We start from the raw sequence: 57,671 nt of genomic DNA on the forward strand, positions 1-57,671 counted from the left end.
GGATATTATTACCGGTAAAACTCGCCCCGATAGCGGTACCGCTTGGTTTGGGCAGCGGTTTAATCTGTTGCGTATGGATGAACCGGAGATTGCTCGGGCCGGTATCGGGCGTAAATTTCAGAAGCCGACCGTGTTTGAGTCTCATAGCGTCTTTGAAAATCTGGAGCTGGCGATGGCGGGGGATAAGGGGGTCTTTGCAACCCTACGAGCCCGACTGAGTAGTGAGCAGGAGGGGAGAATCGCCCAAGTGTTGCAGAGTATCGGCCTGACCGAGCAGGTAGGGCGGCTCGCCGGTAACCTCTCCCACGGCCAGAAGCAGTGGCTAGAGATCGGGATGCTATTGATGCAGAATCCGCAACTACTGCTAGTCGATGAGCCGGTGGCCGGTATGACCCATCAGGAGATGGATAGAACCGCCGAGCTGCTCACCTCGCTCGCAGGTGAGCATACGGTGGTAGTGGTCGAGCACGATATGGATTTTGTTCGCTCTATTGCTCGCAAAGTAACGGTACTACATCAAGGGAGTGTATTAGCTGAGGGGAGCATGGATGAGGTACAAAATAACCCCAAGGTAATCGAGGTCTATTTAGGAGAGTAGCGGGGCAGAAGTGTGATTACTATTAACCAATTAAATCAATATTATGGCGAGAGCCATACGCTGTGGGATCTCGATTTGAGTCTGGAAGAGGGTAAGTGCACCGTGTTGATGGGGCGCAACGGGGTCGGTAAGAGCACGCTGTTACGCTCGATTATGGGGCTAGAGCCGATTCGTAGTGGCGAGATTCTCTATCAGCAGCAGCCGTTGCAGTCACTGCCGACCGAGGCGAGAGCGCCACTAGGTATCGGCTATGTACCGCAGGGGCGGCAGATCTTTCCGCTATTAACGGTAGAGGAGAATCTACAGATCGGGCTGCCGGCGCGAGCTGATGGCCAAAAAGGGATACCGGAGACGATTTTTGAACTCTTTCCGGTGCTAAAGCAGATGCTACAGCGTCGTGGCGGCGATCTCTCCGGGGGGCAACAGCAGCAGTTGGCGATAGGGCGGGCGCTGGCGATTGATCCGAAGATGCTAATTCTGGATGAGCCGACCGAGGGGATTCAGCCCAATATCGTGCATGAGATTGGCGATATTATTCGCCGTTTGAACCATGATTTCGGTTTGACAGTCCTGTTAGTCGAGCAAAAACTCCCCTTTGCGCGGCGGGTCGGCGACAATTTTATCTTAATGGATCGCGGTCGGGTGGTTGCCAAAGGGGAGATAAAAGGGTTAAATGAGCAGCTAATTCAGCAGTATTTGACTGTTTGATGCATTACCGTCATGAGTTATATTGAGGAGCATGAAGATGAAGAGATCACTCATTTTGGGTCTGTTACTGGTTTCGTCCTGGCGTGTTATGGCACACGGTGATCACGCGGCTAACAGCTATTGGGCCAATCTATGGCATACGATCACGACTAGCCACCTGTTGGAGGTCATTGTCGTCGCCGTGGTGCTGGCGCTGGTCGCCGCTGGGGTAGGGTTGCGTCGGATGAGGCTGGCGAAACGGGAGCCGCTTGACAATAATATGAAAGGGTGAAGGTTGCCGAACTGTCGGGCTGGCAGGCGGAGCTTATGCTCGGTCTGCGGCGGTTTGGCGATAAGACATGGTTAACCGAGCGGAGTCAAAAGGGGCCGTTGGCCATACAGCGCCCCTTCTACCCTGAAGGGGGGCGCTGCCACCTCTATCTACTCCATCCGCCGGGAGGGGTCGTTGGAGGGGATGGGTTGAGGGTGGCTATGAGCGCCGCCCCAAAGACGCAGACGCTGATCACAACGCCGGGGGCGACTAAATTCTACCGTAGTGCGAGTGAGACTGCGGTGGTCGAACACCAGCTACTGCTAGCGGAGCAGAGCGAATTGGAGTGGTTACCGCAGGAGAATATCTATTTTTCTGGGGCGCAGGTCAGAGCTAACAGTGTGATTCAGCTACAGCGACAGAGTCGGTTAATCTACTCCGAACTCCACTGTTTAGGTCGGCCGGTCAATGGTGAGCGGTTTGAACAGGGGCAGCTCGATCTGAGTCTGGCTATCTATCAGCAGCAGCGGCCGTTGCTACTAGAGCGGCAGCTATGGCGGCCCCAGCTAAGGCAGCAGGCCGGTTTAAGGGGACTGCCGGTGGTGGGGAGTCTCATTATCCATCGGGCCGATGCGCTGCTGCGCGAGAAGATTCGTCAGCGTATTGAGGCCGAGCCTAGCTGTAGCACCACGCTGTTAGATAGCCTCTCAGTCACCCGCTATCTAGGTGAGGATAGTTGGCAGGCGCAACAGATTTTTCGCGATATTTGGCAGCTAGCACGACCTCTGCTGTTAAAAACAGAGCCGGTCTTACCGCGTATATGGGCAACTTAATAACCGTTGGAGTGATTGAGCGATGGAACTGACCCCAAGAGAGAGAGATAAACTGCTGCTCTTTACCGCAGCGTTAGTCGCCGAGCGGCGGCGCGAACGAGGGGTGAAGCTTAACTACCCCGAAGCGGTGGCACTGATTAGCATGGCGATTTTGGAGGGGGCGCGTGACGGTCGAACGGTCGCGGAGCTGATGCACGCTGGGCGAGATGTTTTGACCACCGACCGCCGAGGTGATGCCGGGGGTGGCGGAGATGATTCACGAAGTACAGGTCGAGGCGACCTTCCCCGATGGCACCAAACTGGTGACGGTGCACGATCCGATCTTGCCATCTGCTGAGTCGCAGTGTGAGGGGCCGACTGAGCCGTTACAGCCAGGCGAGATCGTCACCCTGCCGGGGGAGCTAACGCTTAATCAAGATCGTCCCCGACTGCGGCTAATGGTCGCTAATCAAGGTGATCGACCGATACAGGTCGGCTCCCACTACCACTTCTACGAGACCAATTCGGCTCTGGTGTTTGAGCGCGAGTTGACTCGTGGTTGTCGGCTCAATATTGCTGCTGGAACGGCGGTGCGATTTGAGCCAGGGCAGCGGCGTGAGGTGGAGCTGGTCGCCTATAGCGGTGATCGCAATGTGTACGGCTTTCATGGCGCTGTGATGGGGGCACTAGATCAGCGTGAGGAGGGTGACAATGAGTAGTCTCGACAGAGGGGCCTATGCGCAGATGTTTGGCCCGACCACCGGCGACAGAGTTCGACTCGCCGATAGTGATCTATGGATAGAGGTCGAGCGCGATTTCACCTGTTACGGCGATGAGGTCAAATTTGGCGGCGGCAAAGTGATTCGTGACGGTATGGGTCAGAGTCAACGGCCAGCGGCTGAAGTGGTCGATGTGGTGATAACTAATGCGCTAATTCTCGACTGGTGGGGGATCGTTAAGGGCGATATCGGTATTAAAGAGGGCCATATCGTCGCCATCGGTAAGGCGGGGAATCCCGATATTCAGTCGGGGGTTGATATTATTATCGGCCCAGGTACCGAAGTGATTGCGGCCGAGGGGCAGATTGTGACCGCCGGTGGTGTCGATGCCCATATCCACTTTATCTGTCCACAGCAGATAGAGGAGGCGCTAATGTCGGGGGTGACCACGATGCTCGGTGGCGGTACCGGGCCGGCCACGGGAACTAATGCGACCACCTGTACCCCGGGGCCGTGGAATATCCACCGTATGCTACAGGCCGCCGATGAGCTGCCGGTGAATCTCGGCTTTTTGGGCAAGGGCAACGCCTCGCTGCCGCTACCGCTCGCAGAGCAGCTACAGGCGGGGGCGATTGGGCTAAAGCTGCATGAAGATTGGGGCACCACCCCAGCGGCCATCGATAACTGTCTGAGCGTGGCTGAGGAGTATGATGTCCAAGTGGCTATCCATACCGATACGCTAAATGAGTCGGGCTTTGTCGAAGGTAACCGTTCACTCTCCCTCCTTAATCTCCCTCTCCCGGCGGGAGAGGGTTGGGGTGAGGGGTAAAATTTAGCGGGGAGAGTGAACGGTTACTGTCGAAGATACTTTAGCGGTGTTAAAGGGGCGTACCATTCACACCTACCACACTGAGGGGGCGGGAGGAGGACACGCGCCCGATATTATTAAGGCGTGTGGGGTGGCGCATGTACTGCCCTCTTCGACCAATCCGACCCGCCCCTATACGATTAATACGGTTGATGAACACCTCGATATGTTAATGGTCTGTCACCATCTGGACCCTAGCATTGCCGAAGATATCGCCTTTGCCGAGTCGCGCATTCGACGCGAGACGATTGCAGCGGAGGATATTTTGCACGATTTAGGGGCCTTTTCGATGATCGCCTCCGATTCGCAGGCGATGGGGCGAGTCGGTGAGGTGATTACCCGTACTTGGCAGACGGCGCATAAGATGAGACAGCAGCGGGGGGCGCTAAAGGGTGATCCTGCTCACCATGATAACGGTCGCGCTAAGCGCTATGTGGCTAAATATACGATCAATCCTGCCCTAAGCCACGGTATCGCCCATAAGGTCGGTTCGGTGGAGGTGGGTAAACTGGCCGATCTGGTTCTCTGGAAGCCGGCCTTTTTTGGTACCAAACCGAGTCTGATTATTAAGGGGGGGATGATTGTCGCCGCCCCGATGGGGGACGCTAACGCCTCGATACCGACCCCGCAGCCAGTCCACTATCGACCGATGTTCGGCGCGTTAGGTCGTGCCCGTCATGCGACTGTGGTCACCTTTCTATCTCAGGCGGCACTTAAGGGCGGTATTGGTGAACAGTTGGGGCTAAAAAATCGTCTGGAGGCGGTGCGGGGGTGTCGTCATGTCACTAAAGAGGATATGAAGCTCAATCATTATCTGCCCGATATTAGCGTCGATCCGCAGAGCTATCAGGTGCGTGCCGATGGCGAGCTGCTCGTCTGTGAGCCGGCCGATATTTTGCCGATGGCGCAGCGCTACTACCTCTTTTAGGGGGAGAGGGCCATTAACAGTGTGATGTTAAAACTGACTCACCGCTTGCGTGAGCGGAGGGCGGCGCAAACGACCCTCACTCTACCGCTAGAGCAGCGGGTAAAGGGGCGCTTGCGGGTTATCCTCGATGATGGTCGTGACGCGGGGCTATTTCTTGAGCGGGGGCCGGTGTTGCGTGGCGGCGATCAGATCGCCTCTGATGAGGGGGTGGTGGTTGAGATCTGCGCCGCTGCCGAAACGGTCTCGACGGTTCGTGGTGAGGATGCGCTACAGCTAGCACGCGCCTGTTACCATTTGGGTAATCGCCATGTGGCTTTGCAGATTGGTGACGGTTGGCTGCGTTATCGGCACGATCATGTGTTGGATCAGCTAGTTGTCGGCCTCGGCTTAACCGTGATATGTGAACAGGCGCCGTTTGAACCGGAGTCGGGTGCCTATGGTGAGCAGGGTCTGGGCCATTCGCATGAGCCTCACCACTGAGATCCCACTCTCCCCACAAGCGCTAGTTCGGCTACTACAGCTAGTCTCGTCGGCGCTGCCGGTGGGGGGGTTTACCTACTCTCAGGGGTTGGAGACGGCGGTTGAGTTAGCCCATCTTTCGTCAAATCCGACCAAAATCCCCAAAATATATCGGGAACCCGATATGCGATTTTAATTAAATCAATTACTTGAGTTTTGAAAATAAATCGTAGTGCCATAATGTGACGGATAGGCTTGCAATCCCCCATTTTGCAGCTACACTGTCAGTATGTATATTCGTCGCACTACGATTAAAAGCCACGGCTCCGGTGAGCCCTACTTCACCTATCGACTGGTGGAATCCACCCGTGTGGCCGGCAAGGTCAAGCAACAGACCCTGCTCAATTTGGGTCGCCACTTTAGTGTAGAGTCGGCGCAATGGCCGCTTCTGACCGCCCGCATTGAGCAACTGTTGAACGCACAGGGCGATTTTCTCACCCTGGCACTGCCAACCGCCCTGGAGCAGACCGCCCAGCAGTTGAGCAACAAACTACAGCAAACCGGTTACGGCGAACCGTTACCGCCGCACACCTGGCAATCGGTCGATATGGACTCTCTGGAGCTAAGCCGGCCTCGTCAGGTTGGCATTGAACAGTTGGCTCTGCATGCGCTGCAACAGCTGAAACTGATTGATAAACTGCAAGAGCTTGGCTTTAACCGTCATGAACTGGCCGCAGCCATTGGCAATATCGTTGGGCGCATGGCTTCTCCTGCCAGCGAGTGGGCCACCTATCACTGGCTCCAGCAGCAGAGTGGACTGGGCGAGCTCATCGGTTATGACTTTGACGCCATGGGGCATGATCGCCTCTATCAAGCCAGCGACCTGCTCTGGAAACACAAAGCGGCACTGGAGGCCCATCTCTGGCAGCGGGAGCAGACGCTTTTCGATCTGAAGGAGACTATCGCCCTCTATGACTTGACCAATACCTTCTTTGAAGGAGCGCCCGACTCCGAACTGGCACAGCGTGGGCGCTCCAAGGAGCGGCGCAGTGACTGCCCGCTCGTTACCCTCGGTCTGGTACTCGATAGCAGTGGCTTTCCGCGCTGTTCACGCCACTTTGCCGGTAATGTCAGCGAACCCTCCACCCTGGAGGGTCTGCTCACTGAGCTGGAAGCCTCGCCACACAGTACTGTTATTATGGATGCCGGCATTGCCAGTGAGAAGAATCTACAGTGGCTGAAAGGTGCCGGTTACCACTATATTGTCGTGAGCCGTCAACCCCATCGAGAGTTTGATGAGACCCAGGCCACGCTGATCAAAGAGAGCCCCGGCAATTGCGTACGCGCGCAGCGGGTTGAGGATGGCGAGCGGGGGGAAGTCAAACTCTACTGCCACTCCGAAGCGCGAGAACTGAAAGAGCAGGCGATTCTGGATAGCATTGCGCAACGCTTTGAAGCGGGGTTAACCGCCCTTAATGAGGGACTATCTAAACCCCGTTGCACCAAAAGCAGCGAGAAAATCCATGAGCGGATTGGTCGGCTCAAACAGAAGTATTCCCGTGCAGCCGCCCGCTATACCATTAGCGTCAGCGAACAAGAGGGCAAAGCCACGGCCATCACCTGGTCTCTCAACGATGCCGCCGACTCAGCGGCCAGCCATCCCGGCGTCTACTGTCTGCGCACCGATTTACTCGATTGGGATGCTGCCAAGCTGTGGCAGACCTATATCCTGCTCACCGACCTCGAAGCGGTCTTTCGCAGCCTGAAAAGCGAACTGGGGATGCGCCCCGTCTATCACCATACAGCCGATCGCCTCGAGGGCCACCTCTTCATCACCCTGCTCGGTTACCATCTCGTGCATACGCTGCGACATCAACTCAAAGCACACGACATTCATGCGAGCTGGACATCCCTGCGACAGCTGTTTGCCAATCGTCAGCGGGTGAGTGTCACCGTCAAGCGTGAAGATAATCGCACCATTCATCTGCGCAAAACCACCCGCATCGAACCCCATCAACGTCCAGTTCTGGATGCGCTGGGACTCGACTATTCGGTCCATCCGACAAAGATGACGCTGATCTAAATTCGGCTCAGTCAACACGCGTTCTGCATTCTGCATCGTGAAAAATCATAGATGTAGTGCCATACTACCCATTGAATTCGTCTCAACTATTTGATTTTTTGCACTATTCGATCTAGCAAATCGAAAGATGGGTTAGGTTGGGTAACTGATGAGGAGGCAGCACGAGGGTGGCTTCAATCGCAGCTACAGCTCACGCTAGAGCGGATCGATCTGCCGCTGTTGTGCCGACTCTATGCGGCTGTTAGTTGCGAGGATAGCGCGTCGTTGCACTACTGGAGCGATTCTCTGTTAGCGTGGCGTGACAGTGGTGAGCTGCGGCAGGAGGAGCGGCAGCGAGGCCGGGCGTTAATAACGCTATTAACCGATCTACAGCTCGACTATCTACCGGCATGGTACGATTCACTCAGTTCAAATCAGCTCGCACCGCTGGCGTTGGCCGCCGTTCGGTGGCAAATTCCGTTAGCTGCGCTAATGGGTGGCTATAGCTGGAGTTGGCTAGAGGGGCAGGTGGGGGCGGCGGTAAAGTTAGTGCCCTTAGGGCAGACGGCGGGACAGCGACTGCTGTTGCAGTTAGGAGCGGAGGTAGAGCCGATGGTGGCGGCTGCCCTAAGGATGCCCGATAGTGAGCTAGGAGCCTCACTACCGGCATTAGCTCACGCTAGTAGCCGCCATGAGACTCAATATTGCCGTCTCTATCGTTCGTAGAGCGATTAACGGGGTGGATTTATCAATTTTAGTCAATTAAAGAGAGGGTGTGGGTGTGGTTAAATCGAATCCGTTACGGGTAGGGGTAGGGGGGCCGGTCGGTTCCGGTAAGACCGCGCTATTAGAGCGACTTTGTAAAGCGATGCGTGATCGCTACCGCATTGGTGTGGTGACTAATGATATCTACACCCAAGAGGATGCCAACATTTTAACCCGCGCTAAGGCGCTTAGTAGTGATCGCATTATTGGCGTCGAGACCGGCGGTTGTCCCCATACCGCGATTCGGGAAGATGCGTCGATGAATTTAGCCGCCATCGCTGAGCTGACTCGGCGTTTTGACCCATCTTTCGATTTGCTAGATCGAATAGTGCAAAAAATCAAATAGTTGAGACGAATTCAATGGGTAGTATGGCACTACATCTATGATTTTTCACGATGCAGAATGCAGAACGCGTGTTGACTGAGCCGAATTTAGATCAGCGTCATCTTTGTCGGATGGACCGAATAGTCGAGTCCCAGCGCATCCAGAACTGGACGTTGATGGGGTTCGATGCGGGTGGTTTTGCGCAGATGAATGGTGCGATTATCTTCACGCTTGACGGTGACACTCACCCGCTGACGATTGGCAAACAGCTGTCGCAGGGATGTCCAGCTCGCATGAATGTCGTGTGCTTTGAGTTGATGTCGCAGCGTATGCACGAGATGGTAACCGAGCAGGGTGATGAAGAGGTGGCCCTCGAGGCGATCGGCTGTATGGTGATAGACGGGGCGCATCCCCAGTTCGCTTTTCAGGCTGCGAAAGACCGCTTCGAGGTCGGTGAGCAGGATATAGGTCTGCCACAGCTTGGCAGCATCCCAATCGAGTAAATCGGTGCGCAGACAGTAGACGCCGGGATGGCTGGCCGCTGAGTCGGCGGCATCGTTGAGAGACCAGGTGATGGCCGTGGCTTTGCCCTCTTGTTCGCTGACGCTAATGGTATAGCGGGCGGCTGCACGGGAATACTTCTGTTTGAGCCGACCAATCCGCTCATGGATTTTCTCGCTGCTTTTGGTGCAACGGGGTTTAGATAGTCCCTCATTAAGGGCGGTTAACCCCGCTTCAAAGCGTTGCGCAATGCTATCCAGAATCGCCTGCTCTTTCAGTTCTCGCGCTTCGGAGTGGCAGTAGAGTTTGACTTCCCCCCGCTCGCCATCCTCAACCCGCTGCGCGCGTACGCAATTGCCGGGGCTCTCTTTGATCAGCGTGGCCTGGGTCTCATCAAACTCTCGATGGGGTTGACGGCTCACGACAATATAGTGGTAACCGGCACCTTTCAGCCACTGTAGATTCTTCTCACTGGCAATGCCGGCATCCATAATAACAGTACTGTGTGGCGAGGCTTCCAGCTCAGTGAGCAGACCCTCCAGGGTGGAGGGTTCGCTGACATTACCGGCAAAGTGGCGTGAACAGCGCGGAAAGCCACTGCTATCGAGTACCAGACCGAGGGTAACGAGCGGGCAGTCACTGCGCCGCTCCTTGGAGCGCCCACGCTGTGCCAGTTCGGAGTCGGGCGCTCCTTCAAAGAAGGTATTGGTCAAGTCATAGAGGGCGATAGTCTCCTTCAGATCGAAAAGCGTCTGCTCCCGCTGCCAGAGATGGGCCTCCAGTGCCGCTTTGTGTTTCCAGAGCAGGTCGCTGGCTTGATAGAGGCGATCATGCCCCATGGCGTCAAAGTCATAACCGATGAGCTCGCCCAGTCCACTCTGCTGCTGGAGCCAGTGATAGGTGGCCCACTCGCTGGCAGGAGAAGCCATGCGCCCAACGATATTGCCAATGGCTGCGGCCAGTTCATGACGGTTAAAGCCAAGCTCTTGCAGTTTATCAATCAGTTTCAGCTGTTGCAGCGCATGCAGAGCCAACTGTTCAATGCCAACCTGACGAGGCCGGCTTAGCTCCAGAGAGTCCATATCGACCGATTGCCAGGTGTGCGGCGGTAACGGTTCGCCGTAACCGGTTTGCTGTAGTTTGTTGCTCAACTGCTGGGCGGTCTGCTCCAGGGCGGTTGGCAGTGCCAGGGTGAGAAAATCGCCCTGTGCGTTCAACAGTTGCTCAATGCGGGCGGTCAGAAGCGGCCATTGCGCCGACTCTACACTAAAGTGGCGACCCAAATTGAGCAGGGTCTGTTGCTTGACCTTGCCGGCCACACGGGTGGATTCCACCAGTCGATAGGTGAAGTAGGGCTCACCGGAGCCGTGGCTTTTAATCGTAGTGCGACGAATATACATACTGACAGTGTAGCTGCAAAATGGGGGATTGCAAGCCTATCCGTCACATTATGGCACTACGATTTATTTTCAAAACTCAAGTAATTGATTTAATTAAAATAGCATATCGGGTTCCCGATATATTTTGGGGATTTTGGTCGGATTTGACGAAAGATGGGTTGAGTTGGATCTCATCTTTATCGAAAGCGGTGGCGATAATCTTGCGGCAACGTTTAGTCCTGAGCTAGCCGATCTCTCTATCTATGTGATCGATGTGGCTGAGGGGGAGAAGATTCCTCGTAAGGGGGGGCCGGGAATTACCCGCTCTGATCTGCTGGTGATTAATAAAATTGATCTCGCCCCCTATGTCGGGGCCTCTCTGGAGGTGATGGAGCGCGATAGCCGTCAAATGCGTGGTGAGCGACCGTTTCTCTTTACCAATTTGAAACAGGGGCAGGGGGTCGAGGTGATTGTGGCGTTTATTATTGAGCAGGGGATGTTGGCAGTTTAGAGAGGATGAGACGATGAACAAGGCCGGTAGAGACCGGCCTTGTGGTGTGGTGTGGTGCTATCGGGTGGGTAGAGTTACCAGTTTTTGCAGATCGACCTGCTGGTTTTCGTCGGTCTGTTCAATGAGCGTACCGGTCTCAAAACGGACTTGGGCGATGGTTTTGGCTAGTTTCGTCATTGCCTCAAGGTAATCGACCTCACTATCGACCCAGTCGCGTTCGGTCTCGAATTGACGGTAGGCGGTATCGATGGTTTGACTCTTGTCGGCACGGGCAGCATCGACCGATTTTTTATAGGCAGCGGCTGAGTCGGCGGCAGACTCTACCTCTTTAATGTTAGAGAGTACCTGATCGGCCAACGATTTGGTGCTAACGCCCGCCTCGTTCATAATCTGCTTCAGATCCATCTCCTTTTTCATCTTATTTAGGGTGGCCTGAATCGCGCGGCCACGACCGGCGCTGTTATCGAGCTTCATATTGAACTGTAGTCCAACGGTATAGCCAAGATCGCCACTAGGGCTACCGAGGGTATCTAGGTAGCCTCCAGGCCCCTCTGCGCCAAATTCGACCATCTGCTGGTGGCCGGCTAGAATAAGATTGACTTCAGGGTAGTTGAAGTTCATAAACCAGTCGAGCATTTCAGCAGCACCCTTCTGCTCCAGCTTTTTGGCTTTAATATCCATGCGGTTATTAACCGCTAGCTCGTTCCAGTTAGAGGAGTCGAAGTTGCTGTTAACACGAGCCGGTTGGGGCATGGCGTCGTTAGCATCACCTAGTTCGATCGCTTTTTCAATCGAGATACCTAAACTCTTAGCGAGCGCCGAGCGGCTCTCGTTGAGGGCCGTTTCGGCGCTGTTGAGCTCTCGTAGCTTAGACTGTACAAAGCCTTCGATGCGATCAAGTTGCGCGGCGTATTGCGCTCTTACGGCGCTAGGATCCTCCATCCGGTCAATGACGGCGTTAATCTGATCCATCCAGCGCTGACTGCGCTCTAGTGACTCTTGGCGCAGAGCGAAGATATCGGCTGCGGCACGGTTATCCCAGTAGGCATCGATCGCCTTTTTGAGGATGTTGGCAATTTCGTGCTGGAGCTCGGTCTCTGCCGCTTCAAACAGGTAGTATTTATTCTGGTAGTCGCCGATCGCTTCGGCTAGATCACCTCGCCCCCAGAGTGGGAAGCGGGTTACCAGTTTGACCACGCCGTAGCTCATCGGAAAGTAGTCATCGACGCTCTTATCGAGACCGCCATTATTTAAGGCATCAACGGCTGGGCTGGCACTGATTTTGTCACGCTCAGAGTCGCGCTGGCTCAAGTCGAAGCCGACCTCGGTATAGATGCCGTTTAGGTAGATCTTTTTCAGACTCAGTTTGAATTTACCTTCGGTGGTCTCATCGGGGAGAAAGTTGGTTTTAGGGGCATCGGTATTCAACGAGGCGAGGCTTAAGGCTTCAAACTCATCGGGATACTCAAAGCCGCCAAGGCTGTTAATGGTATATTCAGCCTCAATTTTGGTGTCAAAATATTTATGGGCGGTTCGCTCATCAGCCTCTTTGAGTTTAGAGTTAATGCGGGCGTTGATTATTCCGGGAGAATTTTTCAGAGCTAGCTCAGTAGCCTCTTTTAGCGACATAGCGTGAGATTGAGTCGAAAAGAGGGCTGGAGCTGCCAGCATAAGCGCTAGAGTGGTAGATTTGAGTCGAAAACATGCTTGGTTCATAAGTGTGTCTCATCAGTTAATTGAAAATCTGCCCGGGTTGGTACAACAGCGCGTGACCGCCCGAATTCTTCATAGAAAGCTGCCAGTGGCCATATCTGCCCCACAGGTTAACTAAAGTTCTCTGTGGCGTCAATCGGCACTAGCTTCTCGTGTAGAGAAGCCGTTAGCCAAGGGAGCTGTTCAAACAGCGAGAAGTGGCCGCCACTAATCGGCAGCAGCGTTAGTGGCAGGGTGCTAACGCTGCGCCAAGCGGCCATCCCTTCAGGATGGAGTTCGTTATCCTCAATGCCATAAATGACGCTAATGGGCACGGTCAGCGCCGGGGCATCGGTGACTGGAGTATAGTTCTCTAACGCCGCCACATCGGCACGAACAATCGGTTCGACATACTCCATTAGCTCCCGATGCTGTTTTAACTCTGGCGGAATGCCGCCGAGAGAGTCGATATAGGCCCAAAATTCGGGCGTGGGGAGGGTATGTTTGGGACGATAGTCGCTCTCGTTTCGTAGCTGTTCGCCCCGAACTGAGGGGGCACCGCGACCGCTACAGAAGAGGTGGCACGGCTGTGGAGTGGCGGGAGTCTGGGCTAGATGACGGGCGAGCAGCACCGCTAACAGCGAGCCCATACTGTGACCGAAGAGGGCATAGGGCTGCCCCGGCGTTAGCTGGGGTCGTAGCTGTGAGAAGAGATCCTCGACTAGCCGATCGATATCGTGCAGCAGCGGCTCTTTTGCCCGCTTGCCGCGCCCAGGTAGCTCTAGCGTCTGTAGGGTAATCGGGGAGTGGGCTAGCGCCTGCTGTAGTGGGCGATAGACTAGCGAGTGGCCACCGGCATAGGGGAGGGCGTAGAGATGGATGCTCATCGTTAGGCGCGTGAGGAGGCAAACTCAGAGGGATCGAGCTCAACTAGCCGCCCAAAATCCATCTTCAACACTCTATCGGCACAGTGGAAGTAGCGATCATCATGGGTAACGGCGATAACCAGTCGCCCCTCCTGCTTTAGCTCGGGTAGAATCTTCTCGTAGAAGTTTTTACGAAACTCAGGATCTTGATCTGCTGCTAGCTCATCGAAGATGCAGATAGGTTTCTGCTCCAAAACGGCGATAATGAACGCTAGGCGCTTTTTTTGCCCGGTAGAGAGATCTCGATTTGTAAAGCGGCCATCGATAAATTGGGTTTTGTGATCTAACTTCATCTCTTTTAGGAGTCGGTTTAGCCGCTGGATATCGATATGCTCTAGGCCATAGAGCCGATCAAATAGATAGAAGTCGGTAAAGACGATAGAGAAGAGTTCACGATAGGCCGGGTAGTTGAGGTGGTCAATGCGCGTCTCATCGACCCGAATATGGCCTCGATCGGGGTAGTAGAGACCGCAGAGGAGCTTTAGCAGGGTCGATTTACCGCTGCCGTTCCCGCCGACAATAAAGATCATCTCGCCGGCACGAGCGCTAAAGTTAAATGGCCCAGCCTCAAACAGCGTCTGTCCTTGGGAGTTGGTGTAGTGGAAATAGAGATCATCGAGCGTTAGGTTGTTCATATAGCTCATGGCCGGGGCTTGGAGTGACTCCTCACTCTCCCTCCGCTCAGCCATGGAGCTATCTAGCTCCTGCTCCAGATGGTATAGCCCCTCAATGGTGACATTGACCTTAGCTAGCAGCGGCAGCGAATTGACCAGACCATTAATCGGTCCCATGATGAACAGGATGGTTGCACTGACCTTAAAGACGATATCGGCTTGGGTGTGGTCAAATACCGGCACAATAAAGACCAAGACGAGTAGCAGGGTGTAGAACGATATTTGTGAAAACATCATATCGACAATAAGACGCAGGTTAGCATCGACCTTAATCGCCTTATATTCGTCTGAGGTGCGGGTGATATGTTGAAATAGCCCATCACTCTTAGCGCGGTTGATCTTTATCTCTTTAAAACCGTTGAGTGTCGTAGTGATGGCGGAGAAGACTTCGCTCTCTTTTCTATACGACTCCTCTAGTTTAGCGCGAATCTTTTTATGGTGCTCTTTGTAGATGAAGAGCGCTACTATAATAAATACCACGCAAATCAGAAAGCTGAGCAGTGATAGAAAACCGAGGTAGATAGAGACTGAGACTAGCAGAATAATCGACTGTGATCCGGAGACGAGCACGGTAGCGGCGAACGAGATGGCATTACTCTCTTCGGTAATAGGGCGGTAGAGCTCAGTGGGGTTGTGGGATTCGATAAAACGCAGTTCGGCGTGGCGCAGCTTGTTGACCAGTCGCAGGCGCACATTACGAATTAGCTCTTCGACCGCAATGGTGGTTTCGGTTAGAGCGTAGCGCTGGGCGTAGATAAACAGAATTAGTGCGGCGAGATAGATAATGAAGAAGCGTACCTCTAACGCTTGGTTAGATATCTGGGCGGCAGCGATATTAATAATACTAAGCAAAATGGCGTTGGAGATGCCGGAGACCGAAGCCATAAACCAAATTTTGCCCTTAGGGGCGTTAGACTCTTGGTTATAAAATTGAAAGAGCTGTTTCATAAGAGAGATTAGTGGATCTTACGATGACTCGGGTGGTAAAAGGGTAACAAGTGAAAGGGAGAAAAAGACTGAAAAAACCCCACTCTTATTTAGAGTGGGGTTGATCAAAAGGCTACTTCTTAACGGTAGAGTTAGAGGTTGCGGTTGCGGTTGCGTTAGTGGCATTGCTACCCTTGAGCTCCGCAGCGACATCTTTGCCCTTTTCAAACTCTTGGGCAAAGTGATCGCGAACGGCTTCGGGATCAAAGGTCAGGAAGGTACCACCAGACTCAAAGTGTTGGATAAAGACTTTACCGACAGCGTAAGTCGCTGCTGCACTCAGAGTCATTAGGCTCAAAGTGCCTGCTGCTTGGCCGACTAACGGTACCACTTTAACGAAGCTAGCCACCGTGGAGGTAGTTGCTAGCGGCAGGATGCTTCCCATCAGGCTAGCGACAGCCTCTTTGCCCAGATGCTTGGAGAACTTAACTTCATATTCGTTGCTCAGGCTATGCAACATCTTTAGCTGTACCGAGGTAATCAGCGCCAGATCGAGCCCGGGTACCGGTATCAGTGCGGGAGCCATCGCTGCCATGGTGTAGTTACGCACAATTTTGTCAGCTGCTGCCGAACGCTCTTCAGCGGTTTTCGGCATCTCATCAACATTCGTTAATACTGCTTCACTCATAATTTTCCATCCTAATGTCACAAATTTACCAAAACTGAGACCCTGCGCTAGTGGCAGAATCAAGCCGATCATAGCACCCCTGCGCCACAATTAGTACTCTATTTTTTACTCGTAGCGGCTAGAGGGGCAAAATTTATGGCAACCGCTAGTGTGCCGGCGTTTGGGGCGCCGAGACTAGCATTAGCAGCAGGCCGATAATGGGGGTTAGCAGAATAGAGCCGAAAAAGTAGCCCCAAAATCCCATCCGCCGCTTGCGGCCGAGAAAGGCGACTATTAGCGAGAGGATTAGATAGAGGGCGATTAACATTAATAGAGGCATTAGGGAGTCTCCTGTAGTTTGGGGAGGGAAATTTTATCTGTTGCCGAGAAAGTACCGAAGTTATTGGCGCTAGCGCTGTTCGCTTTGGCAAAGGTTTGGGCAACCGCCTCCTGTGTGGAGAGCCGTTTAAATGGGTTGACAACGATCGAGGGAATTGTCCAGAAGCGCCCTACTTCGAGTCGTTTGAAGAAGATATCGCGGTTGGTTAGTTCGCCATCGTAGGTGAATTGGTAGTGGCCACCGGCCCCTAGCCACTGGGGCATGTAACGAATGGCAGAGCCAATTTTGTCGGGGACGGTAGAGCCGGAACTCTTTATAGCGTTAGCTAGAATATAGACCGCATCGTAGCCTTGAGCGCTCCATGTCCCGGGTGTTTTACCATATTCGGCGAGATAGCTGTCGAGAAAGCGCTGATTCTTCTCGTGGGTTAGGGTTTCGTTATAGATCGATGGGGTAATGGTATTCTCGGCAGCGCCGCGCCCCTCATCGATAAATTGGCTGTTATCGAGCGAATCGGTGGCAATAATCGGGTATTTGAGCTCTAAGAGCTCTTTTTGTTTCATAAACTGCACGGCAGCCTTAGCCCAAGCACTGAAGTAGATGGCGTCGATATTGGCATCTTTAGCTTCGTTGAGAATACCGATAAAGTCGGTGCGATCTTCGAAAAAGGTCTTCATATAGGCGGTACGAATACCGAGCGCAATCGCCTCGTCATAAAACGCTTGACCTAACTCTTGGGAGTAGCTATCCCGCCCCATAATGATCGCCACTCGCTGACACCCTATAATTTGGCAAAAGCGGACGGAGGCGGCGGCCATCACCGAGTTTTTGGGGATCAGACGGAAGTTGTACTTCATGTTGGGTAGGATAATGTTGTTATTGGTCGCTGAAGTAATGAGATTAATCAGATTGGTCTGTTCAAAAATGATCGTTAGCGGTTTGGTTAGCGAGGATCCTTCACGGGAGATGAGGGCGGTGATGGTCGGATTACGGGCAATGGCATAGGTCAGATCCCGAGCCAAATCGATATCGTTAGCCCCTTTGCTGACGAAGGGTTTAATCTGCAGTTGGCGACCTAACACTCCTCCATCGCTATTAATCTGCTCTACCGCGAGGTCAACTCCCTGTTTAAACTCTCTCTCCCGGTTAGCGGGTGCGAGGGTGGCAATATTGATGTAGTCAACAATATCGCCCATATCACCGACCGCATCATACCATTCGGTATGGAGATAGATGCCGAAGTAGAAGAATATCTCTTCGATAAAGGCCCCTAAGTCGTAACCGGTTAGTTCGGTAAATTGGGTAATGACCGGATCGTCAACTAGCTCTCGAAATGGGGTGTACCATAACCGCTTGGCGACGCTGTGTTGACAAGTGTTAATTTGGCCTAACAGATCTTGGCAGTAGTTGCGTTTTCTGGGGTAGTCGTAGGCGTTAACAAAGGGGGCACAGTGGGGTTTTTGATTGGCAAAAGTGTCGCAATCTTTGTCGGTGGCCATAAAGTGTTGGCACTGAGCTCGGTTAATAAAGAAGTCGGGATCTTTGCTTAATATTTTACAGCTAGCTAGCAGATCGCTCTGGTTGGCATACTCAAATCGATTTTGACCAAAATGGTAGTTGGTCTGCCGATTTTGGTGCATGACAAAGGCCACCGTCGCGATCAACGGTAGAATAATGAAGAAGAGACGGATAATAAACATCTACTGATTTCCGAGGATAATGGGTAATCCCTCTTCACCGGCACCTATCACCACCACTTTAGCGTTGTTTGAGGTTGAGAGCTCAAGTGTGGCTTGGATCCCCTGCCAGCGAATCAGCTTGTCAGAGAGGGTCTCTGTGACGATCTCCTGATAGTTTTTGATCCCCTCTGCCTCAATCTGTTTGCGTACCGCCTCTTTTTTGGCGACTTCGATAGTAAAATCATATTTTTGTAGCGTCTGCTCTTCGACTAATTTTTTCTCAATCGCTAGTCGGATATCTTCGGGAAGATCAAGTTTAGTGATAATAATATCCTCGACCACGATAAAGTGACGCATGGTCTCTTCAATCGCTAGCAGTAGGATATTGGTCAGTATTCCCTCCTTGTTGGTATAGACATCTTCGGGGTTGAGCTGGCCGATATTCTTTCGCAACACCGACTCAATTTGTGGGACTAAAATTCGGTCAACATAGTCGGGGCCGACATTTTTGTGCAGTACCCCCAACATATCGTATTCGGGGCGAAAGCGGATAGCGAGATAGAGGGTGACCGGTAGCCCCTTTTTGGTCAGTACCGTGAGCTCGTGGCGAATGGTCTGTACCCGCACCGAGTAAACATACATCGTATTCCACGGCAGAACAAAGTGGAGCTTCTCCGGATAGATATAGTCGGTCTGGGTACCGGTAGTGAGGCGGCGGTAGAGTACGCCAGCCTCACCTGGGTGGATGGTAACGAGAATACTGTTAAAGAAGAAGGCGACTACGATGAGCGTAAAGAGGGTAGTGACGATCACAAGCGGCATCTTATCCTTAATCCACTGCTCAATACTAAACGGGCGACGCCTCTTTTCTGGCATCTCGACAGGGGGCGTTAGTGTACTCTCAGACATATTGGAGGTAGGCTATTCCGGTTTAGGTTGCGGGTTTTCGGGGGGTTAGGCCCGCAGTTATCTCGGGCACTGGGGCCATTCTACCAAGTTGTCAAATTTGTGTCAGTAGTTCTGTGAAAGATTGGGCGCTATAATTGCCCTGTCCCCCCCCAATGGCCACTGGTTTACAGTGGGTGGTTGTCACAGTTATTGTTATTTTATCAGGAGAAAATATGAAATTAATTCAATATGTTATGCTAATTTTGTCTGTTATCACCACCCCTCTTGTTTGGGGGGAGGAGGAGGAGGCTGCGCCGAAGATCGGTTTTGGTGAGGGGAGGAGCGATTGGACCAAGCTAGGTGAGATGGGGGAGGAGTTAGTGCCTGAGGCGGCAACATGGCGCTGTGTTCGCGATAACCTGACCGATTTGGTGTGGGAGGTAAAGAGCGATAGCGGGCTTTATGGTAAGGATACCCTCTTTCGTTGGGGGGGAGTGGGGGCGCTGATTGAGGCTAAAATCAAGAAGCAGGAGCGCTATAACGACTGGGATGAGCTGGTCAATGGGGCTAATCGGAGCAATTTGTGTGGCTTTAGTGATTGGCGAGTCCCCTCTAAAGAGGAGTTGATGTCACTGACGCACAAAACCAGAACCGTGCCGGCTATCGATCAGACTGTTTTCCCTAATACGGTCTCTAGCTGGTACTGGTCTGCCTCACCGATTAAAAATAGCCCTACCGGTGCATGGGCGATCTATTTTGACTACGCTTATGAGGATTATGGTAGCCGTAATGTGAAGGGGCGGATTAGATTGGTGCGAGGGAGTTGGGTGCAGAAGGGTGAGGCAGCCAATTAGGCTGGTTGGTTGTGACAACCCTTTGTCGCAAAGCAGACAATAGCTCCTTTGCCTCTCCTGTTTAAATATTACAATTAACTGTTTTTTAACACCATTACCTAAACGGCACAGCCGTTGCTTTTGAGCCAATATCGTTAATTTTTCGCGCTATTTTTTAGGTGTAAACACCATTGAGGAGGCGGTATGGCTCAACTATCAGGCACATCGGTATCAGATTCCACTCAGGAGGGGTGCAGCGCCTCGGGTTGTGGCGGTAGCCAAGATCAACTCGCTCATCTGCCGGAGCATATTCGGCAGAAGGTGCATAACCACCCCTGCTACTCAGAGGAGGCGCACCACCACTTTGCCCGTATGCACGTAGCGGTGGCTCCGGCGTGCAATATTCAGTGCCACTACTGTAACCGTAAATATGATTGTGCTAACGAGTCGCGGCCGGGAGTCGTCTCGGAGCTGCTAACGCCGGATCAGGCGGTCAAAAAGGTGTTGGCGGTCGCGGCGACTATCCCACAGATGACGGTACTTGGCATTGCAGGCCCTGGGGATCCGCTCGCTAATCCTGAACGCACCTTTGAGACCTTTCGGCAGCTAACCGAGCGAGCGCCCGATATCAAGCTCTGTGTCTCCACGAATGGTCTAGCTCTGCCAGAGCAGATCGATGAGCTCTGTCGCCACAATATCGATCATGTCACGATAACGATTAACTGTGTTGATCCCGACATTGGTGCCGAAATCTACCCTTGGATCTTCTGGAACAATCGCCGAATTAAGGGGCGCAAGGGGGCGGCGATACTGATCGAGCAGCAGCAGCGGGGGCTGGAGCTACTGACCGAGCGTGGAGTGTTGGTTAAGGTCAACTCGGTGATGATTCCTGGCGTCAACGACACCCACTTAGAAGAAGTGAGCCGAGTTGTGAAGGCCAAAGGGGCCTTTTTGCACAATGTGATGCCGCTGATTGCCGAAGCGGAGCATGGAACTTTTTACGGGGTGATGGGGCAGCGCGGCCCGACCCATATAGAGTTGCAAGCGCTGCAAGATCGCTGTGCCGGTGATATGACTATGATGCGCCACTGTCGTCAGTGTCGTGCCGATGCGGTCGGTATGTTAGGAGAGGATCGTGGCGATGAGTTCAGCATGGATAAGGTGGAGAGGATGGAGATCGACTACGCCGAGGCGATGGTGCAGCGAGCCGACTATCAGCGCACGGTAGAGGCGAATCGAACCGCTCAGGCCGAGAGACGCGGGGAGACCCTAATCTCACTCGCCTCACTAAAGCGTCCGGTTAAAGAGAGCCGCCCGGTGCTGATGGCTGTGGCGACCAGTGGTGGCGGGGTGATTAACCAACACTTTGGCCACGCCAGAGAGTTTCTAATCTACGAAGCCTCCGCGATCGATGTACGCTTTATCGGCCATCGTAAAGTTGATCTCTACTGTAGCGGTGATGTGAGTTGTGGTGAGGGCGAGAGTGTGCTGCAGCAGACGATTCGTGCCCTAGAGGGGTGTGAAGCGGTACTCTGCTCCAAAATCGGTTTTGAGCCGTGGGAGCAGCTAGAGCGGGCGGGTATTCAACCGAATGGTGAGTATGCCATGGAGCCGATAGAGGAGGCTGTGGCCGCGCTCTACGCCGAAATGGTCGCTAGTGGGGCGCTTAATCGCGCCGAAGCGCCGCAGCCTATGCGGATCTCAGCTTAAGGAGCGCTGCCATGGCCTATCAAATTATTGAGTCTTGCGTCAACTGTTGGGCCTGTCAGCCCCTCTGTCCGACTGAGGCTATCTATCAGGCGACCCCCCACTTTTTGATTGATGCTAAGCGCTGTAGTGAGTGTGAGGGGGAGTATGCCGATCCCCAGTGCGCCTCTATCTGTCCGATTGAGGGGGCGATTCTCGATAGTCTAGGCGAGGCGCTCAATCCGCCCGGATCGCTAACCGGAATCGAGCCGGCGCGGTTAGAGGCGGTAATGGCGCAAATGAGAGCCAGATAGGAGAGTAACGGAGGTGAGCGATGAGAAGTAGCGTCGATGTCTCCGCCCATCGCAATGCGATGGAGCTAGCCGATGGGGTCTATTGGATTGGCGCGCTCGATCCGGGGTTAAGAACTTTTGACATTATTCTCAGTACCGCCAATGGTACTACCTACAACGCCTATGTGGTGCGAGGGTGTGACGGTGTGGCGGTGATCGATACAGTTAAAGAGAACTGTAGTGACGAATTTTTTGCCAGATTAGAGTCGGAGGTTAATTATGATGAGATTAAATATATTATCCTTAACCACTTAGAACCGGATCACACCGGAGCGCTGCCGGAGCTGATGCGGCGAGCACCACAGGCGCAGCTCTATATCTCGCAGCGAGCCACTTCGATGTTAAAGGCGCTACTTAAACCCTCCGATGGGGAGCTAAACTATATTACGGTTAAGACGGGCGATACGATCTCACTCGGTGATCGGACATTAACTTTTCTCCACACCCCCTATCTCCACTGGCCCGATACCCAGTGTACCTACTTAGAGGAGGAGGGGGTACTCTTCTCGGGCGATATCTTTGGCTGCCACTACTGCGATAAACGGCTCTTCAACGATTTAGTGGGCGATTTTCGCTTTTCGTTCGACTACTACTATGCTCACATTATGCGGCCATTTAAAAAGCATCTGCTTGAGGCGCTACAGCTAATTGAACCGCTAAAGATCCGCCAAATCGCCCCGACACACGGCCCGATTCTGCGTGAGCGGCCGCGTCGATATGTGGCCCACTATCGCGAACTATCGACCTCTAGCCTCAGTCGGGAGCTGGGGAATCAGGAGCAGTCGGTGATTATTTTCTACATGAGCTCCTACGGCAATACCGCCCGCATGGCCGAGTCGATAAGCAGTGGGGCGAGTGATATTGAGGGGGTGCGGGTGTCGCTCTACGATCTGGAGGGGGGGGAGACCGATCCCTTTGTCGATCTGATTGAAGAGGCCGATGCGCTGCTATTCGGTTCGCCGACAATCAATGGTGACGCGGTTAAACCGGTATGGGATCTCCTCTCATCGCTAGCGGTGGTTAATTTGAAAGGTAAATTGGGTGGTGCTTTCGGCTCCTATGGTTGGAGTGGGGAGGCGGTACGAATGATTGAAGACAGAATGCGCGGGTTAAAGATGCATATCCCCTGTGAGGGGCTACGCATCAAACTCATCCCGACTGCCGGGGAGCTGGAGGCGTGTCAGCAGTTTGGACGGCAGGTGGCAGAGGTGCTGACCGGTAAGAGCCAAGGCAGCAGCGGCGTGATTGAGATGGCCGATTTGGGTTAGACCAGAGGGCTATTGTGAGTAATGATTTTTTAACAGCAAGGAGTTAGTCATGGCGAAAGCGAAGATTACATTTGAAGATATTGACCAGACCGTGAATGTACCAGCCGGTACGCGAGTGATTGAGGTCTCGGAGAAGGTCGGTTCCGGCATCATCTACGGTTGTCGTGAAGGGGATTGCGGTACCTGCATGATGGAGGTGACCGAGGGGTGGAATAACCTAACCGAACCCTCAGTCTTAGAGGAGAAGGTGCTAAAGGAGAATATGGCCGGACGCCACCACCGCCTTGCCTGTCAGGCGCAGATTTTGAATGACTGCAAAGTTAAACCGGCTTAACCTTAACCCTAACATAGGAGCAGACGAATGCCATTAATTACCTTTTCAAATCCCGACTACAAAGATAAAACGGTCTATGCCGTAGCCGGCAGCTTTACCGAGACGGTGTTAAAGATTGCCAAAACCAACCAAATCCCAATTCGCTTCGACTGTGGCGATGGTGAGTGTGGTAGCTGTGCTATTAAGGTGACCTATATCGGTAAAAATGGGCCGATGGGCTACCATCTAGAGGAGAAAGAGAAGCAGGTGCTGCGTGAAATCGGCAAAATCTCCAAAGAGGATTTAGAGCAGCTCATTGTCGATGATCTACCGAGCAAATGGCGTCTTGCCTGCCAGTTTATCCCGCGTGATGAGGATATTCTGGTCGAGTATGAGGCGATGTAGTTCGGATGTCGCTAGAACTCAATCAGACAACCTTTCAGTGTGAAAATGGTGCCTTAGCGGCAGTAGTATTGCGACAGCAGCTCTACCAGCAGTTAATGCAGCATCGGCGGGGAGAGCTGATTGAGGAGTCGCTGGCGCTAATGATCGCCTCACTCCATGGTGGCAGTGGGGCGATGCCGGCGTGGTTAGGGCTAGGCGAGGGACGCTATCAGCACCTAATCGCCAGCCACTTTCCAGCGCTTGATCTCTCACAGTGGCCACCACAGCCCCCACGGCCGGTCGATTTAACTCGCCGTGATGAGTGGCAGGAGGTGTTGACGCTGCTACATCAGGGGCGCAGTGGCGACTCTGAGGCAGAGCTGTGGCTCGCTGAGATTGTGGCTATCGGCTGTCAGGCGAACGACCACCTCTGGTCTGATCTTGGACTGTGGTCGCGAGCCGATCTATCGACACTCATGGTGCGCCACTTTCGACCGTTAGCCGAACGCAACAGTCGTGATATGAAGTGGAAACGGTTTCTCTACAAACAGCTATGTGAGGCCGAAGGTATTTACACCTGTCGGGCACCGAGCTGTGAAATCTGTACCGACTATGCCAACTGTTTTAACCTAAACCTAAAGGAGTGATGATGGCAATGGATAGAGAGGAGCTCTCAGTAAGAGCGCTGCAGTCGGGCGATATGCTCTATGCGGCGAAGACAATCGTTAACGATGGCTCGATTCCCGCCATGGAGCCGCAAGCGGTGATAGCAACCGCCGGTACTCGCGGCGTTTTGGTCAATACCGGTCACTACGAAGAGACGCCCGATATCACCATCTATTTAGTCCGTTTTGAAAATAGCGACGGCGAGCTAGGCCTGCCGGTCGGCTGTTATGAGGATGAGTTGCGTACAGCCTCTTCTTAAAATAGCGCCTCGAAATCGGCGCAGATAATCTCTATCCCCATCTTATCGCAAAATTTTTTCTCTTTGCTATTCGGTTCGGCGATCATTGCCCAGCCGGCGGGTCTCTCTGCGGCATAGATGATATCGGAGAGCACCATCCGCTCGGTATCGCGAGTTAAGCGTAGGCCGAGAAATAGATACTGCTTCCCCTGACGATACTGCTTCAGAAAGTCAGGTACGGCAAACCCCCCCATCAACTCAGTAATGTAGTCCACATAGTCGGCGTCGGAGGCGATATAGGTCGAGTCGGGTAGGGGGCTCCCCATCGGTTTAAACAGGATCGGTAACGAGGCATCGACTTCTGTCTGGTCGATGTGGTGGTAGTTTTCGCCATCATAGTGGTGGATGTGGAAGCGGTAGTCGCTGCCGCCAACGCGGGCAATGCCGCGAATCAGGGTATGGGGGGTAGTGGTATAGCTCTGCTGTAGCTGGGTGTCACGATTAATATCGACAACATAGTGGGGTTTTATCTCGGCTAACCAGTCGTGTAGTGCCGCACGACTCCACTCAGTCGCGCCATAGGTCTGATCGAGAAAGCGCTCTACCGCCTTGCGTCCCCGCTTCTGTTCGATATCCATCGCCGCACGAGGAAACTCATACATTAAGCGAGCATTCATCGGTCGACCGCCGTTAAGGGCGATAATTAACGAATCGCTGTCGGCTGGGATCGGTCGACCCTCTTCGCTACTAACGACATCTTTCAGCGCCCCAGGCCCTAGGTAGGGGACAATTTGGTGCTGTTTTAGTCCGGTAATGAGTTGTTCCTTAATCTCGCTAATCTCGCTAATCATGAGGCGCTCCTTGTGGGTGTGACCATTGATACCGTCACAGGCAGCAAAATTTGTTCCGTTATCCTGTTAGTTAGAGATATTAATCAGTTATCTTCAACGGGTGGTCAACTTTGTCGCCAACTTCACACCTTTTGTCGCCCTTTGTATAACCCCAGCATGGATATGAGTTGATGAGGTGGCCGTTCTGACCGCTATGGGCGGGTGGTCGGTCTTGAGCGATAAGTTAGGCTTGTGGGATACTGCTTTCTACAAGATATTTCAATATTCCGACAATCTTGCTGCCGTCATCAAAACTGTACAAATAACTGTCCACAGTTGCAGTACCGTCCTGAAGTGATAAAAACTGCCAAAGAACGCCGTCAGTTACAACACCATAAATCGGAGAAACCGGACGCGCCTGATCGTAAAGCGTCTGGTTGATTCGGGTGATCGGTTAGTGGTGCTGTTTTTTCTGTTGCAGCCGTAACAGTAGCTGCTGTAGCGCTTCGGGGCTGAGGTGTTCGGCTATTTCATCCGGCGAGTAGCGCTGTAATACTTCGTCCGCTGATAGCAGGTTAAGGTGGTCAGCGACAAACTCTTTGGTAAATTGCTCTAAGGTATAGGCCATGTCGGGCTCCAAGAGCCGGTGCCATTGGCGGCGGCGTTGTGGGGTGAGCGGGTGTGAGGTGTAGTGCTGCATCCGGAAATTGTAGCGTTAAGTTTGTGGGGGTGGCAAGGATGCCGGCATGCTTCTCTACGATTTCTTTTGCGCATAACATTTGAGCTCACTGGTTTTTACGGAGCGGAGTAAAAATCCAGTGCAGCGTCTTGTTGGGCGTTGCTTATAATTCGTTGGATTAAGTCATTACTCATTTGAATTGCCAATTTTTCATCAGCTTTGGCGATTTTAATTACATTTTCAGCCTCTTTGTTATCAATCATGTCAAATTGATTTTGGCTTGGGCAAAAACAGTCGTTTAAATCACTTGGCTCAAATTTATCTAAGTTGTTCCCATAACTTCTTTTATTGGTTTTTATAATCTCTTGGCCAATGTCACTCAGCAAATAAACGAATATCTTATCTATAAGATGTTCACCAAACATATTTGGATAAAAAGCATGGAAGCAGGTAAAGTTAATTGCTGTTGTAAGATTTCTTATTACCTTTAGTCGTCCCCTGTTGAATACACCGAACAATATTGGAGCAGTATTTCGACGTTCTATTTTATACCAAGGGTTCCTCATCTTTGTAAGATACCTTTCGTGATATCTTAATTTTTCACCTTCATTTATATATTGGCGTATTCGTTGGCTCTCATGATCTCTTACATCTAAACAATAAACAGGTTTATCTGAATTATATAAAATATCAAAGTCATATTCCGTAAATACCGCTTTACGTATTTGAGGGCTTTTTGTAATGCATTTACAGATATTGCCATTATTTAGATTCCACTTTTCGATTTTTGTTTTTGTTAGTGCAAAAAAATCATTTGCACCCGTGGCAATACCTCTCGTGAATGAACCATAAAGTGATAATTTAACGAAATCTTCTGGAATGGTCTGTCCAGAAAATAATGATAACAATATAGGTGTCCATTTTTTGTTGAATGGCAAATTCGATGGTTCTATTGCTGCATGATAAAAATTACTAATATTTGATATTTGACTAATCTCATCCTCAGAATTAATTTGCGTAATTTTTATATCTTCTTCTATCCCGTCTTTTTTACAAAGCAACACACAGACAGTTGTAGTCGCATCTGGGAATATTTCTTTTTCATTTGAAAATATTATTATTTGTTTTAATAGATGATTTTTGAGCAGGCTTCTCTTTACCTCTTTTCCATATCCAGTATTAAAAAATTCAAATGGCATAACAAATGCAAGATTTCCGTTGCCCCTAAGTTCGTTCAATGCCTTTAAAAGAAAGACTGATGAAATATTAGAGTAGCCAACAAGCTTTTTTCCTATTTGTTTTTCAATTTTTGGTAATACAGAATGTCTTTTCAAGAAATTCTGAAACCTCATGTAAGGAGGATTGCATATAATCCCATCAAAAGAACCTACATTTGCTTCAAGATAATCACAGTTATTGATTTTTAGATTTGATTTATTTATTTCACTATTAAGATAGCCAATTATTTTTTTATCAATCTCGTACCCGACAAATTGCAACTGTTGACTTGGTTTGGTCTTGAGTACTTCGTCGTAAAATATTCCAAGTCCAAATGAGGGGTCTAAAACGGTTGTTGGGTTATCGTTCAAAACCCACTGAACCATAAGGCGGGCTACTGATGATGGTGTAAAAAATTGTCCATAATCTTTCCTATGGCTAATAGGTGTGTGCTTTATATAGTCAGATTCAAGCATTAATGACATCCCTCATCAATATTTCATTATCAAGATAGCCTTTACCACCCTCGAAGGTCACATAGAATAATAATCTGCCTCTATCCAATTCTTTCATAGCTGCCTTATGTTCCGGCATATCGATCTTCCCTATAACCTCTTTACCTATTTTTACATTAACCTTTATTGTTGTTTTGCCTTGATTTTTTACGTCTCTTTCGATTGAAAAATTATTACCTTCGTTTTCATCGTTAGAAACGAGTTCAAGAATGTCTTGAAAAGAGATTGCATACGCTTTATCGAAAAACACCTGCAAGTAAAAATGCTTGACATTGTATTTTTGAATCCATCTGTTTACAAGCGCAATATCCTCCATCTTTGGGGTAATACTTAAATAGTCTCTCTTGTGAAGTGTTTTTATATTTTCTTTTAATCCCTTCAAAAGATCAGTTAAATCTCTCAGTTCTTGGGTTAGTGACCATGATGGTCGTCGAAAATCCAACTCTTTAAAGGTCTCGTTTGTTGCTCCCAAAATAAGTTTATAAATAGTACTATTCTTTCGTTTAAGTAGATTTCCGAGTTCTCCCTCTAATAAGTTTTTACGAATATCCGTGCAGTTTTTTATTGCTTCTTGTTGTCTTTCATCCATAAAGGCAGTGTATTTGTCGATTAGGAAAGAGCTTGATCTTACTTCTAATGCAACTACTGCCTTTCTAACGTGTTCATCATTTTCGATGTCAACATCTCTATCTGGAAAGTCCGTTAGTTTGAAAATTAAAAGGTCTGGCCTTTTTCCTATTGTATTCAGTTCACTTTGATATTCCATATAAAAATCAGCAAAACCATCATCCCCAGCTACTATTGAATCAGATCGCCCATATTGAACAGCAAAATAGTCAGACGAGAATTCATTAATTGCCCTATATACAACTTTTTCAGCCCAATCGCCTTGTTCCTTATTTGTAAGGAATTCTGAATTTGCCATAGTAGGTGGCCGCCCTGTCATTTGTATTTCTGTATCAATTTCAAGCGGTGATTGTTGAATAAGATTCAGGATATCGTCTTTATACATTTTTGCTCCTTGCTATTTTATTACGCCCAACGCCTCGCATCACCGGCAAAATAAAGGTGCAGAGCGAAGCGGCGCAGCTTTATTTTGTCCGAGTGCATGCGTTTGTTAGCCCTTCTAGGCATTAACTGTGAACTCATTTGCAATAAGCTCTGCTTGTTTCAGCACCGTTTCTGTTGCCAACTTTTGCATATCAGGTGGATACCCATACTGCCTAAGTGTGCGCTTAATTATCACTTTCAGTTTGGCTCGAACGCTTTCTTTTATTGTCCAGTCTATAGAAGCGTTTTGTTTTACACGCTCCGTTAAAACCACAGCCAGTTCTCTTAATTTATCGTGTTGCATCAGCTCTTTAGCACTTTTATTATCGGCAACTGCCGTATAAAAAGCATACTCAAATTCGGTTAACCCAAGTTCGCTAGCTTCATCATCCATGTTAATAATTTCTTTGCTCAACTTAATCAGCTCATCCATGACCTCAGCAGCAGTTAACACTTTATTGTGGTATTTTTTGATGGCATTTTCCAGCATCTCCATCAATGACTTGCTTTTTACCAAATTTTTTCTTGAGCGAGATTTTAATTCATCATTGAGTAACTTCTTCAAGACTTCTAAAGCAACATTCTTATGCTCCATGCCTTTAAGTTCTAACAAAAACTCTTCTGATAGAATGGAAATATCAGGCTTTTTAATCCCTGCCGCATCAAACACATCAACCACTTGCTCAGAAACCAATGCCTTATCTATGACTTGCCTAATGGTGGTTTCTATCTCTTCATCGCTTCGCCCTGTTCCAGTGCTATCAAATTTGACCAGACGCGCCTTTACCGCCTGAAAAAATGCCACCTCATCTTTAATGTCCATTGCCTGATCATGCGGTATTGCAATAGCAAAGGCTTTGGATAAACCATTGACTTCATTGACAAAACGTTTTTTGCCATTTTCCAAGCCTAAAATATGGTCTTCCGCCGCTAAAATGAGCGATAGCTTTTGCGCCGTATCAGCAGAAAAATAATTCTCGTAAGCAAAACCATGAAAAAGCTGAGAAACCACTTCAAGTTTTTCTAGCATTAACTCTACCGCTTGTTTTTGCAGGATAGTGGGGTCGCCTTTGCCACCCGCGTCAGAATAAAAAGAGAGGGCTTTTTTCAAGTCAGAGGCTATTCCCAAATAGTCCACAATCAAGCCACCTGGTTTATCCTTATAAACCCGATTAACCCGTGCAATCGCCTGCATCAGATTATGCCCTTTCATCGGCTTATCAATATAAAGGGTGTGCAAACTCGGTGCGTCAAATCCAGTCAGCCACATATCCCGCACAATCACCAACTTCAAAGGATCATCAGGATGTTTCATCCTGTCTGCCAAGGTCTTTCTTTGTGTTTTGGTCGTGTGATGTTTGGCAATTTCAGGACCATCCGATGAGCTGGAGGTCATCACCACTTTAATCACCCCTTTATCCAAATCATCCGAATGCCAGTCAGGTTTTATTTTGATGATTTGGGCATAGAGTTCAGCAGCAATACGGCGACTCATGGAGACAATCATGCCCTTGCCATCAAACGCTTCTTGGCGTTGGTCAAAATGGCTAACAATATCCTTGGCAATATTTTTGATGCGATTTTCACTGCCAATCAACGCTTCTAGCTGTGTCCACTTGGCTTTGGCTTTTTGTGTTTCAGTCAGATCATCTTGTGCCAGTTCGTCATCCAGCCCTGTATCTAAATTGGCAACCAGTTGTTTGCCTTCTTCGCTTAAATTGACTTTGGCTAAACGGCTTTCATAATAGATACGCACCGTTGCCCCATCTTCAACGGCTTGGGCAATATCATAAACATCAATATAATTGCCAAATACCGCAGGCGTATTGGTGTCGGTACTTTCTATCGGCGTACCCGTAAAGCCAAGATAGGTCGCATTGGGCAAGGCATCGCGCATATACTTAGCAAAGCCATAAACGACTTTTTTACCCACCACATTACCTTGTTCGTCCTTGTCATCAACGGTTTTTGCCTTAAATCCATACTGGGTGCGGTGTGCTTCGTCGGCAATCACCACAATATTTTCCCGAGCCGATAAGGTATCAAACACATTACCCTCATCCGGCTGAAATTTTTGAATGGTGGAAAATATTACCCCACCCGAGGCAACCTGTAATAACTCTTTGAGTTGATCGCGGTTCTCTACCTGTTTGGGTTCCTGGCGTAACAGTTGCGTTGAGGCAGCAAAAGTATCAAACAGCTGATCATCCAGATCGTTGCGATCCGTAATCATTAAAATAGTAGGATTATCCAATGCCAGTACAATCTTACCCGTATAGAAAACCATGGATAAAGACTTGCCACTCCCTTGGGTGTGCCACACCACACCGCCTTTACGGTCGCCTTTGGGCTGGCTTTTTACGCCCGCCACACCATAACTGGCAGGGTCTTCCATTACCTGACTAACAGGCGTTTGCCTGTCTTTATCAGAGAAGCCCAGCGTATGCCCAGTTGCCCGTAAGGTCGATTCCACCGCACGGTTGACCGCATAGTATTGATGGTAGGCCGCCAGTTTTTTTACCGTTTCAATCGTCACCACACCTGTTTTTGGATCTTCGGTTTTAGACTTCTCAAACACAATAAAATGACGAATCAAATCCAGCAGGGTTTCTTTCGCCAGCATCCCTTTAATCAAGGTTTCCAACCGGCTGACCAGATTCGAGGCCTCGATCTTGCCATCAGCCGTTTTCCAGCTCATAAAACGGCTGAGTCCTGCCGACAATGCGCCTGCCTTCGCCTCAAGACCATCGGAAATAATCATCAAGCCGTTATAGGTAAACAGGCTGGGAATGGCTTGTTTATAGGTTTGTAGCTGTTTGAAAGCCGATTTAATCGTGGCGTTTTCATCGGCGGCATTTTTAAGCTCAATCACCACCAACGGCAAGCCATTCACAAACAGCACCACATCAGGGCGTTTATTCACCCCGTTTTCAATCACGGTCAACTGGTTTGCCACCACAAAATCATTGTTTTCTGGGTTAGCAAAATCCACCAGCCACACCAGATCACCTCTTTGGTTGCCATCTTTTTGATAACTCACTTTTACCCCTTCGGTGAGTAGTCGATGGAAGCGCTCGTTATTGCTGAGTAATTCAGGGGAGTGAATGCGGGAGATCTCTTTGATAGCTTCCTGCCGCGCTTCAAGGGGAATGGTCGGGTTGATTCTGTCAACCGCATCCGACAAACGAGAAGATAATAAAACATCATCAAAATCATTGCGTAGTGGATTGTCGCTATCAGGGGCAATATCAGGGGCGTAAATGTATTCGTAGCCCTGCTTTTCCAGCAATTCAATACAAAAGGTTTCAATGGTGTTTTCGGTGATTCGGGTCATATAGAATGCTTCCTGTATTTTTGTTTGGGGCTACGAGGGCTATCAGGATATTGCATCTCAATGGAGTGCTGCTTCAAAGCAGGTTCAAGATAATTCTTTCTGAATGTTGGCTTATGGGACAAGCCTAATAACTGCATGATTTCCGCTGCACTTAACCAGTCATCTGGCAATACAGTAAGCATTTTTTTTACTTGGTCGCTTACTTGGTCGCTTACTTGGTCGCTGATCGGTAACGAGGAGATGGCAGCCAAAATAGTTTGACACATGTAAACGATAAATAGCGTACTTTCACCCGCTGCCCCTGATTGCTCCAGTGCCTTGTAATAATCTTGCTGTTTGCTTTTAATCATATTTTCAACGGGAATAAGGGAAAACACGGCGTTCCAGTGATTTAGCATCAGATACTGCCAAAAACGCCCCATGCGACCATTGCCGTCTTCAAACGGATGAATAAATTCAAACTCATAATGAAACACGCTGCTGCTGATTAACGGGTGCGTTGTGGTGGTGTTTAGCCAGTCAAACAATTCAGCCATCAAGCCGGAAACCTGATTGGCAGGGGGGGCGATATGACCCACCCCTTCTGCACCATAAACACCGACTGCCTTATGACGATACTGCCCCGCACGGTTGAGTAAATCTCCCATCAGCAACCGATGGGCTTGTAATAAGTGTTCCTGATTTTGGTAATTGAAGCTATCCGCCTGTTGGTACAATAAAATAGCCCCCTGAGCCTCGCTGATTTCTCGCATCGGTGCCAGTACCGTTTTACCTTCCAATACAGCGGTAATCTGTTGTTCATTCAGCGTATTGCCCTCAATCTGCAACGTGCCGGTAATGGTCTTAATCTGGCTGATTTTTCGCAGTTGAATAGCTTGGGGGCTATGTTGTAAATGATCCAATCGGCCTAAAGCATGAGAGACCTTGGCAAGCAAATCGATGATTTCATCTGTCAGGGTAAAGGGTGGGCGGTAACTCATAGTGCCTCTGCGGATAGATTGACCCGTATTTCACCGCTCATGAGTTTGGGGAGGAGTGTGTCGCGGAGGGATTCGAGGGTACGGATTTGTCGGCAATTCTTTATTACCTTGTCATTAATTGGTTTAACCTCAGACTCAAACTTGCTCACCAAATCTTCAGGTGGTATTACGACTTCCATTTTCTGAAAATCTCCCTTGCTGATAGAGCCAAACACTGTTCCCTCATCGTTGAATTTCTTTATTTCTTCCATCAAAGATTCAAGTTTAAAGTATGTATATGTATAAAATTCGTGATTATCTTTATACCGAAATGCTGCCACACCCCGACCAATACAGCATTCTTGTTCTGCCATATTTTGAGCACCTACAGGAGCTCTTACGCTGATAAGCGTATCAAAGGGTTTAGCTAGTCTTTTTTGTTCGGTTGTAAAAATTCGCTCAGTTGGAAAACGAAAACCAAAATCAGCATTACCTTGAAACATAGGTATTCCAATACCTGCTTCATTAAATGAACCCCCTGGTGGAGATTGCCCCATTGTGAAGTCAAACTCTTCAGAAAGCACTCCTTCCTCCCAATCCTCCCCAGCCTCTTCCACAAACCACTGCCGAAACAGCGTTTCAGCCATTTGTTCAAGGGTTTTGTTCTGGCGGTGGAGTAGGTCGATTTTGTCGTCTAAACTGCTTAGTACCTCAGCTATGGCTTTTTGTTCGGGGAGGGGTGGGAGAGTAATGTATGCATTACTTAAGTCAGTAATAGTAATTTGAGATTGTGCTGAACCACTATCTAAATACCTTAATGTTTCGATATTGTAGTAATAATAGATAAATTTGCTATTTACAGTTTCTTTATCGAAATCCATTTTCAGGGAAAGGTTTGTTAGGTAACATTTTTCTTTTACTATTTTCACATCACCTGTTCCACCAACTCCTCTCGCTACAACAATCAGATCATTTTTACTACAGTTGAATTCGGGGTAAAAATATTGGTACTTGTATCCAGAAAAAGTTGGGTAAATACCGGTATTCAATGCTTCTTTTTTTGGCATTTTTCCATATGAAAAAGTACCAACGTCTCCCAAACGATATTCCAACCACTCACTCATCCCCAACCTCCAATCTCAATTCTGCTTCCTCAATCGCTTTATGCAACTTCGCTTGCAATACTTCTTTTGATGGCAGCTTCAACCAGTATTCCGAGATATGAATATCATCCTGTTCCAGTTCCATCAGTTCGACCACTTCCTGATCTTTGCTGCTGCATAATAAAATCGCAATCGGTGGGTTTTCGTCAGCTTGTTGTTCGTGTTTTGCCAGCCATTTGAGATACAGCTCAACTTGCCCTTTGTATTCGGGCTTAAATTCACCGAGCTTGAGTTCAATCAACACCAAACGCTTTAAGCTGCGGTGATAGAACAGTAAGTCCAGATAATAGTCATTGCCACCGATTTGCAGGCGTTTTTGCCGCGCCATAAAAGCAAAGTCACTGCCGAGTTCCAGTATGAACTGTTCCAGTTTATGCAAAATGGCATTTTCTAAATCTTTTTCGCTGAAGTTGTCCTGTAGATCGAGAAAATCGAGTAGGTAAGGGTCTTTTAAATGCAGCTAAAGGGATTGTTGTTGCTCATTACCCAAGTTTGCCAATGCTTGCCGGATGACTTGTTCGGGCTGTTTGGCAATGGCACTGCGTTCAAATAACATGCCGTCCATGCGTTGTCGCAGGGTGCGGACTGACCAGCCCTCATGGCTGCTCATCTGGGTGTAAAATTCACGTTGAATACCGTTGTCGAGTTTGATTAGCTCAACAAAATGAGACCAGCTCAATTGTTGTGACAGTGTCGCAACAATCTTTTCATCATCGAATGACAGATAAAATTTCACCATGCGGGTCAAGGATGAGTAAGTAAAGCCTTTGCCAAACTCTCCAGTTAATTGCTGAGCGAGTTGTTTCATGGTTTGCTTACCGTATTCTGCACGGTTATCGTCCAAAACCTGCGTTTGAATCTGTTTACCAATCTGCCAATAAGTAACGGTCAATATCTGATTGACCTGCCTAACAACCGTTGATTTTGCATTAGTAATCAGTTGCCTGAGCTCTGCATACAACTTTTGGTATTCAGCAGGGGGTTGTATTGGGGGGTGTTCTTTTTTCTTAGCCATCAACTTTCACCTTCGCCAGATTCTCCAAAATCCGCTGATTGAGTTCGGCTTCTTCTTTTAACTGTCCTTCAAACTCGGCTTTTAAACTGGCAAACCGTTCGGCAAAATCAAAATCATCCTCTTCCTCTGCCAAGCCCACATACCGCCCTGGGGTCAGCACATAATCCAGCTCTTTGACTCGTTCAATGGGTGCGGCATGACAAAAGCCTTTGACATCCTCATAATCACCTTCAGGATTGCGCCAGTTGTGATAAGTGCCTGCAATGGTTTGTATATCCTCAGCAGACAGCTCACGGGTTCGGCGGTTGATTAAATGCCCCCTATTGCGGGCATCAATAAACAGAATTTCATGGGTGCGATTACGAAACTTGCCATTGGCACGGTTACGGCTCAAAAACCACAGTGAGGCGGGGATTTGGGTATTTAAAAACAGTTTGGCAGGCAGGTTGACAATGCAATCGATCAATCCCGCTTCAACCAAGGCGGCTCGTATATCACCTTCGCCCGATGTTTTGGAGGTCAACGCCCCTTTTGCCAACACAAAGCCTGCTTGTCCACTAGGGGCAAGGTGGTAGATAAAGTGCTGTATCCATGCGTAGTTGGCATTGCCTGTAGGCGGTGTGCCGTATTGCCAGCGCCCATCTTTACGCAGTAGATCGCCGCTCCAGTCGCTGACATTAAACGGAGGATTGGCGATAATGTAATCGGCTTTCAGGTCTTTATGGGCATCATTTAAAAATGAGCCTTCGTTATTCCATTTGACTTGTGAGCTATCAATACCCCGAATGGCCAAATTCATTTTTGCTAGTCGCCAAGTGGTCTGGTTGCTCTCCTGCCCGTAAATGGAAATATCGTTTATTTTGCCTCGATGTTCGGATACAAATTCTTCTGACTGCACAAACATCCCGCCTGAACCACAGCAAGGGTCAAGCACCCGCCCTTGATAGGGTTCGAGCATTTCCACCAATAATTCAACGACACTTCTCGGTGTATAGAATTGCCCACCTTTTTTACCTTCTGCCAAGGCAAATTCGCCAAGGAAATATTCAAACACATGCCCCAACACATCGGCACTGCGAGACTTGGCATCCCCCAAGGCAATATTGCCAATCAGGTCGATAAGCTCACCTAAACTGGTCGGATCAAGATTCTGTCTGGCGTAGACTTTTGGAAGCACGCCTTTTAATGAGGTATTTTCCTTTTCGATAGCATCCATTGCCTCATCAACGGTTTTGCCAATCGTCGGTTGTTTTGCATGGGCTTGCAGATGTGACCAGCGAGCATCTGCTGGTACAAAAAATACATTCTCGGCTTTGTATTCATCCTTGTCTTCGGGGTCAGCCCCAGCAAATTCGCCTTCACCTGCTTGTAATTGAGCGTATAGCTCCTCAAAGGCATCAGAAATATATTTAAGAAAAATCAAACCCAAGACAACATGTTTATACTCAGCCGCATCAATGTTTTTGCGCAACTTGTCAGCCGATTTCCAAAGCTGTTTTTCCAGTGATTCTTCTGGTACTTCTTTCTTCTTTACCATTCTGTCTCCATTGGTTTTTTTACTACTGGCAGGTGGTTGTTTTAAGGGGCTAACGCTTGCCATCAGCCGACGCTGGAGCGTAGCGGAAGCGGTCGGGTGGATGGCTAAGTTAGGATAAATTAGTTAATAGACTTCATCATGTGAACCTATTGCTTCCAACAAGATTGCTTCATCTTCATCATGCTGAACAAACTCAAAAATGATTCTCAAATCATAAGCAACACTACAAGCCCATGAACCTTCAAAATTCCCTTTCAGCTTGTGTGTTTTCAATGATGGATGAAAAGCATCTTCAGAAAGCAATTCCAGCGTTGTTTGAATATCCACTGCTAAATTTGGATTCTTCTTTAATACGCGCTTTGCAGTTCGTACAAATGCAGTAGATTTTATCAACAGCCTGTTCATGACAAAATTGAATTCATTATATCCTGTGGTGTTTCAGGAGATAATTTGCCTTGTTGGTACTCTTTACGAGCAGATGATATAAGTGAAGAAATTTCTTGACGGCGATACTCTGCTATACGATGACGAACAACATCAATTAAAGATTCTTGTTCATCAAGTGATAGGTGATCGACCGCATCCAATACTTCACTAAACGAAGTTGCCTTAGCCATTTTAGATTCCTTAAAATTAAGTTTTTGCCTTTGTAATAAATAAATAGGGTCAGAGTAGAATTAAACCTTAATTCGGCCTCATTCCCCCCTACACATTCCATTCCACCAAGTATATCAACCCCGCATCCCATGTCCAGCCTAAATCCACAGCAAGTTACCCAACCTCCACCTAAACCTTAAAAAACTGTCACTCCCTCCGCCCTCGGCTGCCACTTCTGCCAGCTACCAGTAAACACCGTAGCGCAGTTGTAAGCATCTTGCAGGTAAGCCTGCCGCTTTTCACGGCTAGCACCGGTTTGGGCGATGAGGGTCTCCCGCAGCGGGTGGTGGGAGCTAATCAGGTACTCGTTACGGGTGTGGAGCCGTTCCAGCAGCGGTAGCGCGGGGATTTGGTCAAATTTGTCTTGTGCGCCGCGATTGCAGTCGGTACAGGCCAGCACTAAGTTGGCCACGCCATCAATCGGCTTGCCGTCGTCGCACTGTTTCAGTTTGTGGGGGAAGAAGTGATCGACATCGGCGGGAATGGCGGCGGTTTATGCTGAATATTGTGGTGATGCGGGGTATTTTGCGGCTGAGAGGGAGGCTCGGGCGGCTAAATTGGGGGGTTGGGCGGTTGAAGGGGGGGCAGCAGCGGCCTTGGGAGTGGCGGAAGGGGGAGTAAGTGAGCGGTTGGGTAGGGCTAAAAAAGCGTCAGCCCTTTTTGATTAGTATTCATGACCCCAATTATTCACCCCAATTATTCTGTTTTTTCTGTTGCAGCCGTAACAGTAGCTGCTGTAGCGCTTCGGAGCTGAGGTGTTCGGCTATTTCATCCGGCGAGTAGCGCTGTAATACTTCATCCGGCGAGTAGCGCTGTAATACTTCGTCCGCTGATAGCAGGTTAAGGTGGTCAGCGACAAACTCTTTGGTAAATTGCTCTAAGGTATAGGCCATGTCGGGTTCCTCTTCACTGTATATCTCTAGTAGTTGCTGTACTACGCCATAGATGATCTCATTGGGGTGTTGCCGGTAGCGTTGGCTCGCCTGGCGTACCCGTTCGATTTGGTGGCTAAATAGGTGCCACAGATCATTACGAGGGGCAGTGTCAATTTGGCTTAAAACGATAAGTTGTATCGTATCACTGCCCCACTGGAGTTGGTAGATGCCGGTTTTATGATCGGCGGTCAGGTAGTTGGCCAGTTTTTGTGGATAGTGGTGGCTAACAGCATAGAGTCCGAAGTCGCTTTGTGGTGGCCGTTTGCCCGCTTCGCTCAGCTGTTTACGATAGCTGACATAGTAACCTATCAGCTCTTTAATTGACCAGTCGGTGAGTGATTCGTGGTGCGATTTAAAGGTCATCAGGTTGTAACGCTGTAGCTGTGTCAGGCCATCGGGCAGGGTGGCAGCTCCGGGCCAGTCGCTCGCTTCAGTCTGTTCGATCACGACGACATCGAGAAATTGCGGCACTTTGGCCACATCAACTTCTACTTCTACCCGGTACGGGCTGTCGTGACATTGTTGTTGTACCATCAGGCCAAAGAGCCGGTGCCATTGGCGGCGGCGTTGTGGGGTGAGTGGGTGTGAGGTGTAGTGCTGCATCCGGAAATTGTAGCGTTAAGTTTGTGGGGGTGGCAAGGATGCCGGCATGCTTCTCTACGATTTCTTTTGCGCATAACAAGTTATTAAACAGATCCGTATAACTTCGCACCAGAGCCGCCTATTTCCTCTTCCTGACAGCCCAAACCGCGATTTTCTAACGGTATAACTCCGGATTTTGCAAGACCACCAGACACCGCTGATCATTCACAATGCTTTGACTATCTACCAAAAATATCAGCCCTACCCAATCAGTGATTCATGTGACTCTGACACCGTCTATCGTGGCGGCTTAACAAGCGAGCGGCCATTGACCTGTTGAGGTTCAGGTTTTTCAAAAACCCGCTATGGTGCGGGCTTCATTTAGAGTGGCGAATGTCGCCGAATTTTGATTTGGTCGGGGCGAGAGGATTTGAACCTCCGACCCCCACAACCCCATTGTGGTGCGCTACCAGGCTGCGCTACGCCCCGACTGAGCGCAGCATTATACATGAAGTGCGGCAAAATGGGAGCCCTTTGTTGCGCCTATTTTTAGCGCTGTCACTGAGAGATAGTTCACAAAATGGCTCAATAGCTGTTGAAAATGGCAGATAGTGATAATACCTTAGTAAATAAGTTGGTTATTAACTGCGAATAGACTAATGGAGGTACAAGATGGCCAATCAATTGATTAACGGTTTCCCTCATGATGGTGTCGTCACGATTAATCGGGTGGTACTGAAGCCAGAGTACACGATGGATGATCTGCAAGAGCGAGTCGCTATGCTGTGTGAAAATGTGAAAACTTACCACTCTACCAGCGGATTTATCGGCGGCTTTGTCTCTTTAAATACCGGCATGATCTCTAATGAGGGATCAACGATAGGTCAACCGATCGCCTCATCTGATAGGGGTCGCGAGGCGCTGATTATCACCTTTTGGCGCTCATTTGAGGAGCATGAGGCCTCCCACCGCTCAGATAGCTTTCAGCCGCTGTTCAAAGAGGTGTTGGCGCTGTGCGAAAATGGCAATGAGGAGATCGCCTATGAGGTGCTCTGGTCAGGCGCTGCCTACTCACCTGAGGAGGCGGAGCAGGCTCAGCTTGCTAAGGAGCGATTTGCGCCGATGGCGATAGCCGCCTGATCCCCATCACTCTCTTCTGCTATAATCGCAACCCGCCGTTAAAGGCGGGTTTTTTTTGTATTGCAAAGGGGGGCATTGTGGGTCTGTTGCTAAAAACGGCGCTATGGGGGCTGTTGCTGCCTATGTTGGCGCTAGCTGAGGAGGGAGAGACGGAAGTGGTCGAGCCGTTGCCGCTTAATCTCCATCTGCAGGAGCAGTACACTGAAGATCTGCCCGCTCTGCTACAGCGGCGCTATATTCGGGTCTTAACAACGGTAAATCGGACTAATTTCTATCTCTCGGAGGGGGAGCTAGCCGGGTTCGAGTATTCGCTGCTGCGCGACTATCAGGACTATCTTAATCAGCACCACCACCAAAAGGGGTTAAAGATGGTGCTGGAGTTTATTCCGGTCTCACGCGAGGAGCTGTTGCCGAAGCTGGTAGCGGGGTATGGCGATATTGCCGCCGCCGGCTTAACGATTACGCCGGAGAGATTAGCCGAGGTCGATTTTACCATCCCCTATTTAAGGGAGATCGATGAGGTGGTTGTGACCCATCACCAGATCACCCCACCGCAGTCACTGCAAGATTTGGCAGGAGTGCCGGTGATGGTTCGTCCGAGTAGCAGTTACTTCGCCTCGTTGCAGCAGCTAAATCAGACTTTGCGCCAACAAAAACTAGCGCCGGTGCAGATTCTGCCTGCCGGTGAGGAGATGGAGACTGAGCAGATTTTAGAGCTGGTCAATAGTGGCAGCCTCGCCTATACCGTCGCCGATAGCCATTTAGCCTCTATTTGGGCGAAGATACTGCCCAATATTGTGATCCATCCCCAGCTTGTGTTGCGTGAGGGGGGCGAGATCGCTTGGATGGTGCGTCAACAGAGTCCAGAGTTGTTACAGAGTCTGAACCGCTTTCTCCAGACCCGTAAAAAAGGGGCGCTGCACGGCAACCTCTACTTTAAGCAGTACTACCAAAATAGTAAAAATCTGCAAGATCCGACCGATGTCGAGACTTGGCAGAAGATTGCCGACTATAAGGCGGTGATGAAGCACTACGCCGCCGAGTATGGTATCGACTGGTTACTGATTTTAGCTCAAGCCTTTCAGGAGTCGCGCCTAAACCACGAGACTGTGAGCCCGGCCGGTGCGGTAGGGGTGATGCAACTGCTCCCCTCGACCGCAGCTGATAGACGAATTGCGATTGACGATATCTCATCGGTAGAGGCCAATATTCACGCTGGCGTGAAGTATCTGGCGCTGCTGCGCGATAACTACTTTAGTGATGAGGCTATTCGACCGCGAGATCAGATTCGACTGGCCCTCGCTGCCTATAACGCCGGGCCGGCGAAAATAAATCGTCTGCGCAAGGAGGCGGAGAAGATGGGGCTAAACCCGAACCGCTGGTTTCGCCATGTCGAGTTTGCAGCACTAAAACATATTGGCCAAGAGACTGTGGCCTATGTGAGTAATATTAACCGCTACTATGTACTCTATCAGGCGCTCTATCTAGGGGATGATGAGTCGTAAAGGAGTTTGAAATGGGCACACTGTCATCACTGTTAATCTATATGATTTTGGGGGGAGTCGCCGGTTGGCTCGCCAGTCGAATGATGAAAAAGCGCGGTTATGCGCCGTGGCAATATATTCTAATTGGGATGGTGGGGGCGGTCATCGGTGGCATTATCTTTAAAATTATCGGCTTTATTGTCGGTGGTATTGTCGGCTCGCTGGTGATTGCTGTCATCGGATCGATGGTGCTGATCTTTTTAGTCGATAAACTAAAGTCGAACTAGCCGTTGCAGTTTACCCGTCAACAGGCCGAGGTGATCCACCACGGCCAGGGCCATGCGAAGGTGGTGGCGGTTGCCGGTTCCGGTAAGACGGCTACCCTGTTAGGGCACCTTTGTCACACGCTAAAACAGGGGGTCTCGCCCCACCATATTTTGGTGGTGATGTTTAATGTCGATGCCCGTAACGCCTTCTTGCAGCGGCTACAGCAGCGATTGGGGCCGATGGCTCTTCTGCCCGATGTGCGTACTTTTAATAGTATGGGCGAGCGTTTGACTCGTTGGTTGGAGCGCTCTGGCTCTCTGCCGCAGCGGCGGTTGGAGACCGATAGCTATCTTCTGGAGCGGATAGCGCGTGAGGCGTTGATAGCCCACTACGGCAATAAAAGCAGCGAGGTGTGGGATAAGGAGGTAATGGACGCCTTTTTGAACTATATTCTGCTGGCTAAATCGACACTAAAATCGGCGGCTAAGGTGTGTGAGTCCTATCAGTTTGATGAGGGGTTTGCCGTCGCTTTTGATCACTTCGAGTCGCTGCGCCAGCAACAGCAGATCCGCACCTATACCGATCAGATTTGGGAGCCGGTGAAGCTAATCATGGCCGATGAGGCGCTACAGCAGCAGGTGGCTAATCGCATGGAGGTGGTATTGGTGGATGAGTTTCAGGATGTGAATGAGATTCAGATTGCCCTGATTCGGCTGATTGTGGGGCAGCGGGCGCGGCTGGTTGTGGTCGGGGATGTGGATCAGTGTATCTATGAGTGGCGCGGCTCTCGGCCTAGGTTTCTGCTGCGGGAGTTTCAGGCGAGCTATCCTGACGCGAAGAGTTATCGTCTCGATACCACCTTTCGTTATGGTCATACGCTGTCGCTGCTAGCGAACCATGCCATTAGCCATAATCAAGAGCGGGAGCCGACCTTCTCCCTCTCTCCGCCTGAGAGTCGTGATATTACGCTACAGCTCCATCCGCAGCAGGGCGATTCGGCAGCTCTTATCGAGATTGTGCAGCGCTGGAGCGAGAGTCGTCCTTTAGAGCAGATGGCGGTACTCTACCGTTTTGGAGCGATGGCGGTGGTCGATACCCTCAATTTGATGGCCGCTGGGATCCCCCTACGGCTGCGACGAATCCCCTCGGTCTTCTCCTTCGGGGTGCTGAACAGTCTGTTGGCGGTGTTGCAGTTAGTAACCGGACGGCTACTCCAGAAAGGTCAGGAGGAGCAGCTACTGCAGCTACTCACCCAGCCGGCGGTGACGATAGATCGTCGTCGGTTGCAGCATCAGATCAATTTGGCGTGTCGTGAGGGCAATTTTGAACAGCTATGGCCCCTAGTTGACGAGGTGCGCCACCCGTTTGCGCGGGAGAAGTTTTTGCAGCGGCTGCTCTGGCTGCAACAGCAGAGTCGAGTGGTGAATGGCGCGGAGCAGTCGGCGGCGACGCTACTACGACACTATCTGCAGCAGAACGATATTCTAGCTGCCATGACTAAACTCGCCACCACAGCGACGGTGGCCGAGGAGCGTTTGACCGCTGTTGAACAGTTTATTCAGTTTATTGCCGTGCGCCAGCTCACTGTTGAGGCTGCGGTGGTGCTGTTTCAACAACTGCAGCAGCAGCTATCACAACAGTCACAGGGGTTGTTGTTAACGACTATTCACCAAAGTAAGGGGCTAGAGTGGCCCTGTCTGGTACTACCGCAGCTAAAGCAGGGGGTGTTTCCCCGCGCACAGTGCAATATTGAGGAGGAGCGGCGGCTCTGGTATGTCGCGATCACTCGCTGTCAGGAGCAGCTCCATCTGATTGCGCCACACGATCCGGTACTGTGGCAAGCCTTTGAGCAGCAGCAGGAGGTCAATAGTCGCGACTATATTGCTAGTCGGTTTATTTATGAGTCGCAACCGGGGCTCTCGGTGCGGGTAGGCGAGGCAATTCAGCGGCGGCAGTGGCAGCGTCTTGCCGAGATCGGGGCCGTAAGGGGGCCGGAGGTGGTTAACCACTATCTGCGTCAGGTGGTGGACGATCCTAAACCGCCGCAGTTAGTACGGGCTAGAGGTTCTCGTTAAAAAAGGCGCCCGAAGGCGCCTTGTTAGGGGAGAGGGAGTTATTGGTGGCGACCCTGAGTAAACTCTGGGTAGGCCTCCATGCCGCACTCGCCGACATCGACACCTTCGTACTCCTCCTCTTCGGAGACGCGGATCCCCATCACCATCTTAATGGCAAACCAGGTGATAAAGCTGACCCCAAACACCCAGACAAAGATAGTGGCGGCACCGACCAGCTGGCCGATAAAGCTAGCCCCCTCATTGGTTAACGGTACAGCGAGTAGCCCCCAGAGCCCCACCACACCGTGAACCGAAATAGCACCGACCGGATCATCGATTCTCATCTTATCGAGCGTAATAATCGAGAAGACCACAATCAGACCGCCAACGGCACCAATGAGGGTGGCAGTTAATGGCGTGGGGGTGGAGGGCTCGGCTGTAATGGCGACCAGACCCGCTAGGGCACCGTTAAGCGCCATGGTCAGATCGGCCTTGCCAAAGAGCATTCTGGCTGTGAGCAGGGAAACAATCAGACCACCGGCAGCGGCGGCGTTAGTATTTAAGAAGACCATGGCAACAGCGTTAGCACTCGCCGCATCGCCTAACTTCAGTACCGAACCGCCATTAAAGCCGAACCAACCCATCCAGAGGATAAAGGTACCGAGTGTGGCTAGTGGCAGATTAGCGCCGGGAATGGCACGAATCGACCCATCTGCGCTATATTTGCCTTTACGAGCACCTAGCAGCAGCACACCGGCAAGGGCGGCTGCGGCACCGGCCATGTGGACAATACCGGAGCCGGCGAAGTCGGAGAAGCCAAAGTCGTCACCGAGTGAGAAGAGGCCGAAGACGGCGTTGCCCCCCCAAGTCCAAGAGCCCTCCATCGGGTAGATAAAGGCGGTCATCACCACTGCAAAGAGCAAAAATGCCCACAGCTTCATCCGCTCGGCCACGGCCCCAGAGACGATAGACATCGCGGTGGCGACAAAAACGACCTGAAAGAAGAAGTCGGAGGCGTTAGCATAGACTGAACTGCCGCCAAAACCGGCCTCTGCCGACTCTTTAATGACCGCCGCGGTTAGCCCATCGGCTGTTGCCGCGCCATCAAGGGCGATGTTGTGCAAAAACAGGCCGCCGCCATACATAATGTCGTAACCGACGACCATATAAGCGGTACAGGCGATGGCGAACAGCGCCACATTTTTGGTTAAAATTTCGGCGGTATTTTTGGCGCGTACTAGGCCTGCCTCAAGCATGGCAAAACCGGCGGCCATCCACATAACTAGCGCTCCCATCACCAGAAAATAGAAGGTGTCGATAGCGTACTGAAGTTCAAAAATTTGATTCTCTACCATTGGGTTATCCTCTCTTACCGTTAGATGGCGTCTTTACCGGTTTCACCGGTACGGATGCGAATGACCTGCTCTAGCGGGGTGACAAAAATTTTGCCATCACCGATTTTGCCGGTATTGGCGGCGTTGCGAATCGCTTCGACGACCTGATCGACTAGCTCAGCCGTGACCGCTGCCTCAATTTTGACTTTGGGAAGAAAGTCAACCACATATTCGGCACCGCGATAGAGCTCTGTATGCCCCTTTTGGCGCCCGAAACCTTTAACTTCGACGACAGTAATACCCTGCACACCGATTTCGGATAGTGCCTCACGCACATCATCGATTTTGAAGGGTTTAATAATTGCTGTAATCAGTTTCATCTATAGTCCTCCGAATGAGATTGCACTCCATTGTAGAGTGATTGGGGTGTCGGTAACCGAGTTATTCAGGGTAACCAACCGCTTGGAAAAAATAGCCACTCCGACCTTGGAGGTGACCACTATTGCCTCTAAAGCAACTTGTATGCCATGAATAAAGTTGTTTTATAACAACGGCTTGGATTGGCCGCAATGGTAGAGCGCACCATTATAGCGCATTCACTGCTTTAGATTGTGGTGCAAGGGGGGAGGCGAGGGGGAGAGTGAGATAACTGCCCGCGATAGCGACTCTTTTTTGCACCATAATAGTGCAGTGCCTCACGGTCAGTTTAGTGCTCTGTGGGCTTATCGTTGTAGTCGCACAGCGGCGCAATTAAACAGTGACCGCATCGAGGTTGACGAGCGGTGCAGGTGTAACGACCGTGCAGAATCAGCCAGTGGTGGGCGTGCTGTCTAAACTGTGCCGGAACCGATTTGAGGAGCCGCCTCTCGACCTCAATGACCGTCTCTCCCGGAGCCAGACCGGTACGGTTAGAGACTCGGAAGATGTGGGTATCGACCGCAATGGTCGGCTGTCCAAAAGCGGTATTTAGAACCACGCTGGCCGTTTTGCGCCCGACACCCGGTAGCGCCTCCAGTGCTTCACGGTGGTTCGGGACTTCACCTTGGTGGCGCTCTAACAGCAAGCGACAAGTCTTGAGGATATTGGCCGCTTTGGTGTTAAAAAGGCCGATGCTCTTGATCTGCTCTTTTAGCCCCGCCTCCCCCAAATCGAGTAGCGCCTGTGGGGTGTTGGCGATCTGAAACAGGCTGGCTGTCGCTCGGTTAACACTGACATCGGTCGCTTGGGCAGAGAGAATCACCGCAATGAGCAACTCGAATGGGGAGCGGTAGTTAAGCTCGGTGGTGGGGTTAGGGGTCTGCTGCTGCAGCAGGGTAAATATCTGCCGCCGTTTGTCGCGGTTCATTAGCTAATTGGCAAACTGCTGCTGTAGGTAGTCGATAATGGCATCGGACTCATAGAGCCACCTCGTCTCGCCGTTATCCTCTTCAATTCGCAGACAGGGGGTCTGCCACTTACCGCCGCCCTGAATCAGCTCCTGTCGATACTGTTCACTCTCATTGGCGTTGCGTTGTTCGATCTTGAGATTAAGCCGGTGGATGGTGCGACGAACCTTAATGCAGAAGGGGCAGAGCTGAAATTGGTAGAGGGTTAAGCGGTGGGTGCGGGTATCAATCTGCTGCTGCTCGCCCTCGCTGCGAGTTATTGGGGTAGGGAGGGTCACCTTTTCGTAGAGAGACATGAGCGGTTTAAGAATAAGACGGATAGAGCGCATGGCCAAAACTCCTGTTTTTAGAGAGGCGGCTATTCTTACCGACTCTTTGGGTGTGGGTCAAGGTGATTGTCTAGCGCCGCTTAAGTCGCTATAATCGCCCGCTTCGCTATCGAACGGGTTGATAGCGTCTCTCCTTGCTCCGGTTGCGGGGCTGTTGAAACCGAAAGGGGTAACTATGCAACATTATGAAATTGTCTTTTTGGTCCATCCGGATCAGAGTGAGCAGGTGCCGGCGATGCTAGAGCGCTATCGCGGCATGATTGAGAAAGAGGGGGGCGAGATCCATCGCCAAGAGGATTGGGGACGGCGTCAACTCGCCTATCCGATCAAAAAAGTCCATAAAGCTCACTACATTCTGTTAAATGTCGAGTGCTCAATTGAGACGATGAAGGAGCTCGAAGCGAGCTTTCGTTTTAATGATGCCATCATTCGTAACATGATCCTCAAAATGAAGCAGGCGGTCACCGAGCCCTCCTTTATTCTGAAGCAGGGGGACGAGGAGGAGCCGCGCCGCTCCAATAACGATCTCGATAGTCGGGATGAGGAGGATGAGGACGAGTAGCCGCTTTAGCGCTACCGACCTTGTTCGACCAATATTTAGTGATAATTTAAGAGGATTTTATTTATGGCTCGTTTCTTTCGCCGCCGCAAGTTTTGCCGCTTCACCGCCGATGGGGTTACCGAAATCGACTACAAAGATTTGAATACCCTGCGTAACTATATTACCGAATCGGGCAAAATTGTTCCGAGTCGGATTACCGGCACTAAGGCTAAATATCAGCGCCAGCTCGCTACCGCCATTAAGCGGGCTCGTTTTCTCGCCCTGCTGCCCTACTCGGACGCGCACGAGTAGTCTATCCGTTATCTCGCCGACCAGCCTAGTCTTAAAAATTTAAGATCGTAGATAGATGAAGTTTCTCGCTGACTATACCCTAAAAGGGAGCGCTCAAGCGATTCTGGTGACCTGTGTTACCGGGATGCTGTCGCTGCTGTTTCTGCCGTTGAGCTACTTTAGTAGTGCCGCCCTCAGTCTGGTCACGCTGCGACAGGGGGTGCGTGGTGGTGTGATGGTTATGGTGGGGGCGACGGTGGCGATGGCGCTGCTGTCGCAGCTAACGCTAGGTAGCCTCACCCCAGCGCTACTCTATCTACTGCTGCTCTGGTTTCCGGTCTGGTGGCTCGCCTACCGTCTGCGACTGCGACCAGGGCAGTCACCGCTGCTACTGCACGCGCTAGGCATGGGGGGGCTGTTTCTGCTGCTGCTCCACGGAGCGATGGCAGGTGAGCCCTCTCTCTGGTGGCAGCAGACGCTGTTGCCGATACTGCATGAGCTCTTAGCTCAGATCGCGACAGCTGAGATAGATCTGGCGCAACTGGAGCAGGGGGTGGCGCTACTAGCGCCCTTTATGAATGCGCTTTTGGTGGTGACGCTCTTAATGCACATCGTCGGTGGCGTGATGCTGGGGCGCTGGTGGCAGTCGCTGCTGTTTAACCCCGGGGGGTTCGGTGCCGAATTTCGGGCGATTACCCTCGGTAGGGGCGTGGCGGGTATGACCGCTGGGGTGGTGCTAGTGGCCTTGGTGAGTGGCTCGGAGCTACTACAGAGTCTGCTGATGATGGCAGCAGTGGTATTTGCCACCCAAGGGCTGGCTGTGGTGCACGCCTTAGTGAGACAGCATGGCGCGAGTCGCTGGTGGTTGGTGGGACTCTATCTGCTGCTTCTGTTAGCGATGCCGCAGATAGTGCTACTGCTAGCGTTGGCTGGGTTGGTGGATAACTGGTTCGATTTTAGAAAATTTTGGCAGGGGCCAAACTCGGATTCCCCGTAGCTACTGCCGCTAAATAGTATATTTTTTTGAGGTATATCATGGAGATTATTCTTCTACAGAAGATTCGTAATTTGGGCGCTCTAGGTGAGCAGGTGAGAGTTAAACCGGGCTATGCGCGTAATTTTCTTATCCCTTCGGGTAGGGCGATTATGGCGACTAAGGCCAATATTGAGAAGTTTCAGGCGCGTCGCGCTGAGTTAGAGAAGCGAGCGGCCGATGAGCAGGCGGCAGCCCAGTCGTTAGCCGATAAGGTGGCCTCCCTCGGGAGTGTCTCTATCGCGGTACGCGCCGGTGGCGAGGGTAAGCTATTCGGTTCGGTCTCGGCGAACGATGTTGCCGAAGCGGTGCAGCGTGCCGGCATTGAGATCGATAGACGCCAAGTCCGGATGCCGGCGGGGGAGAATAGTCTGCGCTCTCTTGGCGAGCATGAGGTCATTCTCCATCTGCATGGCGATATCGATCAGCCATTAACGGTAGCTGTTGTGCCCGAGTAGCGCTCGAAACCCTAGTGTCACACCAGGCCGCCATGTTGCGGCCTGCGCTGTTTTGAGCCTAACGATTTTGCAGCAAGGCATACTATTCGACTATGGCAAAGAAAAAAACTTCGACGACAAACAATTCGGCAACCATCGCGCAAAATAGAAAGGCGCGGTTTGACTACTTTATTGAAGAGAACTACGAAGCGGGCTTGGCGCTTGAGGGGTGGGAGGTGAAGAGCCTTCGTGCTGGTAAGTGTCAGCTAGTCGATAGCTATGTGATTATTAAAGCGGATGAGGCGTGGCTACTCGGATCGCTCATCACGCCACTACTCTCGGCCTCAACCCATATTCAGCCCGATGCGACCCGCACCCGTAAGCTGCTGCTCCATCGGCGCGAAATCGATAAGTTACGGGGGGCGGTGGAGCGGCGAGGCTATACCCTCGTCGCCCTGTCGCTCTACTGGAGCAAGGGGCGGGTCAAAGCCGATATCGGTCTAGCGCGAGGCAAACAGGGTCATGATAAGCGGCAGGTAGAGCAGGATCGTGACTGGGCGAGGGAGAAACAGCGACTGTTCAAAAGTCGCTAGGTTATCCTGTGGTCGATTATCAGACCGAAGCGCTGAAAACCCCCCCCCACTCCGCTGAGGCGGAGCAGTCGCTATTGGGGGGGCTGCTGCTCGATAACCAGAGCTGGGATAGGGTGGCCGATCTGGTCGGCGGCGAAGATTTCTACCGCTACGACCATCGGCTAATCTTTGCCGCTATTGAGGGGTTAGCCCGCACTAACCAGCCGTTTGATGCGATTACTATCTCCGAATATCTGCAAAAGCGGCAGCAGCTCGATGATATCGGCGGCGTGAGCTATTTGAGCAACCTAGTCTCCTCCACCCCCTCGGTGACCAATATTGTCGCCTATGCCAATATTGTGCGCGAACGATCGGTGAAGCGGCAGCTTATTCGGGTTGCCAATGAGATCGCCGACAGCGTCTTTACCAATGTCGATGGGTCGGTGGAGACTATTCTCGATGATGCCGAGCGGCGGGTGTTTGAGATCGCCGAACAGACCACTAAAAATCGCTCCTCATTTCAGCCGATGAAGAAGCTGCTCGCTGGGGCGTTAGAGCGCATTGAGGAGCTCTACGCTAGCAGCGAAAATATTACCGGCATCGCGACCGGTTTTGATGACTTTGATGGGCAGACTTCGGGGTTACAACCGGCCGATTTGGTGATTATTGCCGGCCGCCCTTCGATGGGGAAGACCAGTTTTGCGATGAATATCGCCGAAAATGCGGCGATTAAGGGCAAAAAACCGGTCGCTATCTTCTCGCTAGAGATGCCGGGGGAGCAGATTGTGATGCGGATGATCGCCTCTCTAGGGCGGATTAATCTGAAAAATCTGCGTACCGGCGCGTTGAGTGACGAGGATTGGCCTAGGATTACTTCGGCAATTGCGATGCTGAATGAGGCACCGATTTTTATCGATGACACCTCTGGCCTCTCGCCGACCGAGCTGCGGGCAAAGGCGCGGCGTCTCAGTCGTGAGCACGGGTTAGGGCTAATCGTGATCGACTATCTACAGTTAATGCAGGGGAGCGACAATAGACAGGAGAATCGGGCGACTGAGCTATCGGAGATATCGAGATCGCTCAAGAATCTGGCCAAAGAGCTCGGTGTGCCGGTGATTGCGCTGTCGCAGCTCAACCGCAGCCTCGAAAATCGTCCGAATAAGCGGCCGATTATGTCCGATCTACGCGAGTCGGGGGCGATTGAGCAAGATGCCGATCTGATCGCCTTTGTCTATCGCGATGAGGTCTATAACGAAGATACGAAAGAGAGCGGTGTGGCGGAGATTATTATCGGCAAGCAGCGCAACGGCCCGATAGGAACAGTCAGGCTCTCTTTTTTGCACGAGCATACCCGTTTCGAAAATCTGACCACGAAGAGCTATGACGACTACTACCATGAGTAGGCGATGCAACGGGTAGTGGCAACCATTTCGTTAGCGGCGCTACGCCACAATCTACAGCGGGTACGCGCCTTTGCCCCCGGACGGCGGATCTGGGCGGTGGTTAAAGCCGATGGCTATGGCCATGGGCTACTCAATGTGGCCAGAGGGCTGACAGAGGCCGATGGTTTCGCCGTCGCGACACTGGAGGAGGGGCTGACACTGCGCCACCACTATCGGGAGAGAGCTATTTTGCTGCTAGAGGGGTGTCACGATGACGAAGAGTTACGGCAGGCGCTAGCGGCTCGATTAACCCCAGTCGTTCACCAGCGACACCAGCTAGCGGCACTCAAGCGCCAAGCGCCGGCCACCATTTGGCTTAAAATCGATAGCGGCATGGGGCGGCTCGGCTTTTTACCGACCGAAGTGGCCTCAATCTATCGTCAATTAACGGCTCTACCTCACGTAACGCTGGCAGGGTGGATGACCCACTACGCCAATGCCGATGCTAGCGACCATGAGGGAACTGCGGCACAGTGGCGGCAGTTTCAGCAAACGATTGTTGCTCAACACCGAGTGAAAGGGGGAGCGGTCGTCACCTCCTGCGCTAATTCGGCGGCTGTGATCGCTTGGCCAGACTATCAGGGTGACTGGGTGCGACCTGGCATTATGCTCTACGGTATCTCACCGATGCTCGGTAGTGAGGGCAGCGCCCACCAGTTACGCCCCGTTATGAGCCTCACAGCACCGCTTATCGCGATGAAACGGCTATCGGCGGGGGCGACGATCGGCTACGGCTCTAGCTGGCGCTGTGAACGGGAGACCACTATCGGCGTGGTCGGTATCGGTTATGGTGATGGCTATCCGCGTCACGCCCCCTCAGGGAGTCGGGTCGGTTTTAGGGGGCAGAGCGTTGCGCTACTAGGGCGGGTGTCGATGGATATGATCGTGATCGATTTAACCGACTGCTCCGCCCCTAACATCGGTGAGCGGGTGGTGTTATGGGGCGAAGGCTATCCGCTAGAGCGGCTAGCGAATAGCTGCGGCACCATCGGCTATGAGCTAACCTGTCGGCTCACCCCTCGGGTAGAGAGGAGGGTCATTGATGAGCCGTGAGCTATCGCAACTCATCGCCTGTCGCTATTGTGATCTACTCCAGCGGCGTCAGCCTCTGCAACCTGGGCAGAGTGCTCACTGCTGTCGCTGCCACTCGCTGCTCTACCGTGATGACGATGGCCACCAACGCGCTCTGCCGCTGCTATTTGCCTCGCTGCTGCTGCTACTGCTGGCTAGTAGTCTGCCCTTAATAACTCTAGAGGTGGGATCGATGGCGCGTGAGATGCACCTGGTCTCGGCGGTAGTGGCGCTCTATACCAACTATAATCCACCGTTGTCGCTCTTTGTCGCCATGATTTTGCTCATTCTGCCGCTGATGCGAGTGATTGGGCTCATCTATGTTCTCTGGGCGGCAGAGAGTGGCTGGGCGCTACCGGCGTGGCGACGGGTGTGGCATCTGACCGAGGAGGTGGCACCTTGGACGATGCACGAAATCTATCTACTAGGTGTGGTGGTGGCGCTGGTGAAGCTAGCGGTGATGGGTGAGGTGATTTTGGGGGGGGCGCTGTTCGCCTTTGTCGGCTTTATTATCGCCCAAGTGTGGGCTGAGACGCTGATTAACCACGAGGCGTTATGGCGCAAGCTGTGACAGCCCGCCGTGCCGCTCTTATCGCTTGTAGCGGCTGTAATCGCCTCTATGAGGCGGCGCAGATCGCCTCGATCGAGGGCGGGGTGCGCTGCGGCCACTGCCATAAACCGCTCTATTCGCGCAAGCCTAACTCACTACAACGAGCGTGGGGTTGGCTTCTCGCCGCGATGGTGCTCTATCTGCCAGCGAATCTCTATCCGATGATGCAGACCACCTCACTAGGGCGCAGCGATGAGGCCTCTATTATTGAGGGGGTGGCTATTCTATGGCAGCACGGTTCCTATCTGGTCGCGGGCGTGGTATTTTTGGCCAGTGTCGCGATTCCGCTACTAAAATTTATGGTACTGGGCTATCTGCTGCTGTCGATTCAGCTCCACGCCCAAGTGTCGGCGCGGCAGCGGCTAAGGCTCCACCGTCTGGTCGAGTTTATCGGTCGCTGGTCGATGCTGGATGTGTTTGTGGTGGCGATCTTAACGACCCTAGTACAGTTTCAGCCGTTGGCGGCAGTGGTGCCGGGGCTAGGGCTGGAGCTATTTGCCGCTGTGGTCGTATTGACGATGGTAGCGGCCAATTCGATCGATTCACGCCTATTGTGGGATAGTATGAACCAAACCGAAGTTAACCGAGGGTAAGAGCGGGTGTCGTTAGAGGGGGAGAGAGTCGCGTCAGAGCCGGTGGCGGTGGTGGTTGAGCGCCATCATCGCCTCTCGACGCTGACGCTGTGGCTGTTGCCGCTGCTGGCGATGTTGCTGGGGCTCTGGTTAACTTGGCAGCACTACGAGGAGCAGGGGCCGGAGATTACCATCACCTTTGCGACCGCCGATGGGCTGGAGGCGAGGGCGACTAAAATCAAATATAAAGATGTGGTTATTGGGGAGGTGACCGCAGTAGAGCTGTTGCCAAAACTGGATCGAGTGGCGGTGACGGCTCGTATGGTGAAGCAGGCTCGCCCCTGGTTAACCGCAGAGACGCGGTTTTGGGTGGTGCGGCCCCAAGCGTCGCTGCAGGGGATTTCGGGGCTCAATGCCCTCTTCTCCGGCACCTACATTCAGGCCGATGTGGTGCTAGAGGGGGAGACAAAGCGCAGCTACACCGGATTAGATACGCCGCCGCAGACCGAATCGGGGGCACCGGGGATGCGGTTGCGACTCCAAGCGCAGCAGGCGGGATCGATTTCAGTCGGCGCACCGGTCTATTTTCGTCAAATTCCGGTTGGGCGGATCGAGAGTCGGCAGTTTATTCGTCAGGGGGGGGCGATAGAGTTCGGGATCTTTATCGATGCCCCCTTTCATCAACAGGTGAGTGATAAGAGCCGCTTTTGGAATGTGAGCGGCTTTCAGGCGACGGTGACCAGTGAAGGGGTGCAGCTACAGACCCACACGCTAGAGTCACTGTTAGTGGGGGGGGTGGCGTTTGACCATCTCGCCTCCGAGCGGGGAGAGGCGGTCGCGGCGGGGGATAGTTTTATTCTCTACGCTAACGAGGCCGAGGCGAGGGAGCAGCGCTACGCCGAGCAGATTCGAGCTAAACTCTCCTATCAGCTCTTTTTTGAGGAGTCGGTGCGGGGGCTCAATATCGGCGCAGCGGTCGAATATTTAGGCGTGCCGGTCGGTCAGGTGGTGGAGGTTAACTTGCGCTACCGCGCCGAGCTGCGGCACGGCGTGATTGCGGTCGTGGTTGAGCTAGAGCCGGAACGATTCGGTCTTGAGGGGCCGATGGACTATCGTAAACTACTACAGCAGGCGATCGCCAATGGGCTGCACGGCCAGTTGCAAAGTAGTAGCCTCCTTACCGGACAGCTCATTGTGGCGCTACAGTCGCACCCCGATAGTGAGGCGAAACACTACCCGTTTGCGACCCCGTTAGCGCAGATCCCGACGGTGAGTTCTGATCTAACCCGTCTGACCCGTAAGGCCAACTCGATGCTAGATCAGTGGCTAGCGCTGCCGCTCGATGAAATTGTCGCCTCGGTCAATCGCACTATTAAAGCCACAGAGCAGCTCCTGAGCGACCCCACGCTGCAAGCGGTGCCGCAGGGGGTCAATCAGACGCTGCACCAACTACGCCTGTCGTTGCAGCAGCTCGATGAGACTCTAACCGGCTTTGACCGCTTAGTTAATCGCAGCGAGTCGTTTCTAACCACGACTCAAAGTACGCTGCAGCAGACCCAGACGGTACTTGAGGGGATTGGCCCCGATTCGGTGCTCTATTTTGATACCCTAAACACCCTTAAATCGCTCGATGAGGCATCACGGGCGGTAGAGGAGCTGATGCGCACCCTAGAGCGCAACCCGAAAGCGATCTTTGGAGAGAGTTAGATGAGAGGAGCTAGCAACGCTTGGATAGTCTTGATAGTCGGGATGGCGGCTGCGATGGTAGGGGGGTGTTCACTGCTGTCACTGGAGGATGCCAACTTCTACCTGCTGTTGCCGCAGGCGGCTAAAGAGCGGCACCCACTGCCGACCGATACGGTCGTGGTATTGAATCGAATAGCGCTCGCCCCCTATCTCGACTCGACCCGACTGCTGTTACAACAGAGCGATAACCGCCTGCAGCAGGCGGCAGATCGGGTTTGGGCCGAATCGCTGCAAGATAATATTCAGCGAGTCGTGGCACTCAATCTAGCGGCAAGATTGCAGCTACCTAGGGTCGAGGGGCCGAGCTATCGAGGAGAGGGGTTTAAACAGGCGTGGCGGGTGAGTCTCGCTATCGACTACTTTCACGGCTCAATGGTCGATGGTATTGAGCTGCACACCTATTGGCAGCTCCACTATGGTGATAAGGCGACCTTGCTCCAGCGGCAGGAGCAGATTCATGTCGTGACCGGTTTTAACAGTTATGATCGCCTAGTCGAGGGGATGAGCCGAGCGCTAGCGGAGCTGGCCGACCGTATAGCGACAGCAGTCGCACAATCGATTAACTCTAGACAATGAGACAAAGTAGCAATGGAAAAATTTTTTGTAGGACGACAGCCGATCTTTAACCGTAAGCAGCAGGTGGTGGCCTATGAGCTGCTCTATCGGGCGAAGGCGGGGGCCGATAGCGCTAATGTGATTGATGGCGATAAGGCCACTTCACAGGTGATAGTCAATAGTCTGTTTGACATTGGCCTAGAGCATCTAGTCGGTGAGAGTGTCGCTTTTATTAACCTAACCGATAGCTTTATTCGTGGCGATATGGCGATGCCGTTTAACCATCGTCAGGTGGTGTTAGAGATGTTAGAGAATGTCGAACCGACCGCCGAAGCGTTAGCCGGGATGAAGAAGTTGGCGGCACAAAAGTTTACCCTAGCACTAGATGACTTTATCTACCGTCCCGAGTTCGATCCCTTTTTAGAGCTAGCCCATATTGTCAAATTGGAGGTGATGAACCTCTCCAAAACCGAGCTTGCCGCCCGTATTGCCCCGCTGAAAAAGTTTAAGGTCAAACTGCTAGCCGAAAAGGTGGAGACCCAGCAGGAGTATCAAGACTGTCTTGAGCTCGGCTTTTCGATGTTTCAAGGCTACTTTCTCTGTAAACCGCAGCTAGTCGAGGGGCGGCGGCTAGCGCCTAATAAGATGGTGCTGCTCAACTTAATGTCGAAAGTGCAAAATCCCGATATCGAAATGGGGCAGCTTGAGGAGCTGATTGTGCAGGATGTCTCGCTCTCCTATCGACTACTAAAGCTGATTAACTCGGCCAATTTTGGCCTGCGGCATGAGATAGAGTCGATTGCCATGGCGCTCTCTCTCTTAGGACTAAAGGCGGTACGCAACTGGGTGAGCCTGATTATGTTGAGCCATGTCGATGATAAACCGCCGGAGCTGCTCAAAATTGCCATCTTTCGGGCCAGACTGTGTGAACAGATCGGCAAGTTGGTGATACCGAACCAGATCGCGCAATGTTTTACGGTAGGGCTCTTCTCTCTGTTAGAGGCGATGATGGATCAGCCCCTCAAGGAGCTGCTACAGGAGCTGCCGCTAGCGAACGATATTAAACTAGCACTGCTCGATCCGAGGGTCAATCTTCAGGGCAATATCCTACAGTTAGTGGTACTCTATGAGAGTGGCCGTTGGGCGGAGATTGAGCTTCTTGAGGGGGAGGAGGGCTGTGTTAAATTGTCCCGAGCGCCGAAGAATCGACAGCTAAAGCTCGACGAGCTGCAACGGCTCTATCTGGAGGCGATCGAGTGGAGTGAGCTGCAGATGCAGCAGTTTAAATAACTTATCAGAGGATAGGGTAAATGGCAGCTAGTCATCAGCTATTGAGTCGGGTTTTAGTGGTCGATGATAGTGCGGCGATTCGTAACTTGGTAGAGGCCCACTTGCGCGAGATTGAGGCCCCCATTGAACCGCTGCTCGCCGCGACGATGCGTGAGTGTCAAGTGTTGCTAGAGCAGCGTGGGGCCGAGAGCTTTCTATGCGCTATTCTCGATCTCAATCTGCCGGATGCGGCCGAGGGTGAGGTGGTATCGCTAGTACAGCAGCATGAGATTCCGGTGATTATCTTGACCAGTTCGGTCGATAAGGCGATCTGTAAGACTATGAGTGCAAGATTGGTCATCGACTATGTGGTTAAACGCCACCTAGATGAGATTAAATATATCGCTCAGCTAGTCGGCCATCTCTACCAAAACCAGAGCTGTCGAGTGATGGTGGTCGATGATTCACGCTCATTTAACCAGTTTATTCAGCGGCTATTAAGCCACTTTCGCTATCAGATAGTCGCCGCCGCCTCTGCGGAAGAGGCGCTGCGGCTGCTAGAGCGCTATCCCGATATCGGTCTAGTGATTACCGATTTTAATATGCCGGGGATGTCGGGACTGGAGCTAATTAGCCAGATCCGCCG

General features: G+C 51.4%; 56 protein-coding genes, 1 tRNA gene and 6 pseudogenes (2 of these 63 only partly in view). 38 read left to right on the forward strand and 25 right to left on the reverse strand.

The features are described from left to right. From urtD to D5085_12740, 11 genes and pseudogenes are all read left to right on the forward strand, one after another. Positions 1-598: the 3' portion of an urea ABC transporter ATP-binding protein UrtD gene (urtD, locus tag D5085_12690; GenBank protein QEP43901.1), read on the forward strand. The gene continues 221 nt to the left of window position 1, outside the view; only the last 598 of its 819 coding nucleotides appear in the window; its start codon lies beyond the left edge, outside the window; the stop codon is at positions 596-598. A gap of 12 nt (positions 599-610) precedes the next feature. Further along, a complete protein-coding gene (gene urtE, locus D5085_12695; GenBank protein QEP43902.1) occupies positions 611-1,306 on the forward strand; it encodes an urea ABC transporter ATP-binding subunit UrtE in 696 nt (231 codons plus the stop codon). 37 nt (positions 1,307-1,343) lie between these two features. Next, positions 1,344-1,577 carry a hypothetical protein gene (locus D5085_12700; GenBank protein QEP43903.1) on the forward strand — a complete coding sequence of 78 codons (234 nt, stop codon included), beginning with the start codon at positions 1,344-1,346 and terminating at the stop codon, positions 1,575-1,577. Beyond that, on the forward strand, positions 1,574-2,389 hold the full coding sequence (locus D5085_12705; GenBank protein ID QEP43904.1) for an urease accessory protein UreD: 816 nt from the start codon (positions 1,574-1,576) through the stop codon (positions 2,387-2,389). The genes D5085_12700 and D5085_12705 overlap by 4 nt, the downstream gene beginning before the upstream one ends. Positions 2,390-2,411: 22 nt before the next feature. Then, positions 2,412-3,087: pseudogene (locus D5085_12710) on the forward strand (urease subunit gamma). After that, positions 3,080-4,883 (forward strand): annotated as a pseudogene (locus D5085_12715) (urease subunit alpha). Before D5085_12710 ends, D5085_12715 begins: the two co-directional pseudogenes overlap by 8 nt. A gap of 24 nt (positions 4,884-4,907) precedes the next feature. Further along, on the forward strand, positions 4,908-5,363 hold the full coding sequence (gene ureE / locus D5085_12720; GenBank protein ID QEP43905.1) for an urease accessory protein UreE: 456 nt from the start codon (positions 4,908-4,910) through the stop codon (positions 5,361-5,363). Then, a pseudogene (locus tag D5085_12725) lies at positions 5,347-5,469 on the forward strand (urease accessory protein UreF). The gene ureE and the pseudogene D5085_12725 overlap by 17 nt, the downstream one beginning before the upstream one ends. A 162-nt stretch (positions 5,470-5,631) precedes the next feature. Continuing rightward, positions 5,632-7,425: an IS1634 family transposase gene (locus D5085_12730; protein QEP43906.1), complete on the forward strand. Its 1,794-nt coding sequence runs from the start codon at positions 5,632-5,634 to the stop codon at positions 7,423-7,425. Between the two features lie 75 nt (positions 7,426-7,500). Next, positions 7,501-8,130, forward strand: a complete 630-nt coding sequence (locus D5085_12735; protein QEP43907.1) for an urease accessory protein UreF — start codon at positions 7,501-7,503, stop codon at positions 8,128-8,130. Positions 8,131-8,185: 55 nt separating this feature from the next. Next, positions 8,186-8,488: pseudogene (locus D5085_12740) on the forward strand (urease accessory protein UreG). A gap of 113 nt (positions 8,489-8,601) precedes the next feature. Here the strand turns inward: D5085_12740 and D5085_12745 are convergent. Continuing rightward, entirely contained in the window at positions 8,602-10,395 is a 1,794-nt protein-coding gene (locus D5085_12745; GenBank protein QEP43908.1) for an IS1634 family transposase, read from the reverse strand. A gap of 148 nt (positions 10,396-10,543) precedes the next feature. Between D5085_12745 and D5085_12750 the strand changes: the two are divergent. Continuing rightward, a pseudogene (locus tag D5085_12750) lies at positions 10,544-10,885 on the forward strand (urease accessory protein UreG). Between the two features lie 57 nt (positions 10,886-10,942). Here D5085_12750 and D5085_12755 read toward each other — a convergent pair. The 7 genes from D5085_12755 to D5085_12785 all read right to left on the reverse strand — a co-directional run bounded on the left by D5085_12755 (position 10,943) and on the right by D5085_12785 (position 18,699). Continuing rightward, positions 10,943-12,601, reverse strand: a complete 1,659-nt coding sequence (locus tag D5085_12755; GenBank protein QEP43909.1) for a TolC family protein — start codon at positions 12,599-12,601, stop codon at positions 10,943-10,945. A 107-nt stretch (positions 12,602-12,708) separates the two neighbouring features. Continuing rightward, a complete protein-coding gene (locus tag D5085_12760; protein ID QEP43910.1) occupies positions 12,709-13,464 on the reverse strand; it encodes a thioesterase in 756 nt (251 codons plus the stop codon). A 2-nt stretch (positions 13,465-13,466) separates the two neighbouring features. Further along, on the reverse strand, positions 13,467-15,125 hold the full coding sequence (locus D5085_12765; GenBank protein ID QEP43911.1) for a cyclic peptide export ABC transporter: 1,659 nt from the start codon (positions 15,123-15,125) through the stop codon (positions 13,467-13,469). 112 nt (positions 15,126-15,237) lie between these two features. Further along, positions 15,238-15,864, reverse strand: coding sequence for a DUF697 domain-containing protein (locus D5085_12770; GenBank protein ID QEP43912.1), 627 nt, complete (start codon positions 15,862-15,864; stop codon positions 15,238-15,240). 73 nt (positions 15,865-15,937) lie between these two features. Next, positions 15,938-16,111: a hypothetical protein gene (locus D5085_12775; GenBank protein ID QEP43913.1), complete on the reverse strand. Its 174-nt coding sequence runs from the start codon at positions 16,109-16,111 to the stop codon at positions 15,938-15,940. Further along, entirely contained in the window at positions 16,111-17,811 is a 1,701-nt protein-coding gene (locus tag D5085_12780; protein ID QEP43914.1) for a hypothetical protein, read from the reverse strand. Before D5085_12780 ends, D5085_12775 begins: the two co-directional genes overlap by 1 nt. Continuing rightward, on the reverse strand, positions 17,812-18,699 hold the full coding sequence (locus D5085_12785) for a prohibitin family protein (protein ID QEP43915.1): 888 nt from the start codon (positions 18,697-18,699) through the stop codon (positions 17,812-17,814). 152 nt (positions 18,700-18,851) lie between these two features. Here D5085_12785 and D5085_12790 point away from each other — a divergent pair, with 152 nt between their 5' ends. The 8 genes from D5085_12790 (at position 18,852) to D5085_12825 (ending at position 24,440) form a co-directional block, all read left to right on the forward strand. Next, positions 18,852-19,532, forward strand: a complete 681-nt coding sequence (locus tag D5085_12790) for a DUF1566 domain-containing protein (GenBank protein ID QEP43916.1) — start codon at positions 18,852-18,854, stop codon at positions 19,530-19,532. A 183-nt stretch (positions 19,533-19,715) separates the two neighbouring features. Further along, positions 19,716-21,221: a nitrogenase cofactor biosynthesis protein NifB gene (nifB, locus tag D5085_12795; GenBank protein ID QEP43917.1), complete on the forward strand. Its 1,506-nt coding sequence runs from the start codon at positions 19,716-19,718 to the stop codon at positions 21,219-21,221. Positions 21,222-21,232: 11 nt separating this feature from the next. Further along, positions 21,233-21,511, forward strand: coding sequence for a ferredoxin (locus D5085_12800; GenBank protein ID QEP43918.1), 279 nt, complete (start codon positions 21,233-21,235; stop codon positions 21,509-21,511). Positions 21,512-21,531: 20 nt separating this feature from the next. Then, positions 21,532-22,818, forward strand: coding sequence for an FprA family A-type flavoprotein (locus D5085_12805; protein QEP43919.1), 1,287 nt, complete (start codon positions 21,532-21,534; stop codon positions 22,816-22,818). Between the two features lie 49 nt (positions 22,819-22,867). Continuing rightward, positions 22,868-23,152 (forward strand): ferredoxin, encoded by a 285-nt coding sequence (locus D5085_12810; protein ID QEP43920.1) that lies wholly within the window; start codon positions 22,868-22,870, stop codon positions 23,150-23,152. A 27-nt stretch (positions 23,153-23,179) separates the two neighbouring features. Further along, entirely contained in the window at positions 23,180-23,536 is a 357-nt protein-coding gene (locus D5085_12815) for a (2Fe-2S)-binding protein (protein QEP43921.1), read from the forward strand. Positions 23,537-23,541: 5 nt separating this feature from the next. Beyond that, positions 23,542-24,162: a nitrogen fixation protein NifQ gene (locus tag D5085_12820; GenBank protein ID QEP43922.1), complete on the forward strand. Its 621-nt coding sequence runs from the start codon at positions 23,542-23,544 to the stop codon at positions 24,160-24,162. A gap of 8 nt (positions 24,163-24,170) precedes the next feature. After that, positions 24,171-24,440 carry a nitrogen fixation protein NifZ gene (locus D5085_12825; protein ID QEP45156.1) on the forward strand — a complete coding sequence of 90 codons (270 nt, stop codon included), beginning with the start codon at positions 24,171-24,173 and terminating at the stop codon, positions 24,438-24,440. On the opposite strand, the gene D5085_12830 is transcribed toward D5085_12825, so the two are convergent. From D5085_12830 to D5085_12880, 11 genes and pseudogenes are all read right to left on the reverse strand, one after another. Further along, positions 24,437-25,270 carry an SIR2 family protein gene (locus tag D5085_12830; protein ID QEP43923.1) on the reverse strand — a complete coding sequence of 278 codons (834 nt, stop codon included), beginning with the start codon at positions 25,268-25,270 and terminating at the stop codon, positions 24,437-24,439. The two genes, D5085_12825 and D5085_12830, sit on opposite strands and share 4 nt — an antisense overlap. 774 nt (positions 25,271-26,044) lie before the next feature. Next, positions 26,045-27,622, reverse strand: coding sequence for an SAM-dependent methyltransferase (locus D5085_12835; GenBank protein ID QEP43924.1), 1,578 nt, complete (start codon positions 27,620-27,622; stop codon positions 26,045-26,047). After that, a complete protein-coding gene (locus D5085_12840) occupies positions 27,615-28,673 on the reverse strand; it encodes an AccI family restriction endonuclease (GenBank protein QEP43925.1) in 1,059 nt (352 codons plus the stop codon). The genes D5085_12835 and D5085_12840 overlap by 8 nt, the downstream gene beginning before the upstream one ends. Before the next feature lie 114 nt (positions 28,674-28,787). Continuing rightward, positions 28,788-32,045 carry a type I restriction endonuclease subunit R gene (locus D5085_12845; GenBank protein QEP43926.1) on the reverse strand — a complete coding sequence of 1,086 codons (3,258 nt, stop codon included), beginning with the start codon at positions 32,043-32,045 and terminating at the stop codon, positions 28,788-28,790. Further along, positions 32,042-33,025: a Fic family protein gene (locus tag D5085_12850; GenBank protein QEP43927.1), complete on the reverse strand. Its 984-nt coding sequence runs from the start codon at positions 33,023-33,025 to the stop codon at positions 32,042-32,044. Before D5085_12850 ends, D5085_12845 begins: the two co-directional genes overlap by 4 nt. Continuing rightward, a complete protein-coding gene (locus D5085_12855; GenBank protein ID QEP43928.1) occupies positions 33,022-34,128 on the reverse strand; it encodes a restriction endonuclease subunit S in 1,107 nt (368 codons plus the stop codon). Before D5085_12855 ends, D5085_12850 begins: the two co-directional genes overlap by 4 nt. Continuing rightward, positions 34,121-35,182, reverse strand: a pseudogene (locus D5085_12860) (DUF1016 domain-containing protein). The gene D5085_12855 and the pseudogene D5085_12860 overlap by 8 nt, the downstream one beginning before the upstream one ends. Next, on the reverse strand, positions 35,175-36,719 hold the full coding sequence (locus tag D5085_12865) for an SAM-dependent DNA methyltransferase (GenBank protein QEP43929.1): 1,545 nt from the start codon (positions 36,717-36,719) through the stop codon (positions 35,175-35,177). Before D5085_12865 ends, D5085_12860 begins: the two are co-directional and overlap by 8 nt. A 123-nt stretch (positions 36,720-36,842) precedes the next feature. After that, entirely contained in the window at positions 36,843-37,124 is a 282-nt protein-coding gene (locus D5085_12870; protein QEP43930.1) for a type II toxin-antitoxin system mRNA interferase toxin, RelE/StbE family, read from the reverse strand. After that, entirely contained in the window at positions 37,121-37,336 is a 216-nt protein-coding gene (locus tag D5085_12875) for a hypothetical protein (protein QEP43931.1), read from the reverse strand. Before D5085_12875 ends, D5085_12870 begins: the two co-directional genes overlap by 4 nt. Before the next feature lie 176 nt (positions 37,337-37,512). Further along, positions 37,513-37,860, reverse strand: a complete 348-nt coding sequence (locus D5085_12880) for a hypothetical protein (GenBank protein QEP43932.1) — start codon at positions 37,858-37,860, stop codon at positions 37,513-37,515. Here D5085_12880 and D5085_12885 point away from each other — a divergent pair. Continuing rightward, positions 37,859-38,044 (forward strand): hypothetical protein, encoded by a 186-nt coding sequence (locus D5085_12885; protein ID QEP43933.1) that lies wholly within the window; start codon positions 37,859-37,861, stop codon positions 38,042-38,044. The two genes, D5085_12880 and D5085_12885, sit on opposite strands and share 2 nt — an antisense overlap. 15 nt (positions 38,045-38,059) lie before the next feature. Here the strand turns inward: D5085_12885 and D5085_12890 are convergent, their stop codons facing one another. Together D5085_12890 and D5085_12895 are read right to left on the reverse strand one after the other, a co-directional pair. Next, positions 38,060-38,914: a hypothetical protein gene (locus D5085_12890; GenBank protein ID QEP43934.1), complete on the reverse strand. Its 855-nt coding sequence runs from the start codon at positions 38,912-38,914 to the stop codon at positions 38,060-38,062. A 391-nt stretch (positions 38,915-39,305) separates the two neighbouring features. Further along, positions 39,306-39,382 (reverse strand) — tRNA-Pro (locus D5085_12895). 183 nt (positions 39,383-39,565) lie between these two features. Here D5085_12895 and D5085_12900 point away from each other — a divergent pair. The 4 genes from D5085_12900 to D5085_12915 all read left to right on the forward strand — a co-directional run bounded on the left by D5085_12900 (position 39,566) and on the right by D5085_12915 (position 43,859). Next, positions 39,566-40,033 (forward strand): ligand-binding protein SH3, encoded by a 468-nt coding sequence (locus tag D5085_12900; protein QEP43935.1) that lies wholly within the window; start codon positions 39,566-39,568, stop codon positions 40,031-40,033. 122 nt (positions 40,034-40,155) lie between these two features. Beyond that, on the forward strand, positions 40,156-41,538 hold the full coding sequence (locus D5085_12905; protein QEP45157.1) for a lytic transglycosylase F: 1,383 nt from the start codon (positions 40,156-40,158) through the stop codon (positions 41,536-41,538). Positions 41,539-41,549: 11 nt separating this feature from the next. After that, entirely contained in the window at positions 41,550-41,804 is a 255-nt protein-coding gene (locus D5085_12910; GenBank protein ID QEP43936.1) for a GlsB/YeaQ/YmgE family stress response membrane protein, read from the forward strand. 3 nt (positions 41,805-41,807) lie between these two features. Further along, the gene (locus tag D5085_12915; GenBank protein ID QEP43937.1) at positions 41,808-43,859 is read left to right on the forward strand and encodes an ATP-dependent helicase; all 2,052 of its coding nucleotides are present in this window, start codon (positions 41,808-41,810) and stop codon (positions 43,857-43,859) included. Positions 43,860-43,897: 38 nt separating this feature from the next. On the opposite strand, the gene D5085_12920 is transcribed toward D5085_12915, so the two are convergent. From D5085_12920 to D5085_12935, 4 genes are all read right to left on the reverse strand, one after another. Further along, a complete protein-coding gene (locus tag D5085_12920) occupies positions 43,898-45,193 on the reverse strand; it encodes an ammonium transporter (GenBank protein ID QEP43938.1) in 1,296 nt (431 codons plus the stop codon). 20 nt (positions 45,194-45,213) lie between these two features. Continuing rightward, positions 45,214-45,552: a P-II family nitrogen regulator gene (locus tag D5085_12925; protein QEP43939.1), complete on the reverse strand. Its 339-nt coding sequence runs from the start codon at positions 45,550-45,552 to the stop codon at positions 45,214-45,216. Positions 45,553-45,878: 326 nt separating this feature from the next. Next, positions 45,879-46,517, reverse strand: coding sequence for an endonuclease III (gene nth, locus D5085_12930; protein ID QEP43940.1), 639 nt, complete (start codon positions 46,515-46,517; stop codon positions 45,879-45,881). 3 nt (positions 46,518-46,520) lie between these two features. Next, on the reverse strand, positions 46,521-46,886 hold the full coding sequence (locus D5085_12935; protein QEP43941.1) for a glutaredoxin: 366 nt from the start codon (positions 46,884-46,886) through the stop codon (positions 46,521-46,523). A gap of 175 nt (positions 46,887-47,061) precedes the next feature. Here D5085_12935 and D5085_12940 point away from each other — a divergent pair, with 175 nt between their 5' ends. From D5085_12940 to D5085_13000, 13 genes are all read left to right on the forward strand, one after another. Beyond that, positions 47,062-47,448 carry a 30S ribosomal protein S6 gene (locus D5085_12940; GenBank protein ID QEP43942.1) on the forward strand — a complete coding sequence of 129 codons (387 nt, stop codon included), beginning with the start codon at positions 47,062-47,064 and terminating at the stop codon, positions 47,446-47,448. A gap of 63 nt (positions 47,449-47,511) precedes the next feature. Then, complete coding sequence (rpsR, locus tag D5085_12945; protein ID QEP43943.1) at positions 47,512-47,739, forward strand: 30S ribosomal protein S18; 228 nt, start codon at positions 47,512-47,514, stop codon at positions 47,737-47,739. A gap of 55 nt (positions 47,740-47,794) precedes the next feature. Next, complete coding sequence (locus D5085_12950) at positions 47,795-48,715, forward strand: hypothetical protein (GenBank protein QEP43944.1); 921 nt, start codon at positions 47,795-47,797, stop codon at positions 48,713-48,715. A 38-nt stretch (positions 48,716-48,753) separates the two neighbouring features. Further along, positions 48,754-49,209, forward strand: a complete 456-nt coding sequence (locus D5085_12955; protein ID QEP43945.1) for a 50S ribosomal protein L9 — start codon at positions 48,754-48,756, stop codon at positions 49,207-49,209. A 92-nt stretch (positions 49,210-49,301) separates the two neighbouring features. Then, entirely contained in the window at positions 49,302-49,781 is a 480-nt protein-coding gene (gene smpB / locus D5085_12960; GenBank protein ID QEP43946.1) for an SsrA-binding protein SmpB, read from the forward strand. 8 nt (positions 49,782-49,789) lie between these two features. Further along, on the forward strand, positions 49,790-51,163 hold the full coding sequence (gene dnaB / locus D5085_12965) for a replicative DNA helicase (GenBank protein QEP43947.1): 1,374 nt from the start codon (positions 49,790-49,792) through the stop codon (positions 51,161-51,163). A 3-nt stretch (positions 51,164-51,166) separates the two neighbouring features. Then, entirely contained in the window at positions 51,167-52,255 is a 1,089-nt protein-coding gene (alr, locus tag D5085_12970) for an alanine racemase (GenBank protein QEP43948.1), read from the forward strand. After that, positions 52,245-52,844, forward strand: a complete 600-nt coding sequence (locus tag D5085_12975; GenBank protein QEP43949.1) for a paraquat-inducible protein A — start codon at positions 52,245-52,247, stop codon at positions 52,842-52,844. The genes alr and D5085_12975 overlap by 11 nt, the downstream gene beginning before the upstream one ends. After that, a complete protein-coding gene (locus D5085_12980; protein ID QEP43950.1) occupies positions 52,829-53,476 on the forward strand; it encodes a paraquat-inducible membrane protein A in 648 nt (215 codons plus the stop codon). The genes D5085_12975 and D5085_12980 overlap by 16 nt, the downstream gene beginning before the upstream one ends. Before the next feature lie 6 nt (positions 53,477-53,482). Beyond that, positions 53,483-55,162 (forward strand): MCE family protein, encoded by a 1,680-nt coding sequence (locus tag D5085_12985; protein QEP43951.1) that lies wholly within the window; start codon positions 53,483-53,485, stop codon positions 55,160-55,162. After that, on the forward strand, positions 55,163-55,777 hold the full coding sequence (locus D5085_12990; protein ID QEP43952.1) for a membrane integrity-associated transporter subunit PqiC: 615 nt from the start codon (positions 55,163-55,165) through the stop codon (positions 55,775-55,777). 12 nt (positions 55,778-55,789) lie between these two features. Beyond that, positions 55,790-57,046, forward strand: a complete 1,257-nt coding sequence (locus tag D5085_12995; protein QEP43953.1) for an HDOD domain-containing protein — start codon at positions 55,790-55,792, stop codon at positions 57,044-57,046. Positions 57,047-57,066: 20 nt separating this feature from the next. Further along, positions 57,067-57,671 carry the 5' end (the start) of a diguanylate cyclase gene (locus D5085_13000; GenBank protein ID QEP43954.1) on the forward strand. Its footprint extends 679 nt past the window's final position, so 605 of the gene's 1,284 nt are visible here — the first part of the coding sequence; its start codon is at positions 57,067-57,069; its stop codon lies off the right edge, out of view.

The sequence above is a fragment of the Ectothiorhodospiraceae bacterium BW-2 genome, from assembly GCA_008375315.1.
GTDB lineage: Bacteria > Pseudomonadota > Gammaproteobacteria > Thiohalomonadales > Thiohalomonadaceae > BW-2.

Excerpts from the sequence above, each read along its gene's own strand:
- D5085_12700 (QEP43903.1), top strand. The coding sequence starts at position 1,344 with ATGAAGAGATCACTCATTTTGGGTCTGTTACTGGTTTCGTCCTGGCGT.
- ureE (QEP43905.1), top strand. The coding sequence starts at position 4,908 with ATGTTAAAACTGACTCACCGCTTGCGTGAGCGGAGGGCGGCGCAAACG.
- D5085_12730 (QEP43906.1), top strand. The coding sequence starts at position 5,632 with ATGTATATTCGTCGCACTACGATTAAAAGCCACGGCTCCGGTGAGCCC.
- D5085_12745 (QEP43908.1), bottom strand. The coding sequence starts at position 10,395 with ATGTATATTCGTCGCACTACGATTAAAAGCCACGGCTCCGGTGAGCCC.
- D5085_12755 (QEP43909.1), bottom strand. The coding sequence starts at position 12,601 with ATGAACCAAGCATGTTTTCGACTCAAATCTACCACTCTAGCGCTTATG.
- D5085_12760 (QEP43910.1), bottom strand. The coding sequence starts at position 13,464 with ATGAGCATCCATCTCTACGCCCTCCCCTATGCCGGTGGCCACTCGCTA.
- D5085_12765 (QEP43911.1), bottom strand. The coding sequence starts at position 15,125 with ATGAAACAGCTCTTTCAATTTTATAACCAAGAGTCTAACGCCCCTAAG.
- D5085_12770 (QEP43912.1), bottom strand. The coding sequence starts at position 15,864 with ATGATCGGCTTGATTCTGCCACTAGCGCAGGGTCTCAGTTTTGGTAAA.
- D5085_12775 (QEP43913.1), bottom strand. The coding sequence starts at position 16,111 with ATGCCTCTATTAATGTTAATCGCCCTCTATCTAATCCTCTCGCTAATA.
- D5085_12780 (QEP43914.1), bottom strand. The coding sequence starts at position 17,811 with ATGTTTATTATCCGTCTCTTCTTCATTATTCTACCGTTGATCGCGACG.
- D5085_12785 (QEP43915.1), bottom strand. The coding sequence starts at position 18,699 with ATGTCTGAGAGTACACTAACGCCCCCTGTCGAGATGCCAGAAAAGAGG.
- D5085_12790 (QEP43916.1), top strand. The coding sequence starts at position 18,852 with ATGGCCACTGGTTTACAGTGGGTGGTTGTCACAGTTATTGTTATTTTA.
- nifB (QEP43917.1), top strand. The coding sequence starts at position 19,716 with ATGGCTCAACTATCAGGCACATCGGTATCAGATTCCACTCAGGAGGGG.
- D5085_12800 (QEP43918.1), top strand. The coding sequence starts at position 21,233 with ATGGCCTATCAAATTATTGAGTCTTGCGTCAACTGTTGGGCCTGTCAG.
- D5085_12805 (QEP43919.1), top strand. The coding sequence starts at position 21,532 with ATGAGAAGTAGCGTCGATGTCTCCGCCCATCGCAATGCGATGGAGCTA.
- D5085_12810 (QEP43920.1), top strand. The coding sequence starts at position 22,868 with ATGGCGAAAGCGAAGATTACATTTGAAGATATTGACCAGACCGTGAAT.
- D5085_12815 (QEP43921.1), top strand. The coding sequence starts at position 23,180 with ATGCCATTAATTACCTTTTCAAATCCCGACTACAAAGATAAAACGGTC.
- D5085_12820 (QEP43922.1), top strand. The coding sequence starts at position 23,542 with ATGTCGCTAGAACTCAATCAGACAACCTTTCAGTGTGAAAATGGTGCC.
- D5085_12825 (QEP45156.1), top strand. The coding sequence starts at position 24,171 with ATGGATAGAGAGGAGCTCTCAGTAAGAGCGCTGCAGTCGGGCGATATG.
- D5085_12830 (QEP43923.1), bottom strand. The coding sequence starts at position 25,270 with ATGATTAGCGAGATTAGCGAGATTAAGGAACAACTCATTACCGGACTA.
- D5085_12835 (QEP43924.1), bottom strand. The coding sequence starts at position 27,622 with ATGCTTGAATCTGACTATATAAAGCACACACCTATTAGCCATAGGAAA.
- D5085_12840 (QEP43925.1), bottom strand. The coding sequence starts at position 28,673 with ATGTATAAAGACGATATCCTGAATCTTATTCAACAATCACCGCTTGAA.
- D5085_12845 (QEP43926.1), bottom strand. The coding sequence starts at position 32,045 with ATGACCCGAATCACCGAAAACACCATTGAAACCTTTTGTATTGAATTG.
- D5085_12850 (QEP43927.1), bottom strand. The coding sequence starts at position 33,025 with ATGAGTTACCGCCCACCCTTTACCCTGACAGATGAAATCATCGATTTG.
- D5085_12855 (QEP43928.1), bottom strand. The coding sequence starts at position 34,128 with ATGAGTGAGTGGTTGGAATATCGTTTGGGAGACGTTGGTACTTTTTCA.
- D5085_12865 (QEP43929.1), bottom strand. The coding sequence starts at position 36,719 with ATGGTAAAGAAGAAAGAAGTACCAGAAGAATCACTGGAAAAACAGCTT.
- D5085_12870 (QEP43930.1), bottom strand. The coding sequence starts at position 37,124 with ATGAACAGGCTGTTGATAAAATCTACTGCATTTGTACGAACTGCAAAG.
- D5085_12875 (QEP43931.1), bottom strand. The coding sequence starts at position 37,336 with ATGGCTAAGGCAACTTCGTTTAGTGAAGTATTGGATGCGGTCGATCAC.
- D5085_12885 (QEP43933.1), top strand. The coding sequence starts at position 37,859 with ATGGCGGCGGTTTATGCTGAATATTGTGGTGATGCGGGGTATTTTGCG.
- D5085_12890 (QEP43934.1), bottom strand. The coding sequence starts at position 38,914 with ATGCAGCACTACACCTCACACCCACTCACCCCACAACGCCGCCGCCAA.
- D5085_12900 (QEP43935.1), top strand. The coding sequence starts at position 39,566 with ATGGCCAATCAATTGATTAACGGTTTCCCTCATGATGGTGTCGTCACG.
- D5085_12905 (QEP45157.1), top strand. The coding sequence starts at position 40,156 with ATGTTGGCGCTAGCTGAGGAGGGAGAGACGGAAGTGGTCGAGCCGTTG.
- D5085_12910 (QEP43936.1), top strand. The coding sequence starts at position 41,550 with ATGGGCACACTGTCATCACTGTTAATCTATATGATTTTGGGGGGAGTC.
- D5085_12920 (QEP43938.1), bottom strand. The coding sequence starts at position 45,193 with ATGGTAGAGAATCAAATTTTTGAACTTCAGTACGCTATCGACACCTTC.
- D5085_12925 (QEP43939.1), bottom strand. The coding sequence starts at position 45,552 with ATGAAACTGATTACAGCAATTATTAAACCCTTCAAAATCGATGATGTG.
- nth (QEP43940.1), bottom strand. The coding sequence starts at position 46,517 with ATGAACCGCGACAAACGGCGGCAGATATTTACCCTGCTGCAGCAGCAG.
- D5085_12935 (QEP43941.1), bottom strand. The coding sequence starts at position 46,886 with ATGCGCTCTATCCGTCTTATTCTTAAACCGCTCATGTCTCTCTACGAA.
- D5085_12940 (QEP43942.1), top strand. The coding sequence starts at position 47,062 with ATGCAACATTATGAAATTGTCTTTTTGGTCCATCCGGATCAGAGTGAG.
- rpsR (QEP43943.1), top strand. The coding sequence starts at position 47,512 with ATGGCTCGTTTCTTTCGCCGCCGCAAGTTTTGCCGCTTCACCGCCGAT.
- D5085_12950 (QEP43944.1), top strand. The coding sequence starts at position 47,795 with ATGAAGTTTCTCGCTGACTATACCCTAAAAGGGAGCGCTCAAGCGATT.
- D5085_12955 (QEP43945.1), top strand. The coding sequence starts at position 48,754 with ATGGAGATTATTCTTCTACAGAAGATTCGTAATTTGGGCGCTCTAGGT.
- smpB (QEP43946.1), top strand. The coding sequence starts at position 49,302 with ATGGCAAAGAAAAAAACTTCGACGACAAACAATTCGGCAACCATCGCG.
- alr (QEP43948.1), top strand. The coding sequence starts at position 51,167 with ATGCAACGGGTAGTGGCAACCATTTCGTTAGCGGCGCTACGCCACAAT.
- D5085_12975 (QEP43949.1), top strand. The coding sequence starts at position 52,245 with ATGAGCCGTGAGCTATCGCAACTCATCGCCTGTCGCTATTGTGATCTA.
- D5085_12980 (QEP43950.1), top strand. The coding sequence starts at position 52,829 with ATGGCGCAAGCTGTGACAGCCCGCCGTGCCGCTCTTATCGCTTGTAGC.
- D5085_12990 (QEP43952.1), top strand. The coding sequence starts at position 55,163 with ATGAGAGGAGCTAGCAACGCTTGGATAGTCTTGATAGTCGGGATGGCG.
- D5085_12995 (QEP43953.1), top strand. The coding sequence starts at position 55,790 with ATGGAAAAATTTTTTGTAGGACGACAGCCGATCTTTAACCGTAAGCAG.